Below are 55,164 nucleotides of genomic sequence, written 5' to 3'. Positions count from 1 at the left end.
GCATGAACCGGCCGGGCGGGAACTCGAACTCGGTCTCGCCGAGCAGTGTGAACCCGGCCTTCGCGCACACCGCGTTGGAGGCGGGGTTGTCCACCGAGGGGAAGGCGTGCAGGAAGCGGTGCGCGGCCTCCCGCCGGGCGGCCGCGACGGCGGCCCGGGTGGCGGTCACCGCGATGCCCTTCCCCTGGTGCCCGGGCAGCACGTTCCAGCCCATCTCGTGAACGGTCTCGCCGGCCCAGGTGCGGGTGCCGTAGCCGACCGTGCCGACGGCCTCGCCCTCGGGCAGCAGCACGATCCGGTACATGCAGCCCAGGCCGGACGGGACGAAGTCCAGGTAGCGCCCGTGGCGGACGAGCAGCTGCTCCTCCGTCTCCGGTCCGCCGACGTGCTTCTTCATCTCCGGGGTGTTGACCAGGCGCAGCAGCGCGAGGTCGGCGTCCGTCCAGGGCTCGATCTGTACCTCGGTGTCGGTCATGCCGGGACGCTAGTGGCCACCGCGTCCCGGCGGCCACCCGTTTTGTTCAGGCCGACCCGGCTCAGCCGACCGACGTCCCCTCGGTGAGGCTTCCCGGCTCGGCGAGGGCCCGGGCGAGCTGTTCGAGCGCGGGCAGCGCGTGGACGACGGCCTCGCGGTCGGCCGGGTCGAGGGTGCCGAGGGCGGTGGCGATCCGGCGTTCGTGGGCGTGCTGCCAGTCGTCCAGCTGGCGGCGTCCGGCCGGGGTGAGGGCGATCCGGGCGGTGCGCCGGTCGCCGGGGTCGGCCTGGCGGTCGACGAACCCGGCCTCCAGCAGTTTGCCGACCAGTCCGCTGACGGTGTTGGGGGCGAGCCGCTGGCGGGCGGCGAGTTCGCCGACCCGCAGCGGGGCCGCGGCGAGGGTCTGGAGGAGTTCGACCTGCGCCATCGGCAGGGACTCCCACGGGTAGTCGGTGCGGATGCTGCTGCGCAGTGCGCGGCGCAGCCGGGTGACGGTGTCGGTCAGCCGCCGGGCGTGCTCGACCGCCGGGTCGGGGCTTCCGGCGGCGAGGTCGGGAACGTGTGGTGACGACGGCATGGCGGACAGCGTATCGCCTGGTACGGGGCGTTCCCGGGGCGCCGTCCGCCCCTCGGACGCGGGGTGGACGCAGCGCGAGATCCGTCGTATCGCGGCACGAGCAAATCGTAGAGAGAACATATCTGCATCCGATATATTTGTGACATGAACGCCACCGCCCTTGCCGCGCGCCTGCTCACCGAGCGGCCCCGGCCCCGCGGCATAGCCGGCTGGCGCCACGCCCACTGGCTGGCCGTCGGCACCGTCTGTCTCGGAGCCTTCCTCGGCCAGCTCGACGCCAGTGTCATCGCCCTGGTCTTCCCCGCCCTCGGCCGCCACTTCGACGCGGGTTTCGCCGCCGTCGAGTGGGTCGCCCTCGCCTACCTGCTCGTCCTGGTCGCCCTGCTGGCCCCGATCGGCTGGCTGTCCGACCTGGTGGGCCGCAAGACCGTGTACATCGGCGGCTTCGCCGTCTTCGGCCTGTCCTCGCTCGGTGCCGGGCTCGCCGAGAGCCTGTGGGTCCTGGTCGGCTGCCGCGCCGTGCAGGCCGTCGGCGCCGCGATGATGCAGGCCAACAGCGTCGCCCTGGTCGCGCGCGGAGTCCCCGAGCACGCGATGCGGCGCGCCCTCGGCATCCAGGCCGCCGCTCAGGGCCTCGGGCTGGCGCTCGGGCCCAGCGTCGGAGGGCTGCTGGTGGAGCACGCCTCCTGGCAGTGGGTGTTCTGGGTGAACGTGCCGATCGCCGTGTTCGGCATCGTGGCCGGCTGGTACCTGCTGCCCCGCACCCGGACCTGCGTGCCCGCGCCGGTCCCGGAGCGGCGTGGCCGGGGCCCGCGCGAGCCCCGCTTCGACCTGCCCGGCATGCTGCTGCTCACCGGCGCGACCACCGCTCTGCTGCTCGCCCTGTCCACCGCCTCCGGCCTGCCGCTGCCCGGCTGGGCCGTCGCCGTCCTGCTGCTGACCGCCGCCGTCCTCGCCGTCGCCCTGGTGCGCCAGGAGCGACGGGCGGCCCGGCCGATCCTGGCGCCCGGGCTGGTCAACACCGCGGGCGTGCGCTCCGGGCTGGTGGTCGCGCTGATCGGCTACCTGCTGCTGTTCTGCCCCCTGGTGCTGGGCCCGGTGCTGCTCACCGGCGCGGGCGTGTCGACGGCTGTGGCCGGGCTGGTGGTCACCGTGCTGCCCGCCGCGTTCGCCGTCGCCGCGACGGTCGGCGGAGGGCTGCTGCCCCGGGGCTGGTCGGACGTCACCCGGTGCCGCTTCGGCGCGGGCCTGGCCGCCGCCGGACTGCTGCTGTTCGCCGTGCTGCCGGTCTCGGCCGCGGCCGTGGCGGCCCCGCTGCTGGTCGCCGGGTACGGGCTGGGCCTGCTGCTGCCCGCCAACAACGCCCTGGTGATGCGGGCGATCCCGGCGGAGTGCTCGGCCGTCGGCGGCGGCATGGTGAACATGGCGCGCAGCCTGGGCACCGCGCTCGGCATGGCGCTGTCCGTGCTCGGTGTCCACCTGGCGGGCGCGGCGTCCGGTGGGCGGACGGTGCTGGTCGCGCTGGCGGTCGTCGCGGTGGCCGCCGTCGCGCTGACCCGGCCCGCCGGCGCCCGGTCCCGTCCGGCGGCGGCTACGCGCTGACGTTCAGGGCGTCCTGGGCCCGGTTCAGCCCGAGCCGCACCAGCGTCTCCAGGGCGTCCGCGCAGCGGTCCGTCACCTCCGGCATCGCGGCCAGTTCCTCGTCCGAGAACTTCTTCAGCACGTGGTCGCCGACGCTCTGCCCCTTCGGCGGACGCCCGATGCCGAAGCGCAGCCGGACGAAGTCCCGGGTGCCGAGCACCTCGCCCACCGACCGCACCCCGTTGTGCCCGCCCGGCCCGCCGCCGCGCTTCAGCTTGCCGGTGCCGTAGGCGAAGTCCAGGTCGTCCTGGACGACCACCAGGCGCTCGACCGGCACCCCGTAGCGGCGCAGCAGGGCGGCCACCGGGCGGCCGGACAGGTTGATGGACCACCACAGCGGCTTGGCCAGCAGCACCGGCCGGCCGTCCACCTCGATCTCCGCGACCACGGCGCCGATCCCGCGCCGGCGGAACCGGGCGCCGTGCCGCTCGGCCAGCCGGTCCACGGTCAGGAAGCCGGCGTTGTGCCGGGTCAGCCGGAACCAGGGACCGGGGTTGCCGAGTCCGGCGATCAGCCAGGGCGCGTCGGTGCTCATGCGGGAGTGCTCCAGGAAGGTGGTGCGGACGGCGGACGGCGGACGGCGGACGGCCGGGGCGCGGTACGGGCGGTCGGGGGACCGCTCACGCGCCCCGGCCGTCCGGGGGAACGAGGGAACTGCGGGAACTACGGGAACCACGGGGAACTACGGGAACTGCGGCGAACTGCTGGACGGGACTTCGGGGTCAGGACGCGGGCACGCCGGGGGCGGCGCCGCGCTCCTTGAGCATGTCGGTCATCAGCTCCACCTCGGACGTCTGGGCGACCACCATCGACTGGGCGAGCCGCTTCTCGACGTCGTTCTTCGCCATGTCGACGTAGCCCTGGGCCATCTCGACCCCGCCCTTGTGGTGCTCGATCATCAGCTGGAGGTAGTACACCTCGGCGTCCCGCCCGCTGAGCGTGCGCAGTTTCGCCATCTGGGTGTTGGTGGCCATGCCGGGCATCAGCGAACCGTCGTGCGCCTGGTAGTCGTGGTCCATCTTCATCCACGCCATCGGCTTGGCGGTCGAGTGCTGCGACAGCCCCCACTGGTCGAGCCAGCCCGTCATCATCCCGCGCTGGTTGGCCTGGGTGTTGATGACGTCGAAGGCGAGGGTGCGGGTCGGCTCGTCGCTCGTGCGGTCCCGGACGATGAACGACAGGTCCACCGCCTGCTGGTGGTGGGTCGCCATGTCGCGGGCGAACCCGGCCTCGGGCGAGTCGTCCGCGGGGACGGCGATCGAGGCCGAACCCGAGGCGGACGTGCCGCCGGCGACCAGGGCCGGCACCCCGAGCGCCAGCGCGACCACCGCGGCCAGTGCGGCCGGCCACCACATCCGGCGGCGGCCGGGGCGCTCCGCGCTCCGCTCCTCCGGCGCGCCCGCTGCCGAGGACTCCTCGGGGCGGGTCCCGTCGGCGGTCACATCTCCCCCATGCTGCAGGAGGCGCCCGGCTCCTGGGTCTGCTTGCCCTGGACGTACTTGGTGAAGAACTGGTTGACCCGCGGGTCGCTGGCGCTGTCCACGATCAGCTGGGTGCTCCAGGCGTTCAGGGTGATGGTGCCCTGCTCGTCCGGGTACGGGCTCATCAGCGAGTACGGGGTGGCCTTGACCTTGTCGGAGAGGAGCTTGATGTCGTCCGCCGTGGCCTTGCCGTTGTACGTCACCCAGACGGCGCCGTGCTCCAGCGAGTGGACGGCGCGCTCGTTCTCGACCGGCTTGTCGTAGACGTGGCCCATGCAGTCCAGCCACACCGCGTTGTGGTCGCCGCCGACCGGCGGGGTCATCGGGTAGTTGACCTTGTCCTTGACGTGGTTGCGGCTCAGGTCGCCGAAGGTCTTCACGCCCGGGATGTCCGCGTTGGCGGCGGCCTCGCGGTCCTTCTTCTTCTGGTTCTGGTCCATGACGAGCCAGGTGCCGGTGGCGATCGCGCCGATCACCAGCACACCGGCGGCCACCGAGGCGATCACCTTGTTGCGGCGGTCGCGGCGCTGCTCGGCGGCGCGCAGCTCGGCTATCCGGGCGCGGCGGTCGACGCCGCCCTTGGCGCCGGGCTTGTTGGACTGCTTCGAGACGGAACCCATGATGGTTGTCCTTGTCCCCGCCGCGCACGGCTGGTGGCGACGGTCGGCTGAAGAGGGGGGAGTGGCGGACCCGCCGACGGGGAGCGTCGGCGGTGGGTTCCGCTCAGGACCGGTGGACCTGGAGCTCGTGCAGATCGGGGGCCGGGTGCGGGCCGTCCAGCAGGCCCGCGGGCACCACCCGGGGCAGCGCCTCGGGCGCCGGGGAGACGAGTGGCCACGCGGCGGGCTGCGGATGCGGCGGCGGGTTCGGCAGCTGGGCGTCCTGCGGGCAGAACGGATGGCTGGAGCAGCCGTTGTCGTGCGGCGGCTGGCCGTCGGCGGTGCACAGGATCCAGTGGTCCTGCTGCTCCGCGATGCGGTGGCCGTCGGAGGACCGGGCGGCGTCGCGCGCGGCGTCACGGGCGGTGTCGCGGGCGAGCGCGGTCTGCGCGGTGGCCTCCGCCGCACTGACCACCGAGACGGCCCCCACCGGGGCCGGTCCCGGACGGGCGGACGCGTCCGCCTTCGCCAGGCCCGTACACGGCAGCGCGGTCAGCAGGGCGACCAGCAGCAGGACCAACAGCGCACCCGCCGGGCGGCCCGCCGATGCGGCCCTCCCCGGTCGGGGTGAGCTCGGGGCCGACGCGGTCATGCGCACATTTAATCAGCCGAACGGGTGAAGCGATGCCCCCCATCGGCCCTCATTTTCGGCCGCCGACGCCCCGCAATGACCAGGAAACGCCCTGCTCGGGGCACATCCGGCAAGCACGGACGGAACGGATACGAACGTCGTGGTGACGGCCGTACCGCTCCGCCGCCCCGCCGTCGGCGAAGCACCAGGTGAACGCGGTGGCCGGGATGATCCGATCGGTGACCGGTTGTCGCCGAAACCCGGACAGGGTCGTTGCACTTGGAGACAATGACGCCAGTCCGGCCCCCGCCGGGGGCGGCGCGACCACGGACCGACCAGGAGCCGCCAGATGACCAAGCAGGGTGCACCCGCACAGCCGCCCCGGCCCGACGACGGCTGGTGGGACACCGTCTACGACGGGCCGGCGGGCACCCTCCCCGACACCCCGCACGCCGACCCGGGCGACGGCAGCGTCGACGACTGGTTCGACACGGCGGCGGGGCTGATCGGGCAGCAGCGGACGGCGGAGCCGGAGCCGGCTGCGGAGCCGGTCGCGGAGTCGGCGGTGGAAGCGGCGGTGGCGCGGGACAGCATCGACGACTGGTTCGACACCGCGGTCGGCGTGATCGAGGGGACCGGCGGCGGCATCGGACACCAGCGCGGCTCGACCGGGACCGCCGCCGAGGTTCCCCGGGCGGAGGCGCCCGGGCCTGAACCGGAGCCCGAGCCGGAGCCCGCGCCCGAGCCGGAGCCCGCGCCCGAGCCGGAGCCCGCCACGGAGGTGCCGCCCACCCCCGTCTCCCTGGAGAAGCCCGCGCCCCAGCTCTCGGCCGAACCGGAGCCGGAACCCGAACCCGAGCCCGAGCCCGAACCGGAACCGGAACCGGAACCCGAGGCCGCCCCCGTCTCGGCCCCCAGCCCCGAATCCGTCGCGGCCAAGGAACCGACCCCCGAACCCGAACCCGACCACGCACCGCAGCCCGACCCCGAGCCCTCCGCCTCCGCCTCCGCCCCCGTCCCCGTCCCCGACCCGCGCCTGGCCATCCGCGCCCCGCTCACCGGCAGCGGCCCCGCCGTCCCCCACGTCGGCGAGCGCCCGCCGACCTACGGTCCCGAGCCGACCGCCGTCCCCGAGGCCGACCCGGGCACCCTCGACACCGTCGTACCGGACACCGCGCTGGAGGGCGCCCAGTACGGAACGACCGTGCTGCGCGCCGTCTCCGTCCGGGGCGACTCCGCCCGCTACCGGGGCGAGCCGCGCCGGGACAGCCTGCTGGTGACCAGGTTCGGCGACGGCCCCGACGGGCTGCTGCTCGCCGTCCTCGCGGGCTACGACCGCACCGGCGGCTGCGAGGACGAGTCGCTCACCGCACAGGCCGTCGCCGCCGGAACCGGCGAGGCCTGCCGCCAACTCGCCGCCGCCATCGGCCGCAGCCGGGCCGGCCTGGCCGCCGACCTGCGCGACGGTGCCCGGGACCGCCTGCGCTACGGCCTCCAACGCCTGGCCATCGGCGCCGCCGCCCCGCTGCGTGCACTGGCACCCCGGCAGGAGGGCGACGACACCCCGTCGCCGGCCGCACTGCACTGCCTGCTGCTGTCGCTGGACCCGGCGGCGGGCTACCGCGCCGCCTTCGGCGTCGGCCCCGGCGGGCTCTACCTGCTGCGCTCCGGCCACTGGATCGACGCCTACGCGGCCCGGCTGCTCCACCACCCGGACGGCCAGCCGCCCGTCCCGGAAGCCCCGGTGCCGGAACCGCGCCCGTTCCGCTTCCGCCTGGTCCCGGCCACCCCGGGCGACATCCTGCTGCTCTGCACCTCCGGCCTCGCCCGCCCGATCGCCGACGAACCCGCCGTCGCCCACTTCCTCTCCACCCACTGGGCCCACCCCCACCCCCCGGGCACCGTCGACTTCCTCCGCCAAGTCCAGGTCCGCGCCAAGGGCTACGCCGACGACCGCACCGCCGCCGCCATCTGGACCGAGTAACCACCCCTCGGCCCACCCGGCCACGCCACACGCCCCGCTGCTCCACCCCGGTTGGGCATGCGGCCCTTCCACTCAATGCCGCTGCCAACCGAGCCGGGCTTCAGCCCTGCTCGTCGACGGGGCCGACTCCCGGCGCACCACTGGCCGATTGGCCGACTCGCTGCCCCACCTCCGACGCCTGATCCACTTCCTCCGCGGGTCGGGCTCACCGGTGTCGCCGAGGCAACAACCCCGGGCCGCTGCGCGAGAAGGGGGAATAGCCTTGAGTCTCCAGTGACTGGAGACAGCAGAGTGGGGGGACATGGACGGTACGACCCTCTACTCGATCGGGGAGCTTTCCCGGCGAACCGGCTTGCCCGTGAGGACCATCCGGTTCTACTCCGATTCGGGGGTGGTAGCGCCGACCACCCGAAGTCCCGCCGGTTACCGGCTCTACGACCTCGACGCACTGCTTCGTCTGGAACTCCTCCGCACACTGCGCGAGCTGGGCGTGGACCTGGCCACGATTCAACGGGTACTGGACCGCGAACTCTCGGTGGCGCAAGTCGCCGCGGCGCACGCCGACGCCATGGACGTCCAGATCCGGATGCTGCGACTGCGTCGGAGCGTTCTGCGAGTCGTGGCCAGACGCGGGTCCGATTCCGAGGAGACCAAGCTCGTGCACAGGCTCACGCAGTTGTCCGGCGAGGAACGCCGGCGTCTGATCGACGATTTCATGGATGGCACCTTCGGCACAGTGGATGCCGACCCGGCCGTGGCGGCCATGGTTCGCGCTGCCACTCCCGACCTCCCCGATGATCCGTCCAGCGAGCAGGTCGCCGCGTGGGTGGAACTCGCCGAACTGGTCGGCGACGAGGACTTCCGGGCCCGGATCCGCCGAACGGCCATGTGCCAGGCCGCCGGGTGCACGATCGGGATCGAGAGCGAGGCCGGCGAGGAACTGATGGAGTACGCCCGTCAGAAGGTGGTCGAGGCCCTGGAGTCGGGCATCGACCCACTCAGCGCCAGGGCTGCACCCGTCGTCGACGACCTCGTACACCGCTTCGCCGAGGTGTTCGCACGCACCCCTGACACGGAATTCCGGGACTGGATGGCCCAGCAGTTCGAAGAGGCGCACGATCCCCGGGTGGACCGGTACTGGCGGCTGGTGTGGATCGTCAACGGCTGGCAGGTGGTACCGAACCTGATCCCGGTGTACTCCTGGCTCTCCAGGCCCTGCGAGATGACCGCGACGCGTAGTCACCGCAGTGGAAACCACCCCGGAGCCCTGAACGAGTCCAGGGGATGCTCAACGACCGGACCGGGCAGCCCGTCAAGCGATCGCTGACCGCCTGCGGTCACCGACCGCGAAAGTACCCCTCGGGCTCGTTCGTCCAGGTGCGGAGCAGGATGGTGGCGACGGTGGTGGCGTGGGTGAGGGCGGTGGGGGGGTGGGTGTCGGGGAGGCCGATGGCGATGGGGACGGCGAGGCCGTCGAGGAGGGCGCGGAGTTGGGCGGCGCGGGCCGGGGCGGGGCCGGGGGTGAAGTGGCCGGTGGCGGTGCCCTGTTCGATGAGGGTGACCAGGTCGGCCTGCCAGGGGGCTTCGATCTCCTGTTGGCCCCGGCGGAGTTCGGCGCTGGCGGGGGAGCGGCCCCAGACCTCGACCCAGAGGATCCAGCGCGGGTCGCCGGGGCCCTCGGGCAGGTAGAGGCGCACGTAGGCGTCGAGCCGCTGCCAGGGGTCGAGGGCGGGGTCGGTGAGGGCCTCGCGGCGGCGGGTGCCGAGTTGGTCCTCGCTCCAGCGGAGGGTCTCCAGCAGCAGCTGGTCCTTGCTGCCGAAGTAGTAGAGCAGGTGTCCGGCGCTCATCTGGAGCTGTTTGCCGAGGCCGGCCATGGTGAGTTTGGCGAGCCCGTGTTCGGCGATGGCGGCCCGGGCGGTGGCGAAGACCTCCTCGCGGGGGCGCGCCGGTCGGCGCGGGCGGGGGTCGGCCATGGTGGGGCTGCTTCCTGGAGGAGGAGGGGAGGACCGAAGGGTACCGGGGCGGGGGCGGCTGCCCCCACCCCGGTCGCCGACGGGCGTCAGGCCTTGGGCTGCTGCTGGGTGATGCAGTGGATGCCGCCGCCGTTGGCGAAGATCTCGCGGGCGTCGACGAGTTCGACGGTGCGGCCGGGGTAGGCCTCGGCGAGGATGCCGGCGGCCTCCTGGTCGCGGGGGTCGTCGAAGGCGCACAGCACGACGGCGCCGTTGGCGACGTAGTGGTTGATGTAGGAGTAGTCGACCGGCTCGCCGTCCTCGTCGAACAGGACGGTGGGGGCGGGCAGTTCGATGACCTCCAGCTGCCGCCCCTGGGCGTCGGTGGAGGCGCGCAGGATGGCGACCAGCTCCTGGCAGACGGCGTGGTCCGGGTGGGAGGGGTCGGGCTGGACGTGGGCGACGACGACGCCGGGGCGGACGAAGGAGGCGACGATGTCGATGTGGCCGCGGGTGCCGAACTCGTCGTAGTCGCGGGTGAGTCCGCGCGGCAGCCAGACGGCCTTGGTGGTGCCGAGGAAGGCGTGGAGTTCGGCCTCGACCTCCTCCTTGGTCCAGTCGGCGTTGCGGCCCTCGCCGAGCTGGACGGTCTCGGTGACGAGCACGGTGCCCTCGCCGTCGACGTGGATGCCGCCGCCCTCGTTGATCAGCCGGGATGCGAAGCGCTGGACGTCCGTCAGCTCGGCGATGTGCTCGGCGATGTGCTGGTCCTTGTCCCAGCGGGCCCAGGACTGGGCGCCCCAGCCGTTGAAGATCCAGTCGGCGGCGGCGAGCGAGCCCTTGCCGTCGATCAGGAAGGACGGGCCGATGTCGCGCATCCAGGCGTCGTTGAGCGGGCGCTCGACGATCTCGACCTGCTCGGAGACGTACTTGCGGGCCTCGGCGGTCTCACCGGTGTTGACGATCAGCGTGACCGGCTCGTACCGGACGATGGTGTCGGCGACGGTGGCCCAGGCCTGGCGGGCGGCGTGCAGCTGCTCGGGACCGTCGAAGGTGGGGTTGGTGGTGGGGAAGGCCATCCAGGTGCGGTCGTGGGGGTGCCATTCGGCGGGCATCCGGTAGCCGAGGGAGGCGGGCGTGGGGGTGGTCATCGCGCAGTCCTAAGAGGGTGGGGCGGCGGGAGCCGGCGGTCAGAGGAAGTAGAGGCGGCTGAGGGAGACGCTGTCGGCGGGTTCGGAGCGCAGCGGCGAGCCGTCGAGGGAGACCAGCCCGGTCTCGGTGACGTCGACGTGGCCGACCCGGGCGTTGCGCACCATGTCGCGCGGCCCGATGCCGCGGGTGCCCCGGACGCCGACGCGGCGGCGGCGGGTGGGGAGGCCGTCGGCGGGGCGGTCGAGGTAGGCGGCGTCGGCGGCGGCCTGGGCGACGAAGGCCACCGAGATGTCCGCGGCGGTCGCGCCGTGGGCGCCGAACTGCGGGCCGAGGACGAGCGGTTCGCAGCGGTCGGTGGAGGCGTTGGGGTCGCCGACCACGCCGTACGCGGGGAAGCCGGACTTGAGGACGAGCTGCGGCTTGGCGCCGAAGTGGTCCGCGCGCCACAGCACGATGTCGGCGAGCTTGCCGACCTCGATCGAGCCGACCTCGTGGGAGAGGCCGTGGGCGATGGCCGGGTTGATGGTGAGCTTGGCGATGTAGCGCAGCACGCGCTCGTTGTCGTCGCCGCTCTCGGTGGTCCCGTACGAGCCGGTGCCGTCGAGGGGGCCGAGTTCGGCCTTCATCTTGCCGGCCATGGCGAAGGTGCGGCGCACGGTCTCGCCGGCGCGGCCCATGCCCTGGGCGTCGGAGGAGGTGATGCCGATGACCCCGAGGTCGTGCAGGACGTCCTCGGCGCCCATCGTCCCGGCCCGGATGCGGTCGCGGGCCATGGCGGCGTCGCCGGGCAGGTCGACCTTGAGGTCGTGCGCGGAGACGATCATGCCGAAGTGCTCGCCGAGGGCGTCGCGGCCGAACGGCAGGGTGGGGTTGGTGGAGGAGCCGATGACGTTCGGCACGCCGGCCATCTTGAGGACGTTGGGGACGTGTCCGCCGCCGCAGCCCTCGATGTGGAAGGCGTGGATGGTCCGGCCCTCCAGCACCTTGAGGGTGTCCTCGACCGACAGGCACTCGTTCAACCCGTCGGTGTGCAGGGCGACCTGGACGTCGTACTCCTCGGCGACCCGCAGCGCCGTGTCCAGCGCCCGAGTGTGGGCGCCCATGTCCTCGTGCACCTTGAAGCCGGAGGCGCCGCCCTCGGCCAGCGCCTCGATCAGCGGGGCCTCGTCGGAGGACGAACCGCGGCCCAGGAAGCCGATGTTGACGGGCCAGGCGTCGAAGGCGTTGAAGGCGTGCCGCAGCGCCCAGGGCGAGTTGACGCCGACGCCCCAGACCGGGCCGAACTCCTGGCCGATGATCGTGGTGACGCCGGAGGCGAGCGAGGCCTCCATGATCCGCGGCGAGAGCAGGTGGACGTGGGTGTCGATGGCGCCGGCGGTGGCGATCAGGCCCTCGCCGGAGACGATCGTGGTGCCGGTGCCGACGACCACGTCCACGCCGTCCAGGGTGTCCGGGTTTCCGGCCCGGCCGATCGAGGCGATCCGGCCGCCGATCAGGCCGATGGACGTCTTGCGGATGCCCTGGATCGCGTCGATCACCAGGACGTTGCTGATCACCACGTCGCAGGTGTCGCGGACGGCGGCGGGCTTGAGGTGGAGGCCGTCGCGGGCGGTCTTGCCGAAGCCGGCCAGGAACTCGTCGCCGGGCGCCTGGGAGTCGGACTCGACGCGGACGATCAGTCCGCTGTCGCCGAGGCGGATCCGGTCACCGGCGCGCGGGCCGTGGACGGAGATGTAGTCGTGGGGGGAGATGGAGCTCACGAGGGCACCTCCGAGTCGTCGAAGCGGGTCAGGTAGCCGGTCGCGCGGGCCTTCTCAAGGGCGGCCTCCTTCGCGCCGGGCGCATCCAGGGGGCCGTCCACGAGCCCGGCGAAGCCGATCGCGACCCGGGCGCCGCCGATCGGGACCAGGCCGACCTCGACGGTGGCGCCGGGGTCGAAGCGCACCGAGGAGCCGGCCGGGACGGCCAGGTGGGTGCCGTAGGCGGCGGCGCGGTCGAAGGCCAGGCGCGGGTTGGCCTCGAAGAAGTGGAAGTGCGAGGTGACCGAGATCGGCACCGCGGACGTGTTGTGGACGGGGATGAGCAGCGTCTCCTCGACCGGGTCGTAGCCGGCGCCGTCGCCGATCAGCGCACCGCCGGGGGCCTCGTCGCCGAGCGAGCCGGCGCCCTTGAAGGGGTCGTTGACGACCGCGAGGCGGGTGCCGTCGTCGAAGACGGCCTCGACCTGGACGACGGTGACCACGTCCGGCACGCCGGGCAGCACGTCGTCGGCGGTCAGCACGGAGCGGCCGGCCTCGATGGCCTCGGCCAGGCGCCGGCCGTCGCGGGCGGCCTCGCAGACGGTGTCCGCGATCAGGGCGGTGGCCTCGGGGATGTTGAGGCGTACGCCCCGGGCTCGGCGGGCGCGGGCCAGTTCGGCTGCTGTGAAGATCAGCAGTCGGTCCCGCTCGGTGGGGGTCAGTCGCACGGTTCCTCGCTCGCGGTCGCCGGGGAGGGGGTCGGCTCGGGGGCCGGGGCTTCCGGGTGATGTTAGAACGTCGTTCAAACATCTCGGGTCATTGAACCCGCACGGGGGCGTCGTGTCCAGCCTTGCCGCTCCGCGGGGGTTCGGCTTGTCGGGCGTGCGGTGGGGGTGAGGGCGCGGGAAAGGGGGCGCGCGGGCGGTGGCGCGCCGTCGTAAAGGAGACGGGGCGCGCGGCCCGCGCACGGTCCGTACGGGCGCCGGGTGTGCGCGGGATCGGGTGGGGGCGGGCTCGAAAAGAGCCTCTGCGCTTCGCAAACCTGTCCGGCGCGGGCAGTTGGATCACGTGAACCTCTCCGTGCCCCTTTCACCCCACGTGATCGGACGCACACTGTTGCAAACGTCGTCAACTGGGCATGAGGATGGGTGGTCAGAACGAGGGGGCCACCCGGCCGGCGGGGGATCCGGAGGCGGGGGCCCGGATTCGAGGGCGGGGGCATGTGGTGATGGACGGTCAGTCGCGATTCCCGCGGCAGCGGACGAGTTCGGGCGACGCCTACCGGTCCGGGCCGGTCCAGGGCCCGGTCAACGGCAACGGCGTCGGCACCGGGGCCGGAGTGGGGACCGGCACCGGCACCGGCATCGGCACCGGGACGACCCTGCCGGGTGCGCCGGCCCCGGGGTGCGCGCTGCACCGCCGGCTGCACCTGACGCTCGACCCGGCCGACCTGGTCGCGGTGGGCGCGGTGCGGCACCGGCTCCGCGCGGCGCTGAGCCACTGGGGGGTGCCGGAGCTGTCCGACACCGCCGAGCTGCTCACCTCCGAGCTGGTCACCAACGCCCTGCTGCACACCACCAAGGGCGCGGTCTTCGAGGCGGTGCTGGGCTCGGACAGCCGGCTGCGGGTCGAGGTGGAGGACGGCACGAGCCGGCTGCCCGGGCGTCGGCGCGATCCGGAGCCCGAGTACGCGACCTCGGGCCGGGGGCTGCTGCTGGTGGAGGCGCTCGCGGATTCGTGGGGCGTGCAGCTGCGGGGCGACGGCAAGGTCACCTGGTTCGAGCTCGCCCTCCCGTAGGCGCGGCCCGGAACCGCGCCCCGAGCCGTAGGCCCCGAACCGCGTACCCGAAGCGTGCGCCCCGAGCCGCAGACCCCGAACCGCGTGCCCGGGCTGGGCGCCTCGCACCCCCGCGCCCGACGGATCGTTCGCCGCCGATCGATCCGTCCACGGAGCAAGCCCTGAACACAAGGCGGGGCGCAAGATTTCCGGCCCGTTGCCATTGCCGCTCGGCCGAACATTGGCCAGGATGGTGGGAATGTGTGTCCACGTGCGGGAAGCAGCGGGGAGACCGAACCTCGACTGACCACCGTCCGTCGGCACCGTCCGATCCAGCACGACCCATCACACCGCCACGCGGCCCGTCCGGACGGTCGGCGCGGTCCGCCACGGCAGCGGCAGGAGCAGCATGCCCACTGAGTCCGAGTCGCCGGGGCCGGCCCTTCCTCCCGGCGCGTCCGCCGTGGAGCCGCTGCCAGCCGTCCGTCCGCCCGCCCAGGCCACCCGCCGGAACCCCGTGCGCACGTCCCCGGCGCTCACCGCCGGGCGGTTGGCCCCCGTGCTGTCCGGCGGACTGCCGCCCTCCTCCGGCGACTCCATGCCGGACTGGCTGGAGCCCGCGATGGCCGCCAACGGCATCGGCTCCTTCGACTGGGACATCCGCCGCGACGTCCTGGAGGGCGACCAGCGGGCCTGCATGATCCTCGGCCTGGACTCCGTCGAGCGGGACCGCTTCGACCGGACCGCCGCCTCCTTCCTGTCCCTGCTGCACCCCGAGGACGCGCCCGTGGTGCGCCGCCGGGTCGAGCGGGCCGTCGCCGAGCTGGGCCAGTGCGGCGCCTACTACCGCACCGTCGGGCCGAACGGGACGATGCGGGCGGTGCGCTTCCGCGGCCGGGTGCTCGCGGACGCCTTCGGCCGCGCCTCCCGGATGGTGGGCTTCGTCTGGGACGCCACCGTCGAGCTGCACAAGCGCGACCGGGCCGACCGGCTCGCCCTGCTGCGCGAGGAGCGCTCCCGGTTCATCAAGGAAGCCGCCCGGGCCCTCTCCGAAGCGGTCACCGTCCGTGACGTGGCCCGGGTGTTCACCGAGCTGCCGCTGCCCGGACTGCCGCCGGACGGCCTGGTGCTCGCCTCCTTCGAGGCCGGACGGGCCCGGATCCTCGGCGCCTCCGGCTACCGCTCCCAGGCGCTCGCCGTCTGGGACCGCACCGTGCTGCCGGCCGGCCACCCGGCCGCCGAGGCGCTCAGGCACCGCGCCCCGGTCTTCATCTCCAGCCGCGAGGACTTCCGCGACCGCCACCCCGACGTCTGGGAGCAGACCAGCCGCACCGGCCGCGGCTCCTGGGCGTACCTGCCGCTGGTGGCCAGCGGCCGGGCGATCGGCGTCTGCGTGGTCAGCTTCGACGACGAGCGCGAGCTGGACGCCGACGAGCGCACCCTGCTGTCCACCCTGGGCGGGCTGGTCGCCCAGTCGCTGGCCCGGGCGCGGCTGCACGACGCCGAGCACGAGCTGGCGGCCGGTCTGCAACGGGTGATGCTGCCGCGCACCGTCCCTTCCATCTCCGGCGTGACCACCGCGGTGCGCTATCTCGCGGCCGGCTCCGGGCTGCAGATCGGCGGCGACTGGTACGACGTGGTGCCGCTGCCCGGCGGGCACGTCGGCCTGGTGATCGGCGACGTCCAGGGCCACGACGTGCACGCCGCCGGGATCATGGGCCAGTTGCGGATCGCGCTGCGCGCCTACGCCGCCGAGGGTCACCCGCCCGCCGCGGTGATGGCCCGGGCCTCCCGCTTCCTCGCCGACCTGGACACCGACCACTTCGCGACCTGCACCTACGCCGAGGTCAACGTGGACTACGGCGTGGTCTACGCGGTCCGGGCCGGCCATCTCGACCCGGTGGTGCGCCGCGCGGACGGCACCGCCGCCGTGGTGCCGGTGGCCGGCGGGCTGCCACTGGGCATCGACCCGGACCAGGAGTACCGGGTCACCCGGTTCAGCCTGGACCCGGGTGAGACGGTGCTGCTGTGCACCGACGGCCTGGTCGAGGCGCGCGGCATGGACCTGGACGAGGGCATCGGGCGGCTGACCGGCACCCTGGCCCGCCCGCTGCCGGTCGCCGACGAGTCGGCCCGCGACCCGCTGGAGGAGCTGGCCGACCGGATCGCCTCCCAGGCCTCCGACTCCAGCGAGCGCGAGGACGACATAGCGCTGCTGCTCCTGCGCTGGGACGGCCCGGCGGGCGGGCTCGCCGCCCAGCAGCTGCGCCGCCGGATCGGCCAGGCCGACCTGGCGCGGGTGGCCGAGGTCCGTGCCGAACTGCGCGACGCGCTGCGCCGTTGGGGCGTGGCCGAGGTCATCGACACCGCCGAACTGCTCTCCTCCGAGCTGGTCACCAATGCGATCCGGCACACCGACCGGGACGCCATGTTCACCGCCCGGCTCTACCGGGAGTCGGCCTCGGACGGCGGCCGGGCCCGGCTGCGGGTCGAGGTGGAGGACGAGTCGGACCTGTGGCCGACCCGCCGGACGCCGGGGGAGCAGGCCTCCTCCGGTCGCGGGCTGATGCTGGTCGAGGCGCTGGCGGACTCGTGGGGCGTGGAGCCGCGCGGATCGGGGAAGCGGATGTGGTTCGAACTCAGCGTCGCGAACGCGGCCTGACCGTTCCGGGCCGGGGCCGGCCCGGAACGGATCAGCCGAACTGCTGCTCCAGATCCTTCAGTTTGCGCTCCAGCGAGTCCAGCCGGGGCAGGGTGACGGTGTCCTCGTCGACGGTGAGGTCGATGGTGCGCCGCTCCGGACGGGCCGGCAGGCCGGGCTGGACGACGGTGCCCTCGGCCGCCTCGACCTCGCGCGCACCGGGTTCGGGCGCGGCCGGGGCCCCGACCTCCCGCGCGCCCGCCGGACGCTCCGCCCCGGGCCCGCCGGCTATCGCGGACTCCGAGCCGGCCGACTCCAACTGCCGGGCGGCGCCGCCGCGTCCACGCCAGTGGCTGCTGCTCCGGTTGATCGCCCGGATCTCGGCCCGCTCCCGGCGGCCGGCCAGCTTGCGGCGCTCCTTCTCCAGCGCGCGCTCCCGCTTGTCGTCGCGGACCTCGTCCACCGCCTCGTCGAGGCTGCGCACGCCCTCCAGGAGCATCAGCGACCAGGCCGCGTAGGTCTCGCGCGGGGCGCGCAGCCAGCGGACGATGCGGATCTGCGGCAGCGGGCGGGGCACCAGGCCCTGCTCGCGCAGTGCGGCCCGGCGGGTCTGCTTGAGCGCCCGGTCGAACAGGATCGCGGCGGACAGGGACATGCCGGAGAAGAACTGCGGGGCGCCGGCGTGGCCGAGGCCGCGCGGGGCGTGCACCCAGTTGAACCAGGCCGAGGCGCCGGCGAAGAGCCAGACCAGCAGCCGGGAGCCGAGCGCCGCGTCGCCGTGGCTGGCCTCGCGGACGGCGAGCACCGAGCAGAACATCGCGGCGCCGTCGAGCCCGAACGGGACGAGGTACTCCCAGCCGCCGGAGAGGCCGAGGTTCTGCACGCCGAAGCCGACCAGTCCGTGGAAGGAGAGCGCGGCCGCGACCCCGGCGCAGCAGAACAGCAGCGTGTAGGAGGCGGCGCCGTACAGGGATTCCTTGTTGCGGCGCCGTTCCTCGGATCGCTCCCAGGAATCCCCGCCGGCGGCGGATCCCCGGCTTCGGGCCAGGGCCACCAGGAGGGCGCTGACCAGCAGCCCCGCTACCCCGGTGACGGCCCAGCCGAGCGGTATGTCGGACAATTTCATCGCCGGAACCAGCCTCGCTTTCTGCTTCGCGCGTCGTGTTCCTGCGCCGCCCACTGCGTTCCAGCAGCGCGGCGGGGACCATCATGACGGATGCCCGGCGGGCGGAAGGCGGATTCGCCGTCAATGCGCTGGGGAGAGGGATTTCTGACCCGTCGCCAATCGCATGTTCATATGAATTCGGCGTGGGAGGTTCCCGGAATTACGGGCTTTTCGAATCCTGAATCGGACGGATTTCCGTCAACGTCGCGTGACGCGGGGGCAGCCGCCGCACATCTCCCCGGGTTCGGCGGTGTAGACGAGGCAACAGCTGGCCCGGGCCCGGTCCGTACTCGAAGCGCCGGTGCGGCCGGGCGCCGTGGGCGCGAAACCGGCGCCCGGGGTGAACGGGGCCGGGGAGGGGGCGGGGGTCGGGCCCGCGCCGGGCGCGCACGCCGGTTCGGCGGACGGTCCTCCGGGCGCCAGCAGCGCGGACAGTTCGGCGCGCGCCCGCTCCCGCTCCCCGAGGAGTCCGCTCGCGTACCAGAGCCCCTCCACCACCGCGTCGGTGGCCATCGCCCACAGCACCCGTGGCCCGCGCCGCACCCGCAGGCCGAAGGCGGTCAGTGCCGGGGCGAGGAACTCGCCCAGCGAGCAGCGAAGTTGGGCGGCCAGTGCGTCCTCGTCCGGCGCCGTGCGGGCCCCGGGCGAGCCGGCCGCCGGGTCGTCCGGCAGGCAGACGAAGGCCTCCGGGCGCACCGTCAGCTCCGCCGTGGCGGGGCCGCGGCGCAGCGAGACGTCGTCGGGGGCGAGCAGCGGGACGCGCCGCTCCAGGAACCACGGCACGGTGAACAGCAGCGAGACCGACCAGACCAGGCGGTGCAGCCCGAATCCGGCCGCCACGTCCGGGCGCAGCGGCCGCCCGTAGCGGGCGAGGCCCTGCCGGGCGTCGTGGGCGACCAGTTCGCGCACGGCGGCCGGGTCGGCCGTGAGGTCGGCGACGGGCAGCCAGCCGCCGCCCCGGCGGGGCGGGGCGCAGTGCACGTCCAGGATCGGGGTCGACGCGGTCAGCCGGTGGTACGAGGGCGCGCAGGGAGTGGTGGCGTCCGGCGCGTGGGCCGGGGTGTGCGCCCTGGTGGTGCGGGGGGCGTACGGCGCGGGGCCGGGCCGGGTGCTGCTCGCGGTCATGGCGGGCCCCATCGGGTCGACCGGGCCCGCCGGTGGGTCGACCGGCGGGCCCGGCCGCGAGGCGCCGGGCCCGGCCGGACCGGGGCGCGGCGGTGCCCGGGGAACGGCAAGGCGACCCGTCCGGGGCACTGCTCTCCCCGGACAGGTTAGGCTCACCTTAGCTGATCGTTCCCCGGGTCTCCCCGGCCGTGCGCCCGTCCGGGGGAGCCCCCGGCGTGCGCACGGTGTCCGGTGGTGTGCTGGACAGCTGGCGTGCGAGCCAGACCGGCACACCGCCCAGGGCGTGCACCAGACGGGTGGCCTCGGCGCGCAGCCGTGCGGCCTCGGGGGGCTCGGACACCTCGGCGAGCGCGGCGAGCGCCGGCGCCACCCCCACCGTGAAGCCGAGTTGCTCGCGCAGCCGCAGGGAGGCGTCGAAGCCCTCCCGGGCGTTGCCGCGCTCCCCGCGCGAGAGCGCCAGCGCGGCGAGGTGCCGCCAGGTGTAGGAGCGCAGCAGTTCGTCCCCGCGCTCGCCCGCGCCGTCGTGCGCCCGGCGGTAGGCGATCCAGGCGGCGCTGCGGTCGCGCAGCAGGTTCTCGGCGACCAGTCCGCGGCGGAAGTCCAGCAGTGGGCGGCCCGGGGCGTCCGGCGGCAGCAGGGCCGAGGTGCGGCCGAGTGCGGCCTGTGCCTCGTCGAGGCGGTCGCGGGGGCCGAGGACGCTGGCCAGGTAGGCGAGGAAGCCGCGGGCGCAGGCGGCGGCCGCGCGCTGTTCGGTGCCCTCCGCCAGGGCCTCGGCGAGTCGTAACGCCTGTTCCGCCTGGGCCCACTGCGAGGCGGTGAACAGGCACTGTTCGATGAGGAGTTCGGCCCGTGCGAGGGCGACGGTCGGGTCGTGTTCGGCGGCCGGGCGCAGCAGTTCGGCGGCCTCCTGCCAGCACCCCCGGGACCGCAGCCGCCACACGGTGTCGCCCGGTTCCTCCGCTGCCGCCCGCCCCCGTCCGTCCGGGCCGTTCGGGCTCCATCCGTGCTCCGACAACGCCACCTCCTTGTGTGCGCCATCCAGCAGGGCACGGACCTGCCCCTGGGGCCCTGCCGCCGCGACCGTGCGCATGGCGACGGCAGGGCGAAAGGCCCGCGCTGTGGCGGCAATTCAACACGGGGGCGAGCTTGTGCACCAGATCACGAGCGGAGGTTGTTGCTTTTGCCGGGCAGATGATCTAGAGGAGTGGGCGGTCGGGTCAGGAGGTCCAGCCGGTCTCCATCAGGGCCTCGGCGGCGCCGTTGGCGGGCTGCGGCACCCCGGCCAGGTCCAGGCTGAACAGGGCGACCAGCAGTTGTTCGCCGCGCACGGTGGCCTGGTGGGAGTACCCGGCCAGGGTGAACATGGCGGCGGCCATCTCCTCGGCGTGCAGGGTCTGCAGCCACAGGCACTCGACCGACTTCACGTCGGCGGGCTCGGTCCAGGTGTCGACCTGGGCGACCATCCGGCTGCCCAGCAGGGTGACCCCGTCGCGCTCCTGGGCCTCGGTCAGTTCCAGGTCGTCGAAGCCGAGCCACTCCAGGTAGCGGGCGGCGGTGAACACCGCGTCCTGCGAGGTGCGCACCGGGTGGGGCCGGAACGGGGCGCGGTGGCGGAACGGGCGGGAGCGGCCGGCCGAGCCGCCGGGGGCCGCGGGCGGGGCGGGCACCGGGGTGTTCACCGGGTGCGCCGGGTACGGGCGGGAGGCCTGCGGGCCGGGGGCGGCGAGCGGGCCGGCCGTGCCGCTGCCCAGCCGGGTGGTGCGGTCCACCGGGAGCCGTACGGTGGCACCGCAGTTGCAGGTGAACTCGGGCTGCGGCCACTGGTCGGAGCGGCCGCAGTGCGGGCAGCGCATGCTCAGCCAGGAGTCCTCCCAGGAGCGGAACCGCACCTGCACCGGCACCCCGCCGCGCAGCAGCGGCACCTTCAGGGAGGCGCCGCAGGGGCAGGGCAGCGAGGGCGGCTCGTACAGGTGCTCGCGGCGGCAGGCGGGGCAGCGGATCGCCCGGGCGGCACCGCCCGCCCCGGCCCCTGGCCGCGCGGGGTCGTGTCCGGTGAAGTCGTCGGGCAGTCCTGCCATCGCGGGCTCCGTCCGTCGGGGTCGGGTGGGTGGATGGCTCCCATGCTCCCCGAAACCTCCCGTCCTGGGCGCGGAATGGGGCAATCCTCAGGGACAGATCAGGGCAGCCGGCTCGGCCGGACCCATCGCAGGGAGGAGGCGCCGTCGGCGTACGGCGGGAGGTCAGCGGGCGGACCAGCGGGCCAGGTCGGCGGGGGTGTCGAGGTCGTCCGGGACGGCGACGTCCGCGCACTCGACCAGGACGAGCTCCGCGGCGTGCGCCGCCAGCAGGGCGCGGGCCCCGGCGTCGCCGGCGGCGCCCTCGACCGCCTCGGCGAAGTGCCGCGCGCCGATCAGCACCGGGTGCCCGCGCCGGCCGCCGTACGCCGCCGCGGCCAGGTCGGCGCCGGCCCGGTGCGCGGCCAGCAGCCGGGCCACCGCGGCCGGGGTGACTCCAGGGGTGTCGACCAGCATCACCAGGACCGCCGGGGCGTCCGGCGCCAGCGCGGCCAGCCCGGCCCGCAGCGAGGAGCCCATGCCCTGGGTCCAGTCCGGGTTGGCCACCAGCCGGCAGCCCGGCAGGTGCGCGGTGGAGCGGACCCGGCCGCGGTCCGCCCCCAGTACCACCGTGACGTCCGGGCAGCCGCCGGCCCGTACGGTGGCCACCGCGTGCTCCACCAGCGGCCGGCCCGCGTACCGGATCAGCGCCTTGGGCCGCCCGCCGAGCCGGCGTCCGCCCCCGGCGGCGAGGACGAGGGCCGGGACTGCGGCGGGCGCTGCGTTCTGCATGCGCCCAGCCTGCCCGCTCCGGGGGCGCCCGCGCAGCGGTTCGCGGCTTGTACGAATCCACAAGGCGAAGGCGCAGGTCGGTGGCGCTCCCCGGTGGTTCGGCCGCTGGTCCGGCGGCGCGGTTGCCCCTGTACTGGGTCGATGAACACCGCACCGCGCCCGCTGGTGGACCGCTTCGGACGGGTCCACACCGATCTGCGGGTCTCGCTGACCGACCGCTGCAACCTGCGCTGCACCTACTGCATGCCGGCGGAGGGGCTGGACTGGCTGCCCCGCGCGGAGGTGCTCGACGACGACGAGGTGGTGCGCCTGGTGCGGATCGCGGTGCACCGGCTGGGGGTGCGCTCGGTGCGGCTGACCGGCGGGGAGCCGCTGCTGCGCCGGGGGCTGCCCGGGCTGGTCGGACGGCTGGCGGAGCTGGGGGTGGAGCTGTCGCTGACCACCAACGGGATCGGCCTGGCACGTACGGCGGTGCAGCTCCGGGAGGCGGGGCTGGGCCGGGTGAACGTCAGCCTGGACACGCTGCGCGCGGACCGGTTCGCGGCGCTCACCCGGCGGGACCGGATCGGTGACGTGTTCGCCGGACTGGCGGCGGCGAAGGCGGCCGGGCTGGACCCGGTGAAGGTCAACGCCGTGCCGGTGCGCGGGGTCAACGAGGACGAGATCGCGGAGCTGGCGTCCTTCGCGGTCGAGCACGGCTACCGGATGCGCTTCATCGAGTCCATGCCGCTGGACGCGCAGGGGAGTTGGGACCGGGCCGCGATGGTGACGGCCGACGAGGTCCTGGCCCGGCTGGGCGAGCGCTTCGACCTCGTCCCGGTCGGGCGCAGCGGCAACGCCCCGGCGGAGGAGTGGCGGATCGCCGGGACGGACACGGTGATCGGGGTCATCGCCTCCGTCACCCGGCCGTTCTGCGGCGGCTGCGACCGGGTCCGGCTGACCGCCGACGGGCAGCTGCGCAACTGCCTGTTCGCCACCGAGGAGTCCGACCTGCGCGCGCTGCTGCGCGGCGGCGCGGACGACGCGCGGATCGAGGCGGCCTGGCGGGCCTCGGTGGCCGGGAAGGGACCCGGCCACGCCATCGGCAGCGCCGACTTCGTCCGGCCAGAGCGGCCGATGTCGGCGATCGGCGGCTGAGCGCGGCGGGCCCGGCGGGGCACCGGGTCGGCGGGGGACGGGGCCCGGCGGGGCAACGGGTCGGCGGGCAGCCCGGGCTGGGGGCGGGGGGTCGCCGGAGCAGTGCGGCGGCTGACGAAACGTTTCACCGCCGCGGCGTCAAAGCCGCGACAAGACCGCGACGGGACGGGGAGGGCGAGGTGCCCCGGGAGCGCGCCGGGTGGTATTCGTGGGCGGTGTCCCCGATGACCCCCCGCCCCCCGCGGCGCGCCCTGACCGCCGTCGCCGCCCTCGCCGCCCTTCTCCTCGCCCTGCCCGTCGGCTGCTCCGGCTCCGGCACCGGCGACGCACGCGACGCGGGCACCCAGGCGAGCCGCCCACCCCTCGCCGAGCGGGTCGCCGCCGACACCTCCCCGGCCCTGCGGGCCTTCTACGACCAGCGGCTCGACTGGACCCCCTGCGACGCCGACGCGGACCCCGACGGCCAGGACGAACCCGTCCTGCAGTGCGCCACCCTCAAGGTCCCGCTGGACTACGCCGACCCCGGCGGCCGCACCACCGACGTCCCGGTCGCCCGGGTGCCCGCCGCCGACCCCGGCCACCGCACCGGCGCCCTCCTGCTCAACCCCGGCGGGCCCGGCATCTCCGGCGTCAACCTGGCCCGGCGCTGGAAGGGCAACCAGGGCTCGCTTCGCGACCACTTCGACCTGGTCGGCTTCGACCCGCGCGCCGCCGGCGGCACCCTCCCCGTCCACTGCCTGGACGACCGCACCCGCGACCGCTGGACCGCCACCGACGACCCGGCCTACGACCACGGCCAGGTCCTCGCCGACGCCTGCCGCGCCAAGTACGCCGACGTGCTCCCCCATCTCGGCACCCGCAACACCGCCCGCGACATGGACGTGCTGCGCGGCGCCCTCGGCGAACGCAAACTCGACTTCTTCGGCCTCTCCTACGGCACCTACCTCGGCGCCCTCTATGCCGAGGAGTTCCCCGACCGCACCGGCCGGCTCGTCCTCGACGGCGCCGTCGAACGCAGCACCGACCTGATGCACCTCAACGGCGAACAGGCCGCCGCCACCGAGGCCGCCTTCCACGCCTACGCCGCCGGTTGCGCCGCCGACGGCGACAGCTGCCCGCTCGGCAGCGACCCGGCCGGCGCCGCCCAGCGCCTCGCCGACTTCCTCGACGGCCTCAAGGACCACCCCCTGCCCGCCCGCGACGGCCGGACCCTCACCGCCGCCCTCGCCTGGACTGGCGTCCTCGACGCCCTCGGCGACGGCCGCCGCAACTGGCCCCGGTTGCGCGCCGCCCTCGACCCGGCCCTCGCCCACGGCGAGGCCGACGAACTGCTCAGGCTCGCCGACGGCACCACCGGCCGCGACGAGGACGGCCACTACGACACCGCCGCCGACGCCTACGCGGCCATCCACTGCGCCGACGCCCCGCTCGCCCCCACCGACGCGGACCTGCGCGCCGCCCTCGCCGACCTCGCCGCTCGGGCCCCGCTCACCAGCCGGCACGACACCCGGATCACCCTGCTCGACCCCGACTGCCGCCGCTGGCCGTACCGCTCCACCGAGCAGCCCCACACCGTCACGGCCGTCGGCAGCGCCCCGATCCTGGTGATCGGCGGGACGGACGACCCGGTCACGCCGTACGCGTGGGCGCAGCGGATGGCGGCCGGGCTGCAGCACGGGGTGCTGCTCACCCGCGACGGCGACGGGCACATGTCCTGGGACCGCAGCGGGTGCGTGCGCGACGCCGTCGCGGCGTTCCTGGTGGACGGGGTGCTGCCGGCCGCCGGGACGCGCTGCGCCTCGGACTGAGCCGGGGAACGCGAAGAGGGGGCGCGCCGCGCGAACGCGGCACGCCCCCTGGGGAGTTCGGGCCTCGGGTCAGGGTTCCCGGGGCCCGGCTCCCGGCTCGGGAAGCCGGATGCTTCAGTGCCTCGGCCCGGTCAGGGCCTCGGCCTTGTCCGGACGTCGGCTCGGTCAGGACACCGGCTCGGTCAGGACCTGGGCGCCGTGAGGTCGTAGAAGGTGGCGCCGCCGACCGTCCTGGCGGTGAAGTGGCTGGTCACCCAGGCCTCGATCTGGGCGGCCTCGGTCTGCTGACCGTCCTCGCCGCCCTCACCGCCCGCGCCGCCGCCGAAGCCGCGGTGCGAGCCACCGGCGATGAACCAGTGCACCTTGCCCTGCTGGACGTACTTCTGGAAGCCCTCCAGGCTGAGCGAGGGGTCCGTGCCGTTGAAGCCGCCGAGGGCCATCACCGGCTTGCCGGTGGCGAGTTGGTAGCTCGCCGCGTTCTGCGAACCGGTGGTGGCGGCCGCCCAGGTGTAGTGGTCGGCGTCCTGCGAGAGCAGCGCCGCGGCCTCGTCGCTCACCTTGGTGCCGCCGAGCAGGCCGCCCATGCCGCCGCCGAAGCCGCCGGGACCGCCGGGACCACCGGGACCGCCGGGGTTGTTCGCACCCTCGGGGTCCTGGCCGCCGGGGAAGCCGCCCCCGAAACCGGTGGCACCGCCGTTGCCGCCGGCGCCGCGCTCGTGGCGGCCGCCGGGGGCGGTGCCGCCCTGGCCTCGGGCGCCCTGACCGTGGCCGCTCTGGCCGCTCTGGCCGCTCTGGCCGTTCTGTCCGCCCTGGCCGCCGGGGAAGCCGCCCCAGCCACCCTGACCGCCCTGACCGCCCCAGCCGCCCTGGCCGCCCTGTCCGCCCTGACCGAACATCCGGCCGTTGCCCGTCGCGCCCTTGCCGCCCTTGCGGCCGAACGACCCGGGCCCGAACGCTCCCTTCACGGACGGCCCGGCGGTGATGATCGAGCCGTTGTGCGCGGTGCCCACGGTGTCCACCGCGTACGCGGCCGGACCACCGAGCGCGGCCGCCAGACCCACCAGGCCCGCCACCGAGGCGATCCGCGCGCCCGTCCGCCCGGAGATCCCGCCGACGTACTGCCCGGCGACCAGCGCGACAGCCGCCGCCAGCCCGCCGACCAGCACCGCCCAGCGCAGCCAGGGCAGGAAGTCGGAGCTGCGGGCGAGCAGGACGAACGCCCACACCGCCGTCACCGCGAGCGCGCCCGCCAGCAGCAGCGCGTACGGCAGCCGGTGCCGCGCCCGCCACAGCCCGTCCACGCCCATGCCGACCAGGGCCGCGACGGCCGGGGCCAGCGCCACCGTGTAGTACTGGTGGAAGATCCCGGACATGAAACTGAAGATCAGCGCGGTGGAGATCAGCCAGCCGCCCCAGACCAGGAACGCCGCCCGGGCGGTGTCCGGACGGGCGTAGCGGCGGGTCGCCCACAGGCCGACCACCAGCAGGATCAGCGCGGCCGGCATCAGCCAGGCGATCTGCCCGCCGATGTCGCTGCCGAACAGCCGGGTGATGCCGGTCTGGCCCCAGCCCCGGTTGTGCGTCGCGCCGGCCGGCAGGTCGAGCCCGGCCGGGAGGTGGCCGCCGCCGCCCACGCTGCCGCGCTCGTTGCCGTCGACCCGGCCGAGGCCGTTGTAGCCGAAGGTCAGCGAGAGGAAACTGTCGTCCTGCGAGCCGCCGACGTACGGGCGGGCCGACGCGGGCAGCAGCTCCACGATCGCCACCCACCAGCCGGCCGAGACCGTCAGGGCCAGACCCGCGAGCAGGGTCTGCCGCAGCCGCCGCCAGAAGCCGGTCGGGGCCACGACCAGGTAGATCACCGCGAAGGCGGGCAGGATCAGGAACGCCGCCAGCGTCTTGGTGAGGAAGGCGAAGCCGAACATCGCGCCGGTGAACAGCAGCCACCGGGTGCTCGCCGTCTCGACCGCGCGCACCATCCCGTACGCGGCCAGGGTGAGCAGCAGCACCAGCATGGCGTCCGGGTTGTTGAAGCGGAACATCAGCGTCGCGACCGGGGTGAGCGCCAGCACGGCGCCGGCCAGCAGGCCGCCCAGGGGGGAGAAGCGGCGGCGCACCGTGGCGTACAGCACGCCCACGGTGGCGGCGCCCATCAGCGCCTGCGGGGCGAGGATCGACCACGAGGAGAGGCCGAAGATCCGCACCGACAGCGCCATCGGCCACAGCGAGGCCGGGGGCTTGTCGACGGTGATGAAGTTGCCGGCGTCGGAGGAGCCGAAGAAGAAGGCCTTCCAGCTCTGGCTGCCGGCCTGGACGGCGGCCGAGTAGAAGGCGTTGGCCCACCCGGAGGCGCCGAGGCCCCACAGGTAGAGGACGACGGTCGCGGCCATCAGCGCCAGCAGGGCCGGGCGCACCCAGCGGGGGTCGTCCGCGCGGCCGCGCCAGGCGCGGGCCGGGAGGGTGCGCAGCCGTCCGGACCAGGAGGCCGGCCCCTTGGGACCGACGGGCGGCAGGGCCTGCTCGGGGTAGAGCGGAGCCGGGTCCGGACGGCCGCCGGCGTCCGGCCGCGGCACCTCCGGTGGCGGGTAGTTCGCTGCCTCGGGCCACGGATCGCCGGCCGGAGGGGAGTAGCTGCTCGTGGTCATGCGCCATACCGTGCGTGGCGAGGCTGAGAGAACCGTGAGACGGGGCTGTGAGCCGGGTGTGATCTGTCCGCTTATGCGGCGGCCGGCATGGTGATGTGCTTGCCCAGCCACTCCAGGGCCGGGGGGATCTCGCGGGTCCAGGTGTGGAAGTTGTGGCCGGCGGTGTCCAGGGTGATGGTCGACATCTTGGTGGGGGCCTTGAAGGCGGCGACCATGGCCTTGGTCTCGTCGTAGTTGTTCTCGTCGTACGCGGTGGTCAGCAGCAGCGAGACGGGGGCGGCGGGCTGGTTCTTCAGCCGCCACAGCAGGTCGTTCTCCTGCTTGAGCTTGTCGTTGCCGCCGAACAGGTCACCGGTGGTCGGGTCGTGGGCCGCGCTGTAGTAGCCGGAGAGGGCGACCGCCGCCGGGTAGGAGTCGGGCTTGCGCAGCGCGAACTTGAGCGCGCAGTAGCCGCCGGTGGAGTTGCCGATCACGGCCCGGTTGGCCGGGTCGGTGCCGATCCGGTAGGTGGTGGCGAGGGCCTTGGGCAGGTCGGCGGTGAAGAAGGTCTCGACCTGGGGGCCGTTCGGCACGTCGACGCACTCGGTGTCCCGGTCGCCGACCAGGGTGGGGCGGGTCATCACCAGGATGGTCGGCGGCAGCTTCTTCTGCTCGATGGCGTCGAGGGTGGACGCCGGGTACTGCATCAGCGAGATCAGCTTCTCCGGGGTGCCCGGGTAGCCGGTGAGCACCACGGCCATCGGGAAGCGCTGCTTGGTGAAGCCCGGCTGGAAGTACTGCGGCGGGAGGTAGACGTACGCCTCGGTGCTCAGGCCGCTGCCGGCTCCTTTGATGTCGACCTTCTGGATCAGCCCGGAGCGGTCGGGCTCCGACCCCTGGGCCGAGTAGAACTTCTGCTCACCGGTGACGGCCACCCCGGAGGCGTTCGGCTGGTGGTCGACCACCGTGCCGAGCCCGCCGCTGGTGCCGAGCAGGTCGGTCCAGGAGCTGTAGAAGCCGAAGTAGCTGTTGGCGATCAGGCCCATGGCGACCAGCACCGAGAGCTGGGTGGCCAGGAAGGTGCCGATCCGGCCCAGCCAGGACTTCCAGCCCTTCCCGCCGAACTTCGGCCAGAGCCACATGGTGCCGGCGAAGACGACGATCGCGAGGACCGAGGCGATGATCTGGAGGGGAAGTCCGGTGAGACTGAGCACGGGCCCGATCGTAGTTGACCCGGATGGGTGGGCCGGGACGGCCCCTTCGGGTGACCGTCCGAAACGGGTTGACCGGGGTGGTTCGTCTCGGCACCATGGCGCGGGGTGTGCGCACGCTGTGTGCGCCGGGTGTCACTGGGGCGGGGTCATGAAGTCCATCGGCAAGGCCGGTCTGGCCATCGGTTCGGCGCTGCTGCTCGCGGCCTGCTCGGGCAGCTCGACCGGCGGTACGACGGCGGGCGGGGCCACGTCTGCGGGCGGCCCCGCGTCGAAGGCCACGCCGAGCGCGGTGCCGTTCGGTCCGGTGCTCAGCAAGAACATCGATCCGGTCAATGCCGCGCTCACCCAGATCTCAGGGGTCAAGAGCCTGGGCGAGTTCGACGGCGTGCTCAGCACCCTCAACACCGCCGCGCACGAGGCTTCCAAGGCTCTGAACGTGGCGGACGCCCCGGCTGCGGTCGCGGAGGACAGGCATGACCTGGCGAACGCGTTGAGCGTGCTCCACGAAGACGTTGCGAACGTCCGTGGCGCGATCAAGGCGAGGGACGTCTGCGCCCTGGGCTCGGCCGAGGCGAAACTCGGTGACTCGCAGGGGCTGGCGTCGGTCTCGACGCTCCTCACCAAACTGTCGGCGGCCGGCTACTCGACCACCTTCGCCGTCCCGCAGCTGCCCAAGCAGCAGTCCCGTTCGCTGGACAACGGCACGATGGTCAGCAAGGGCAAGCTGCGCGGCGAGGGCGTGTTCAAGGTGGACAACGGCGGCAAGACGGATGCGGTCGTCTCGCTCGTGCTGAACGGCAAGACGGTGCACTCGATGTTCGTGGCCAAGGGACAGAAGGCCGGCATCGAGGGCGTGGAGGACGGGACCTACGACGTCTACGTCTCCGAGGGTGCGGACTGGGACTCCGCGTCCAAGGCCTTCACGCAGAACTGCGCCTTCACCAAGTTCGAGGACAACTTCCCGTACGAGACCGGCAGCACGTCGACCTCCTGGGAGATCACCCTGCAGCCGGTGGCCGACGGCAACGCCAAGACCAACGACGTGGATCCGAACTCCTTCCCGCAGCTGTAGCGTTCACCACCGCTGCCCGTAACGGGCATACCAGGACGGGTTGTTGCCATTCGGTGGCACAACCCGGCCTGTGGAGTGGCGAGTTGTGCGTGAACTGTTGACCGCTTGAAGTGGCCATGGCACTTTCGTGCGGGCGCGGGCCTCGGCGACCAGCCGGGAGCCCCGCGATCCCCCACAAGGAGAGCCATGTTCAGAAGACTTGTCGCGGTGGCCGGTACGAGCGCCGTCGTCGCGGGCGGGCTGGCCTTCGCGGCCGTCCCCGCGCACGCCGTCCAGGCGGCCGACCTGACGTCCACCATCGCCCTGGACGACTGCTCGGCCTCGCTGGTCCGGTTCCCCGCCTCGGTGGCCGGCGACCGGGCCATGATGCTCACCAACGGGCACTGCCTGCCCACCATGCCCCCGTACGGCCAGGTCATCCAGAACGTCGGCGCCAGCCGCAGCGGCACCCTGCTGGACGGTGCCGGCAACAGCCTCGGCACCGTCCAGGCCGACAAGGTGATCTACGCGACGATGACCGGCACCGACGTCGCGCTCTACGAACTCACCGACACCTACTCCTCGATCAGCTCCAAGTACGGCGCCACCGCGCTGACCGTCAACGACGCCCACCCCACCGACGGCGCCTCGATGTACATCCCGTCCTCGTACTGGAAGCAGGTCTGGAACTGCTCCGTCAACGGGTTCGTGCCCACCCTGCGCGAGGACCAGTGGACCTGGCACGACTCGCTGCGCTACAGCTCCGGCTGCAACACCACGCACGGCACTTCCGGTTCGCCGATCATCGACTCCGCGAGCGGGCGGATCGTCGGCATCAACAACACCGGCAACGACGACGGCCAGATGTGCACCCTCAACAACCCCTGTGAGGTCGCCGCCGACGGCTCCACCACGGCCACCAAGGGCCAGAGCTACGGCGAGGAGACCTACTGGTTCACCACCTGCCTGAACTCCAGCCGCGCCATCGACCTCACCGTGCCCGGCTGCCTGCTCACCAAGCCGGCCGGCGCCGCCGTGTCGGTGGCCAGCCCCGGCGACCAGTCCAGCACGGTCGGCGGTTCGGTGAACCTCCAGATCAACGCCTCCGGCGGTACCGCCCCGCTGTCCTACAGCGCGACCGGCCTGCCCGCCGGGCTGTCGATCAACTCCTCGACCGGCCTGATCTCCGGCACCGTCTCCACCGCCGGCAGCTCCACCGTCACCGTCACCGTCACCGACGCGGCCGGCAAGTCGGCCACCACCAGCTTCGGTTGGACGGTGGCGGGCAGCGGCGGCGGTTCCTGCACCCCGGCGCAGCTGCTCGGCAACCCGGGCTTCGAGACGGGCTCGGCGGCGCCGTGGACGGCTTCCAGCGGCGTGGTCGACAACAGCTCCTCCGAAGCGGCCCACGGCGGCAGCTGGAAGGCCTATCTGGACGGCTACGGCAGCAGCCACACCGACACCCTGTCCCAGACGGTCACCGTCCCGGCGGGCTGCAAGGCGACGCTGAGCTTCTGGCTGCACATCGACACCGCCGAGACCGGCTCGACCGCGTACGACAAGCTGACCGTCTCGGTGAACGGCACCACGCTGAAGACCTACTCCAACGTGGACGCCGCCACCGGCTACCAGCAGCGCACCTTCGACCTCTCGGCCTACGCGGGCAAGAGCGTCACCCTGAAGTTCACCGGCACCGAGGACTCCTCGCTGCAGACCAGCTTCGTGATCGACGACACCTCGATCCAGACCAGCTGACGCCCGATCGGTAGAGGGCCCGGCGGCTTCGGCCGCCGGGCCCTGCTGTTCGCTCCGGCTTCGTCCAACTCCCGTACACCACAACGGTCGATGGTTAGGCTGCAGACTGCCGCCGAAGGGCCGGGGGCCCGTCGGCGCGATCTCCATGGACGCACGCTTTGAGGGCGGGGACGAGTGACTGACCTGGATTTCGAACGCAAGATGAACCCGTGGCTCTTCGACAAGTCGGGGAACCTGACGGAGGACGCGAAGAAGCAGTTCCCGGACCTCGCTGCCGCAGAGTCCGGCACGGCGGCCCCGGGGTGGGAGCCGCCGCCGGTGGCCACGGCGCCCCCCGGTGGGACGACGGTGAAGGTGAGCCCGGAGGCGCTGCGCAAGGCGGGGACCAACGCGGGCACCCTGCACGCCGACTTCGACAAGGCCACCAAGGACGTGTGGAAGGACCTCCGGAGCAGCCTTCAGGGCATGTCCAAGGACTGGGCGATCGTGGGGGCGGTCCAGGCCGCGCACGAGATGTGGGAGGCGCAGGCGCAGGCGACCAGCCAGGCGATCGCGGACATCTCCACCGGCCTGATCAGCAATGCCGACCAGTACGCGCGCGCCGATCAGGTGAACGCCCAGAACCTGAAGACGAACTGAGGCCGGCGACATGAGTATCTACTCCGACCTGCGCCAAGGGACTTTCAAGGGCATCGAGACCCTGGCCTCGGCCTTCGAGTCGTTGACGCGAAACTGGACGCTCTCCTCCGAGTTCACCGGCGACATCCTCACGCCGCTCCAGGCATCGAACTGGCGGGGCGACGCGGCCGAGCGGGCCGCCGCCGCCATCACCAAGACCCGCAACGAGCTCGACGCGGCCTTCGAGGAGGCCACCGCCATCGGCAAGGCCCTGCGGGACGCGCACACCGAACTCGCCGCCGCCCGGGCGGACCTGGACGCGGCGTTGAAGAGGGCCGCCGACCACTCCCTGACGGTGGACGCGGACGGCGTCAACATCAGTTGGCCCGCGCCGACGAGCGACGCCGACAAGCGTGACCCGACCTACACCACCACGTACAAGGAACTGGCCGAGTCGGTGGGCCAGGACATCGCGAAGGCCGTGGCCCGTGCGAAGGCGGCCGACACCGCGGCCGCCGCGGCGCTCGGCGGCGCCACCGGGAAGAGCAGGACCGCATTCCAGCCGTCGAGGGGCCCGGAGGAGCAGGGCGAGAGGGCGGCGGACCTCCTCAAGCTGGCCGGGAACCTCTCCGACGCCCAACTCGACGAGCTCAACAAGACCCTGAAGGCCAACGCCAACAATCCGCAGTTCACCACCGCCTTCTACGGGCGGCTCGGGCCGGACGGCTTCCTCAAGTACTACGGCCAGCTGGCCGCCGCCTCGGCGGACAAGGGCAACCGCTCGACCGCCATCGCCGACCTCCAGAAGAACCTGGGCGCGGCGCTGGCCGGCGCCACCGACAGTCACAACTTCCCGCACCTGTCCGATGAGTGGGCGGCCGGCCTGCGCCGTGCCGGAGCCACCCGGGTCGAGGTCTGGCCGGCCGGGGGTGCCCAGCCGTTCGGCTACCAGATCCTGTCGAACATCCTGCGCACCGGCACGTACGACAAGCGCTTCCTGAACCCGATTGCCGAGCACGTCACCCAGCTGAGCGAGAGGGACGCGTTCTGGGCCTCGGACGGCTGGAACGTCAGGGATTTCAACCACTTGAAGTTCCTGGGTGCCCCGGAGAACGGCTTCAACCCGATGGCGGGGGTGCTGGAGGCGCTCGGACACAGTCCGCAGGCCGCCCTGGCGTACTTCCAGGAGCCGGCCACGACCTACAACGTCGACGGGTCGGTCAAGCAGTACAACCAGAAGAACACCTACTTCGACCTGCTGACGAAGACGGGCGGTAACTCGCTGCTCCAGGACGTCTGGACAGGGCACACCGAGCTGTACGGCCATGCGGAGCAGGCCGGGGTGACCTCCCTGGGCCACGCCCTCGAAGCGGCCACCACCGGCCGCGCCTACGACTCGCAGGACCCGCTGGCGCCGCACACGGCGGACCAGGCGGAGTTGATGAAACGGGTGGTCGACCACTTCGGCAACGGGGACCTCCCCAAGTCGCTCCACTCCGGCGGAGAGTTCGCAGGAATCGCGCCCAGTCTCGGCCACATGGCGGCCGCGTACATGGGCGATGTCCAGGGTGCGCTCAGCCCGGACGACAAGGCACTGCCGCGCTACGGCGCTCCGGCGGACTTGAATCAGGCGAACACCGCGAAGCTCCTGGGCGCGCTGGGCCGCAACCCCGATGCCTTCGGCGCCATCGCGCAGGCCCAGCAGGCCTATACGACGGCGCACATCCAGGACGTGATCACGCATCGGGCCGACTACGGCGTCCACTACGACGCGGCCGTTCACAACGCGGCGCACGCGGGAGGGGAGGTGGCCGGCATCATCACGGCGGCCCGGACGCAGGAGATCGTGCACGATGCGAGGACTCAGGCGGACGCGTACAACCACGCTCTCGATGAGAACGCCGTATGGGCCAAGTCGGCATGGCTCATGACCGGTGGCGAGCTGGTGAAGGGAGTCCCGATCGTCGGCCCCGGCATTTCGGAGCCGGTGAAGCACTACATCGACGATCTGGCCCACAACTACCACATCGAGGCGAAGTTCGCGGACCCGGCAACGATCTCGCAGACGGACGGGATGAACGCGGCGGCGGCCGCCGCCAGGACCGCGGTGGTCAACGCCGCTCAGGGGACAGGGCTGAGCGACACGGAGATCGAGGCCATGGCCGCGGACACCGCGAACCAGGTGCGCTACGCCGGCAACGCTGGTTCGACGCTTTTCACGACGGCCATCAATGACTGAGCGCAGGCGGCTCCGGCGGCGGTGGCTCGTCGCCGGGGTCGCGGCGGTGGTCCTCCTTGCCGGGGCGGGGTTCGGATGGTGGTGGCGGTCGGTCCACACGCCGGCCGAACTGCCCGCCAGCGCCTGCTGGTCGGTGCTCACCAGGGACGACCTCAAGCCACTGGCGGAGCACGTGCAGGGGACCTTCGTCGAGAGTCGGCCGCATGATGCTGATGAGCACCTCCAACCGCACCACGGCGACATCGACTGCGTGCTCCGCAGAAGGTCCGGGGAGAGCCCGGGGAAGAGCCTTCTATGGGTCCAGGTGGATGCGCAGCCTGATTTCGTGTGGAAGGACGAGTACGGCCCGGATGCGAGGAGTAGCGGTCCGGGAGTCAACCGACTGGATTTCGGTCCGGATGTCCAGGGCTGGGTCGGGCCGAAGTTCGTCCAGTTGGCGTTCAGGTGCGACAACCCGGAGAACGCCGCCAGGCGCTTTCCCTACGCGACGGTCGGGGTCAGGCCCGGCGAGGTCACCGATGCGACATCGGAGAAGGTCCACCGGGCGGTCCTGGACATCGCGTTGAAGACCGCCAAGGCCGTCGTGGCGGACTTCCCCTGCTCGAACCCGCTGCACCTGCCGGACAGCGTGCCGCAGTCGGCGACGAACTTCCCGCCGCCGGGGCCCTGACCGGATAGGGCTCACCATATGCTCATCGGATGAGCGAGCCGATAGACCTGGTGATATTCGACTGCGACGGCGTCCTGGTGGACAGCGAGGTGATCGCCGTCCGCGTCCTGGTGCAGCTGGGGGAGGAGTTCGGCTGGCCGCTGACCGAGGCGGAGGCGATCGAGCGGTTCGTCGGCCGGTCCGAGGCGGCCAACCACGCGATGGTCGCCGAGCGCCTCGGCGAGGAGGCCGCCACCCTGTTCGACAAGCGGTTCCGCGAACTGCACGCCGAGGCCGTGGACGCCGGGCTGACGCCGGTGCCCGGCCTGCCGGAGGCGCTGGACGCGCTGGAGGCGCTCGGGCTGCCCACCTGTGTGGCGTCCAGCGGCACCCACGAGAAGATGCGGCACACCCTGGGCCGGACCGGACTGTACGGCCGCTTCGAGGGCCGGATCTTCAGTGCCACCGAGGTCGGGCGCGGCAAGCCCGCGCCCGACCTCTTCCTGCACGCCGCCCGCAGCATGGGCGTCGACCCGGCCCGCTGCCTGGTGGTCGAGGACAGCGGGCCCGGCGTGCAGGCCGCCCGCGCTGCCGGGATGCGCGCCCTCGGTTACGCGGGCGGCGTGACGGCGGCGGAGCGGCTGGCCGGGCCGGGCACGGTTGTCTTCGACGACATGCACGGGCTGCCCGGCCTGATCGCCGCCTACCAGGGGTAGTTGCCGCCCTCCGGGTGGAAGAACCGGCCGCTCGGCCCCGCCAGCGCCTCGCCGAGCTGGCGGGCGATCCGGCGGCCGCCCTCCTCGACGCTGGAGGGGCCGGAGTGGTGGTTGAGGTCGGTCGCGCAGTGGCCCGGCTCCAGCGAGCTGACCTTGATGCCGGCGTGCCGCAGACTGCGGGAGTAGACCAGGGTGACGGCGTTGAGCGCGGCCTTGGAGGTGTTGTAGCCGAGCAGCATGGTGTGCTCCCCTGCCGGGTGGTCGAGGTCGGTGAGGACGGCGGAGCTGCCGAGGCCGCTGGAGACGTTGCCGATCAGGCCGGCCCGGGACCTGCGCAGCAGCGGCAGCATGGCGTTGGTGACGGCGACGACGCCGAACACGTTGGTCTCGTAGGTCTCGCGCAGGGCCTCGACGGTCAGCTGGTCCGGGGTGGTGCCGAAGTCCCGGGTGATGCCCGCGTTGTTGACCAGGGTGTCCAGCCGGCCGTACTCGGCGGCGATCAGTTCGGCCGCGGCGGCGATGGTTGCCGGGTCGGTCACGTCCAGGCGGACGAAGCGGGCGTCCAGGCCCTGCTCGGCCAGCCCGGCGGCGGCCGCGGTGCCGCGCCCGGGGTCGCGGGCGCCGATCAGCACGGTGTGTCCGGCGCGGGCGAGTTCGCCGGCGGTGGCCAGGCCGATGCCCTTGTTGGCGCCGGTGATCAGGACGATGCGGTGGTTGTCGTGGTTGCCGTGGTCGTCGTTCATGTGCACCACCCTGGCCGGGCCGTACGGAGCGCGGGAGAGCACTGCCGAGGGTGGTACCGGCGGTCCCATGGTCGGCGGGCGGCGGCCGGGCCAGACTTGGGGTGTGGAACACGTGGACCGGGCGGAGCTGGCCGCCTTCCTGCGGCGCTGGCGGGCCCGCATCCAGCCCGCCGACGTCGGCCTGCCCGCCGGGGGCCGGCGCCGTACCCCGGGCCTGCGCCGCCAGGAGGTCGCGCAGCTCGCCGGGATGTCGGTGGAGTACTACATCCGGCTCGAACAGGGCCGCGGCCCGCGCCCGTCCCGGCAGATGATCGGGGCGATCAGCCGGGCCCTGCGGCTGTCCGAGGACGAGACCGCCCACCTGCACCACCTGGTCGGCGAGCCGCCGCTGCCCCCGAGCGCCATGCCCCGCGACGTAAGGCCCGGCATCCTGCACCTGCTCGACCGGCTGGACGACACCCCGGCCATGGTCTGCAGCGCCGCCCGCGACGTCCTCGCCTGGAACGCCGTGGCGGCCGCCCTGCTCGGCGACTTCTCCGCCCTGCCGCCCGGCGAGCGCAACCTGATCTGGCGCTTCTTCACCGATCCGGACGCCCGCGCCCTCCACGACCCCGCCGGGCAGGCCGACTTCGCCCGCCGCGCGGTCGCCGACCTTCGCTCCGCCGCCGCCCGCTACCCCGCGGACAGCGACCTGCGCCGCCTGGTCGACCGGCTGCTCGCGGGCAGCGCCGAGTTCCGCGACCTGTGGGCCCGGCAGGACGTCGAAGTGCGCCGCTCGACCACCAAGCGCATCGTGCACCCGGTGGTCGGCCCGCTCGACCTCGACTGCGAGGCCCTGCACGACCCGCACCGGGACCAGTGGACGATCTTCTACACGGCGGCGCCCGGCACCCCCTCGCACTCCGCCCTGCGGCTGCTCAAGGTGGTGGGGAGTCAGGACCTCGCGGTGCGGGACTGAGCCGCCGACCGCAGGGCGGGGACGGCCAGTTCGAGGAACTCGCGTACCGGCCCGGGGCGGTCACCGTCCTCCGGGACGGCCAGGCAGGTTTCGACGGGCGGGAAGTCGGTGACCGGGAGGTAGACCAGGTCCGGGCGGGAGTAGGAGCCCGTGATGCTCACCGGGACGAGGGCGACGCCCTGTCCGGCGGCGATGAGCTCGAACTTCTCGTCCAGGGTGTAGGTCCGCCGGGCCCGGGTGTCGAGGACCGGCTCGCCGTCGAGGTCGGCCGTGGTGAGGCTGCGGCGGCCCGCCAGCGGATGGGTCACGGGCAGGCACGCGACCTTGGTCTCCCGGCCGATCGGGACGGTGCGCAGGCCGGTGTCGTCGAAGGGGCGCCGCAGGTGGCCGACGTGGGCGCGGCCGTCGCGCAGCGGTGCGTCCTGCTCCCACCAGCGCAGTGGCAGCACGTCGACCGTGACGTGGGGGTGGCGGGCCGTGAAGGCCCGGATCGCCTCCGAGACGTGCAGGCCCGGGGAGAAGGCGACCACCAGCCGCTGCTCGCCCCGCGCGGCCTCGCGTACCCGCTCCACCGCGGTGTCCACGGTCGCGGTGATCCGCCGCGCCTCCTCGTACAACTGCCGCCCGGCGTCCGTCAGTTCGACGCTGCGCGTGGTACGGGTGAACAGGGCGCAGCCCAACTCCTGTTCGAACGCCCGGATCTGCCGGCTGAGCACCGGCTGGGCGATGAACAACGCCTCCGCCGCCCGGCCGAACCGGCCGTGTTCGGCCACCGCGACGAAGTAGCGGAGCTTGCGCAGGTCCAGATCCATGCCCGCACGGTATCAATGCGCGGGGAAGGGTATTGGACGCCCCGGTCCGGCCGCTTCGAGACTGGCCGCATGAACGACACCACGCGCAGTACCGCCCGTCGCACCGCCCTGGTCGTCGGCGCCTCCCGGACCCTCGGCCTCGGGCTCGCCGCCGAGCTGCTCCGCCGCGACTGGGACGTCATCGGCACCGTCCGCGGCACCCGGCGCACTGGCCTGCACGACCTGGCGGACGCCTCCGGCGGGCGGCTGACCGTCGAGACCCTGGAGATGACCGACCCGCGGCAGATCGCCGCCCTCCGTGACCGGCTGGCCTCCCGCGCCCCGCTCGACCTGCTCTTCGTCAACGCCGCGATCACCCGAGGCGACCTGCCGATCGGCGAGGTCCCGACGGACATGTTCACCGAGGTCATGGTGACCAACGCGCTCAGCCCGATGCGCGTCGTGGACGTCATCGGCCCGCTGGTCGCGCCGGACGGGACCATCGGCGTCATGTCCTCCGACCAGGGCAGCATCAGCCGGAACACGTACGGCGGCCAGGACCTGTACCGGGCCAGCAAGTCCGCGCTGAACCAGCTGATGCGCTGCCACGCGGCCCGCGAGGCGGACGGCGCGCGGACGCTGCTGCTGATGGACCCGGGCTGGGTGCGCACCGGACTCGGCGGGCCCGAGGCCGAACTGAGCGTGGAGGAGAGCGTTCCCGGGGTGGCGGAGACGATCGAGCGGCACCGGGGCAAGGGCGGGCTGCACTTCGTGGACCACCTGGGGCAGATCGTGCCCTGGTAATTCGTTTGCGGGGCGCGATCGGTGCTGGCAGGGTCGGGCGCCATGCCCCCTGCCCAGAAGATGCACCCGGACGAACTGGACATCGACGAAGCCCTCGTCCGCCGGATGGTGGCCGCCCGGTTCCCGCAGTGGGCGGGCCTGCCGCTTGAGCGGGTGGACTCCGCCGGGACCAGCAACGCCATGTACCGGCTGGGAACGGACCTGGTGGTGCGGATCCCGCGCACCCCGGGGGCGGCCGAGGACATCGCCGAGGAGTACACCTGGTTGCGTCGCCTGGCGCCCGAACTGCCGCTCGCCGTACCGGCGCCGGTGGAGCTCGGCGAACCGGTGGACGGGTGCCCGTGGCCGTGGTCGGTGCTGCGCTGGCTGGAGGGGGCCAATCCGGTCGCCGGGCGTGTGCCCCAACCCGGTCAGCTGGCATCGGACCTGGCGGCATTCGTGACCGCGATGCACCGGGTCGACCCGGTCGGCGGTCCGGCGTCCTACCGCAGCGAGGTGCTCGCGGAGCGGGACGCGGCGGTCCGGCGGGCGGTCGGGGTGGTGGCCGATGTGGTGGACGCGGACACGGTAACCATGGTGTGGGAGACCGCACTTGCGGCGCCGGAGCACCCCGGCCCGCCGGTCTGGATCCACGCCGACCTCCAGCCCGGTAACGTGCTGGTCGACGGGCGCGGCCGGTTGAGCGCCGTCATCGACTTCGGCTGCGCGGGCCTCGGCGACCCGGCCGTGGACCTGCTCCCCGCCTGGTACGTGCTCCCCGCGCCCGTCCGCGATGCCTTCCGGACGGCCGTCGGCGCCGACGACGCGCAGTGGGCGCGGGGGAGGGGCTGGGCGCTGTCCGTGGCGCTGATGGAGCTGAGCTACTACCGCGGGACCAACCCCCGGATGGCCCGCACCGCCCGCTACGTGATCGGCGAGCTGCTCGCCGACCAAGCACCGGGCTCAACCCGGCCTGGTAGCTGACTATTTGAGCAGCCTGAAGCCCGGCTGGGCAGCCCACGCACGCAGGAACGCCGCCGTGCCGAAAACGGTCGGCAAGGGATCTTCCGTCATCGCGAGCACGCCTGGAAGGCCGGCCACGACTTCCACCTGGTCATCCCGTAGCTCAGCACTGGCGACACCGCCCACCACGTCCATGACGGCAGCTGTCAGCAGGGCTGTTGTGAGGTGATCGATCTGTCCGTTGCACCCGGCGATGACATCCACCGCGCAGGTCGGACCGAAGCCGATGAGAGGTTCCAGATCGGGTCCGTCCGCGTGCTCGGCCTCGAAGATCTCCTCGTCCCCGATGCCCGGCCCCATGACGTAGACGAGGAACGGCCGGCGCTCGTCGACTTCACCGGACTCCTTGATACCGAGTCGGTGGGCGAGCACGTTGATGTCGTAGCCGCCGGTGTGCCTCTCCTCGAACCGCGCTGACGATTCCACCAGGAAGCTCCGGAGCCGCTCGACAACTGCGGCCGGAACCGTTTCGGCCAACTCGATCACCAAGGCTGGACCACCCATGGCGGGAGTTTAGCCAGCCGGCCGGCATCCCTTCAGCTCATTATCCGCCGAAGGGATGCCGGCTCCCCGCCCGGTTTCTGCCGACGATCCGACGAATCTCCGGCGCAGGACGCTAGTGGTGGAAAAGCACTTCCGGATTGTTCGGCGAGGGGCCGTCCAGCAGCGGACTGCGGATTTCCTTCAGCGTCTGGTCGAAGAACGCTGTCACGTACTCGCGGGTGATCGCCACCCCGCGTTCCGGGGAGAGGGGCCGCGCAGGGAACCCGGCCTCCTCCTGAAGCACCTCCAGGTCGGAGAAGCTGAAGTGGTCCGCGCCGGCGACCGTCAGCCACTTCTTGTAGCCGCCGAGGGCGGCCCAGGGGTGCTCCCAATCGGTGTTGGCGGCCGTACCCAGCATGAGGAACGGCCGGTCGATCTGGCCGGGCCTCGGGTCCGGGTGGAAGGAGCCGTCCAGGTTCACTCCGGCCCGTACTCGCGGGTCGGCGATCATCGTGGCGGCGGCCGCCGCTCCGCCGAGGGAGTGTCCGGCCATGCCGATCTGGTGCTGGTCGATGAGGTGTGCCAGGCGCCACCCGGTATTGCCGTGCGTCAACTGGTCGATCACGAAGGACACGTCCAGCGCGCGGCTGGCGGCGACGGAGTCGAAGTCGAGCGCCGGGTCGTCGCAGATCGCGCACGGCGGCGTCTGGCCGTTCGCCAGCGTCTCGCCGCTGTCCTCGTGGGTGTGGCCGACGAGCGCGACGACGTAGCCGTGACTGGCCAGGTCGGTCGCGAGGGAGGTGAGTGTCATGCGCGGGTCCTCGTACGCGGGCGAGAGGACCACCAGCGGATGCTTGCCGTGCTGCGGCCGCGCGCCGTTGAAGGCGTGAGTGGTGACGCCGGCAAGGTTCTGCGGGGTCACGCCGGAGCTCGCCGGCGTCTTCGCGCGCTGGAGGACTCCGGCCGCCTCGGCGAGGGTCATGTAAGGGGCCGGAGTCCCGGTCCCGGGGACGGCCGGGTAGACCATCGTGACGGTCAGTTGGCGGGGGCCGGATGACGGCACCCACGGGTCGGGACGGCTCTCGTCGGTGAGGTGGATGACGTCCTCGCCGGCGGCGTAGGGGCCGGTCGGCGCGGGGAGCGTGCCGTGGAAGGACCGCGCGGGCGCGGTGGCGGTGGCCGTGGCCGTGGCCGGTGCGGTGTCGAACGCGTGCGTGGCCACCGGTGGGGCCGACGGTGTGGTCGTGGCGGCGAGCCCGGTGCCGGTTCCGGTGACGAGGGCGGCGAGCGCCAGCGCCGCGACGGCGCTGATTCGGCTAGTGCGTTTCATGGGGTCGACGCTAGATTCCGTGGCTCCGTGTCGAATCGGCCCACCGATGTAAACAAGCTGGTGTCGCTCGTAGCCCCCGCGAGGTACCGGAGTAATCCGCCGGGAGTATGTCGTGCGGCGCCGGGTTCCCTTCCCCGCGAACGCCGAGCGCCGCCTTCGTCTTGCCTACGCGGAACTGCACGGGGCAGAGCCGACCCCGTCGACAGGGCCGGCGGGCAGGCGCCACTCCCAGGGGAAGAGGTCCGCGGCCCAGTCGGGGTCGGAGGAGGCGGCGGGGGCGCGCAGGAAGGTGCGGTGGCGAAGGAGTTCGCGGCGTTCGGCGGGGGTGAGGAGGCGCTCGTCGGGGCCGAGGTTGTGGGGGGCGTCCGGGTGGAGGTCGGGACGGCCGTCGATCGGGGCGTCCTCGGCGACGTTGAGCAGGTCGCCGTCAGGGGTGCGGTAGTCGAGGCGGAAGTCGGTGCGCCACTGGGAGTTGCTGCCCCAGCCCTGGGAGAGGTCGCGGGTGGGGCGGTGGGCGCGGCGGTGGGTCCAGTAGAGCGGCCAGCGGTCGGCGACTCCGCGTTCGGCGTGGTCGGCGCCGGCCCGGACCCTAACGCCGGCACGGCTGAACAGGAGCTCGCCGAGCATCAGGCCGGGCCACCGGGCATCGAGGATCTCGATGGGGGAGTGGGGGTGGTCGGCCTGTTCGACCTCGGTGATCTCGTGCAGGAACGGGTCGAAGGGGGAGGTGGTGTCGATGTCGAAGGGGGTCATGCCGAGGGCGGTGAAGAGCCGGAGATAGAGCGGGAGTTGGGGATCGAGGAGGAGGTGGTCGCTGACGCGGCTGAGGGCGTAGAGCTCTTCGAGAAGGTCTCCGTCGTTGGCCCACCAGTGGTCGTGAGGGAAGGCGGCCGTCTGGAGACGGGCCCGGTAGTCGCCGGTGGCGGCCTGGGCGAGCCAGGGGGCGATGACGTCCTCGTAGGGGCCTTCGGTGTCGAGTAGCGCCTCGTACAGCGCGCGAGCGTTCACCCTGGAGATCCTGGCAGGTTTTGCCAAACGGTCGACCAATTTGATGGTCGGCCCGGATAGCGTCCCTGGTCATGAGCTTGGTGGACGTGAGGGACTGTGCGGATCAACTGCCCGAAGCCTGGCGCTCGGTGGTGCTGGGGCAGGTCGGTACGGCGGCGGTGAAGGTGCTGCGGATGGACGGCCGGGAGCTGGAGCAGGAGGTGCACGGGACGGCCGAGGTGCTGTTCGTCGCCGACGGTGTCCTGGAACTGGAGCTGGAGGGGGAGGCCCTGACGGTCGGCGCTGGTGAACTGTGCCAGGTGCCGGCGGGCGCCCGGCACGCGGTGCGGCCGGGCAGCCGGGGGACGCTGCTGATCGTGGAGGTCCCCGAGGAGGGGTGATGGGTGGCGGCGGGGGGGGGGGCCCCCCCCGGGGGGGGGCGCCCCGCGGGGGTAGAACAAATACCCCCAGGCCCAAAAAAACACACACCCCCCCGGGTGGGGGACGGGCGGGGCGCGCCCGCGGGGGGCGGGTGTTGAGGGTGTTGGCCCCCGGGGGGGGGTGTTGGGGGGGGGCGGCGCCCCGCCCGTACGGGGGCGCGCCGCCGCGAGATGGTACTCAGACGAGCCCGAAGTCGAATTCCCCAGCAGCGACGGCGTTGATGAAGGCCTCGTGCGCCGCGAGATCGAAGGCCAGGGCGGGGCCGGAAGGATCCTTGCTGTCTCGGACCGCGACAGTTTCAGGAAGGGGCGCGAACTCAACGCAGTTGTCGTTACCCCCGCTGTAACTCGACTTCCGGAAGGCGAGCCCGGTGGCAGAAGCGTCAGGGTAGTAGTAGGTCACTTAACTTTGTCTCTCTGTGCGGTGATGAAATCGAGCGATGAGTCGACTGACAAGGCCTCAGCCGTGATCTCCTGAAACTTCGCCCGGTAGATCTCCACGTCGGTTGGGTCCTCAACCCACAGGCTACTGATCAGGCCTTCTGCGAGGACGACGTCCAGATCCGCACGTTGGGGAAACCCCAGCAGGGCGAAGGCACCTGCCATGCCGGGGTGGACTGCTGCGCCTGCTGGCATAACTTGAATGTTGACGTTGGACAGGCGGCTCAATGAGATCAGTTTGTCCAGCTGCGCAGACATGACGTCGGGACGGTTGGCGTTCGCGCAGAGAGCCGCCTCATGGATGATGGCCCAGACCTGGACGGGGTTCGGCCGAGTCAGGATTGATTGCCTTGCCATCCGAACCTGAACCATGTCTTCAACCGTGCCGCTGGACTCGGTCCGAAGTCGGTCGATGACGATGCGGGCGTACTCGGGAGTTTGAAACAGCCCAGGGATGAACGCCGGCTCGTAGGTCCTCAGCGTCGAAGCATCCGATTCCAACAGGATCAGATCTGTAGCGGTCGCATGGAGGACGTCGCGGTAGCTCAGCCACCAACCCCGCTTGCTGCCTTCCTTGGTGATGGCGATCAAACCGGCCCGAAAGTCCTCGTCGTCGCATCCGTAGTAGTCGAGGAGCTTGTTGACGTCCTCGATCTTGGCTGCGGTGTGAGCTGTCTCGATCCGGGTGAGCTTGGGCTGGCTCATCCCTGTGGCTTCCGCGACCACCTCTGCGGTGAGCTTCCGTTCCTCACGAAGCTTCCGCAGCATGCCGCCGAGTCTCCGTCGGCGCACGGTCGAGACCGCCATGTTGTCCCCTCCTGAGCTGTCAGTTGACCAGTCTGCCTGTGTGATGGGCGCCAGCGCTACCAACAACTGGTAGTCCTGACCGCCGAATTCAGGTTCGATTTGCATATATGCGACCTCATGCGAAGGAGTTGCGTCTTGCCTCGCATAAGCCCCATGCTGAGCGTAGCGACTCGCATGCGCTGTGTATGCGGGAGCCCATGACCCGCCGCTGCCCAAGGCGTTCCTGCCTGTATGCGGCGATGAGTGATCCATTTCGCCCCCACGGAGGTTCCTTCGTGTTCTCCCTCTCCCTCCCCCCTGACTGGTCGGCCCCGCGCGAGGAGTTGCGCGAGGCCACCTCGCGCGCCGGGTGGAAGCCCGACCTGGTCGCCGACGCCGAGGTCGCGCTCCTCGAACTCTTCGTCAACGCCTGGCGCCACGGCGGCAGTGCGGCGCCCTTGGTGGTGGTCCTCATCATCGGCAGCGTCCTGCGCGTCTCCGTCAGCGACCAGAACCCGCTGTTCCCCACCCAGCGTGACGACCCCGACCCCTACGCCGTCTCCGGCCGCGGCCTGCACCTCGTCCGCTCGCTCACCCACCGCTTCGGCACGGAACCCCGCAAGACCGGCAAGTCCGTCTGGTTCGAGCTGGACGCCGCCGCGTGAGCGCCTCCGCCTCCGCCGCCGCCGATGACCGCGGCAGCCGCCCGATCGAGCCGGACGACCCGCTGATGCGCACCTACAGCGAGATCGAAGTCGCCTACCTGCTCGCCGAACTCGCCGAGCGCGGCCGCCGGTTCGGCCTCCTCTGGCCCTCCGTCGGCACCGACAGCGTCGTGGACGGCCGCGTCCTCGTCCGTTTCGGCAACGCCCCGGCCAGCACCGTGCTCAATCTCCTCACCTTCCTCCGCTCCCACGACCACGACAAGACCGAGGACGACACCCCGTGCGACTCCTGATCGGCCTCGCCCTCCTCGCCCTCCTGATCCTCGCCATCGCCGTCGTCGGCCTCGGCGCGATCGCCGTCCTGCGGATGCCCCACCGCCCGGACGACGCCACCGCGACCACCCCCGCCCCCGCCCGCCACCGCCAGCCGGTGGCCTGACATCTCCCCCCAATCCGAGCCGCCCGGCCGGATCCACCGGGCGGCTACTGAGGGGCCGGACTGTCCGACGCCGAGCGTGCGAAGGTGCGGCGGTAGGCGGTGGGGGTGGTGTCCAGTGCGCGCCGGAAGTGCAGCCGCAGGTTGCCTGCCGTGCCCAGGCCGCAGTCCCGCGCCACCTGATCCACCGAGAGCTCCGTGGTTTCCAGCATTTCCCGCGCCCTGCCGAGCCGGGCGTTGAGCAGCCACTGCAACGGGGTCGTGCCCGTCTCCTCGGTGAACCGGCGCATGAAGGTGCGCTGCGAGAGGCCCGCGTGCCGGGCGAGGACGCGTAGTGTGAGCGGCTCGCCGAGCCGTTGCAGGGCCCATCCCCGGGTACCGGAGAGCGACGCCTCACCGGCCACCGCGACGGGAGCCGGCACGAACTGGGCCTGCCCGCCGTCCCGGTGCGGTGCGGCGACCAGACCGCGGGCGAGCTGGTTGGCCACCTCCGCGCCCAGGTCGCGGCGCACGATGTGCAGGCACAGGTCGATGCCGCAGCACACCCCGGCCGAGGTGAGCACGTCGCCCTCGTCGACGTAGAGCACGTCCCGGTCGACGGTGACGGCCGGGAAGCCCCGCTCGAACTCGTCGATGTGCTTCCAGTGGGTCGTGGCGTGCAGCCCGTCCAGTACGCCCGCCGCGCCGAGCGCGAAGGCGCCCGTGCAGATCGACACCACACGCTTGCCCCGGTCGCGGGCTTCGGCCAGTGCGTCGAGCACGGCGTCCGGCAGGGGGAGAAGCGGCTCGAATCCCGGCACGACCACGGTGTCGGCGGCGCGCACCTGCTCCAGACCCCCGTCGGCAACCAGGGCGAAGCCCGCGCTGGTGGCCACCTTCGCGTCCAACGCGCACAGGGTCATCTCGTAGGGCGTCTCCGGCCGGGCGGTGAAGATCTGCGCCGGGATCGCCAGGTCGAGCGGGGTAACCCCGTCCAGCGCCAGAACCGCGACTCGATGCACTGCCATGGCAAGATTCTAACGAAGTATGGAAATTTTGCCTCTCACCAGGCCAGAGGGGTTGCGGTCAGGCTGAAGACATGACCGGACCTACCCACGAGGCGACCGCCGACCTGATCACGCTGCCCGGCACCCCGCTTGCCGACGCCGTCGTGAACCTCATCCGGCCGGTGGAAACGCCGTCCGTCTTCAACCACAGCATCCGCAGCTACCTGTTCGCCCGGATGGTGGCCGACCGGCTCGGCCTGGCCGCCGGCCGCGACTACCAGGACGACCTGCTGTTCGCCGCGTGCGCGATGCACGACCTCGGCCTGGCGTCGGACGGCCCGCACAGCCAGCGGTTCGAGGTCGAGGGCGCCGACCGGGCCGTCTCGTTCCTGACCGACCGCGGAGTGTCCTCGGCCGACGCCGACCAGGTCTGGCAGGCCATCGCCCTGCACACCTCCCCGGGCATCGCGGAACGCCGCGGCACGCTGTGCGTGCTCGTCCGCGAGGGCGTCACCCTCGACTTCGGCGGCCGAGTGGGCGCCAACCACGTCGACGCCGTCACCGACGAGCAGGCCGACGCCGTGCACACCGCCTATCCACGGCTGGACATGATCCGCTCACTCACCGACGCGATCGTCGCGCAGGCCGCGAAGGACCCGAAGAACGCACCCCGGTACACGACCCCCGGCGAACTCCTCCGCGAACGCGAGACCTTCGGCCGGACCCGGCTGGAGCACTTCTACCGCTCGTCCCGCTGGGGCAACTGACTCCACGGCGCGTACGACCCCGTCAACAAGGAGAGGAAAGGACCGCAATGACCGTTCACACCGTCGAGGTCCCCGAGGACAACGCAGTCTTCGGACGAACCACCAGCGCCTTCGCGAGCTTCGGCTATTCCGCCGCGGTCCGCGCGCACGGCCTCCTGTTCATCGCCGGAACGATCGGCCGCCGCGCCGACGGAACCATCCCGGACACCATCGAGGAGCAGACCGAGACCGCCCTCCGGAAGATCGAGGAGATCCTTCGGCTGGAGAACCTAGACACGTCCGCCCTCGTCGACGTCACCAGCTATCACGTCGACATCCGCCGGCACCTGCCCGGCTTCATCGAGGCGAAGAAGCGCCTGGTCCGAGCCCCCTACCCGACCTGGACGATCATCGGGGTCAGCGGCCTCGCCAGCCCGGGACTCCTCGTCGAGATCCGAGCGACCGCCGCGTACCCCGACGCATCCCGGTAGACCACCGCTCCTCTGCCCGGTCCTGGCCCGGGACCGGCCCGTGGTCCGCATGGCCGGGCACGGCAGCGACCAGGCTCCGTCCTCCTATAGTGAGCGCCATGTCCGCTTCGCACCCCCGTCCCACTTCGGCCTTCCACGTGCCCAACACCGATCCCTCGGTCACCGACCGGCTGGTCGCCGCGCTGGACGTCCAGGCCGCCAACGCCGGTGTGCGGCGGCTGCGGGAGTGGGCGCACTCGCACCTGGGCGCGCGCCCCGGCGAGCGGGTGCTGGACGTCGGGTCCGGTACCGGTTCGGAGACCCTGGTGCTCGCGGCGGCGGTCGCCCCGGACGGCGCGGCGACCGGCATCGAACCGCACCCCGGTCTGCGGGCCGTCGCCGAGCAGCGCGCCGCCGGGGCCGGCCACCCCGGCCGCCCGGTCCGGTTCCTGGACGGTGACGCGCTGGCGCTGCCACTGCCCGACGGCGAGTCGGACGTGGTGTGGTGCGAGCGCGTCCTCCAGCACCTGACCGACCCGGCGCGGGCCGTCGCCGAGATGGCCAGGGTGCTGCGCCCGGGCGGCCGGGTCGCGCTGCTCGACACCGACTGGGCCACCTGCGTGCTCCACCCGGCCGCCCCGGAGGTGCGGCCCGCGCTGGCCACCGCCGCCCAGGCCACCGCCGCCACCCCGGACGCGGGGCGCCGCCTCACGGGCTGGCTGACGGCCGCGGGCCTGACCGTCGACCACGTCGGCGCCGACGTGCTGCTGCACGATCCGCGCACCGTCAGTTGGCCGATCGTCCGCGGACTCGCCACGGCGGCGCGGGCACGCGGCCTGATCACCGAGGAGCAGGGCGACCGGCTCCACGCGGACCTGGCGGCCGCCGCCGAGCAGGGGGCGTTCCACCTGTCGGTCACGATCTTCGCCGCCGTCGCGCACCGGCCCGGCTGACCGACCGCTTCAGCCCAACGAGCGGGCCCACTCCGCAAGTCGGGCGAAGTCGCCCGCGGTCAGCCCGACCTTCGGGTCGACGTGGTGGAGCAGCGCCGGGCCGCCGTGACGCGCCCGCACCCAGGCGCGGTCCGCGTCCGTGATGCGGTCGTCGACCCAGGCGAAGGGGCGGCCCTGCACCCAGGCGACGATCTCCGGGGTCTTCCAGAACACCCCGCCCTCAGGCTCGGGGCGCGGCTGGGACCAGGTGATGAACGGCAGTTCGGGCAGCCCGAGGACCGGCGCGATGAAGGCGTTGGCCTCCTCCTCCCAGGTCGTCGCCCACACCAGGTCGAAGGGCAGCGCGGTGAGCGCGAGCCCGTGCCCCGGGTTGAGCCAGACCCGTAGCGGCTTCGGCGACTTGTGGTGCGTTCCCCACCAGGCGAGCCGACGGCGCTCGGCGGCCTCCCAACGCGGCGTCATCAGCCGGTGGGTGCCGTACCCCTCGGGCCGCCGGTGGGGCTTCACCGCATCGGGGTTCAGCGGCCCGTCCACGTCCAGCAGCAGTATCGGCCGCACCACGGCCCACCTCCCTCGATCGTCCCCGCAGGTTGGCGACGGGGCGGGGCTTCCCGGTGCAGGGCGGACAGCTGAGCCCCGCCGTTCAGTCCGAGTTGAACCACACCAGCACGGCGGGGCCGTCCGGCGTGACCACCGGCACCCAAGCCTCATCGACCTCGCGGATCCGGCTCTCATCGAGCCGCAGCGGGTGCGGTTCGTCCGTGATTCCGTCGCATGCCCAGTAGCGGACGGCTCCGACGATCTCGCGGAGCCTGTCCCGCTCGTCATCCGGCCACGTGTAGTTCCAGGTGCCGGCGCCGCGGTGGTCCTTCTCGAACAACTCGCGCAACGCATCCAGCGCATCAGGTCCGAACAGTGGCACGAGGAAGCCCTCAACCTGCCCCTGCCGACACGCGGTGCCGCCGTACTGGTGCTGGTAGAAGACAGCCGTCCTCGCTTCGACCAGCGCATACATCCAGCCACCGGCACTGATGCCGTCGGGATCGAGGGACACGAAGCGTCGAGAGCTCATGACGGCAGTCTCCTGAGCCGCTGTCACGAGCTCAACAGCATTTCCCAGGAGGCCCGACCGGCCGAGTTCCTGCGGTCCGGAGGCCGGTTGTCACAGGTGCGGGGCAGGATGTGCTCCAGCGACGGGGGGTTGGTGCCCGGGGCGTGCGCCCTGTTCGCGAGGTATCCACGAAAACGCTGGTGCACGAAGCTGATCGGCCCTAAGGTAGCGGCCCGTCACCCCCTGATCCGAACCTGGAGCCCTTTACCCATGCCATCGCCCGCCGTCTTCCGCTCACCGAGGGCGGCCGCCACCGCCGCCACCGTCCTGCTCTCCATGAGCGGTGCGGTGGCACTCTTCCGCCTCGCGGTCGACATCCACCTGTACGGCCTGGTCGGTGACCTCATGACCGGTGCCGCCGACGTCGATGGCACCACGCTCACCGACGCGGACAACCTCAACGACACCGCCCTCTCGGTGAACCTCCTGGCCCTGATCGCCACGGCGGCCGCGTTCCTCACCTGGTTCTACCGAGTGCGGGTGAACGCCGAGGTGCTGTACCCGCACGGGCACCGGTTCCGGCGCGGCTGGGCGATCGGCGGCTGGTTCACGCCCCTGGTGATGCTCTGGTTCCCCCGGCAGATAGCCGGTGACATCTGGCAGGCCGGCGTCCGACCCGACGAAACCGGAGTGCGGCCGCCGCTCTCGCAGACGCTGCTCAACCTGTGGTGGGGCACCTTCGTCGTGGGCAACGCGCTCAACCGGATGGGCGGCAAGTTCACCGACGCCGCGCGCTACCCGGACGACTACCAGCAGGGCGTCGTCTGGCTGATCGCCTCCGACGTGCTCGAAGTGGCCGCCGCGGTCTTCGCCGTCCTGGTGGTGCGGAAGCTGACGGCCATGCAGGAGGAGCGCTTCGCCGAGTCCGCCGCCCGGGCCTACGGGGTCCACGTCTCGGCCGTCGAGAGCTGACCCACTCTGCTGGTGGGACGTTGCGCGCGGGAAGTCGGCCGGTCCGACTTCCCGCGCGACCCGGCGGCCGGGGCGAGGATCTGATGAGAAGCGGGGCGTGGGAAGCGTGTTGAAGCGTGTCTCCGGCGTGCATTGGGCCGACCTTCGCGATGCGACGGGGGCTTCGGCAGGCGGCATTCCCCGACTGCTCTCCCGGATCGCGTACGGGGGTGAGGACACGGCCCGCGCTGCCGTCGAAGAACTGGGCGATGCCGTCTGTGTGCTGGGGTTCGTCGTGGGCGAGGCAACCGTCGCCGTGGTCCCCTTCCTCGTCGAGCTGACCGGGACCCCGCGCACGGCGTGCAAGGCGGAGTTGGCTGACCTGCTGGGGAACATCTGCCAGGCCGACCAGTGGCATTCCGCCGCAGCGGCCGCCAGCGGTGACAAGCGCGGCGTGAGCTATCGGCTTCAACGCGGCTGGGAGGCGGCCGCGAGGACGGCGGTCCACGCGGGCCGGTCCGTCATCGAAGGCATGGCGTCCTCGCTACGGCCGGAGGAGGCCGCGGCTGCAGAGAGGTTGTTGCAGGTGATGGATCACGTCGTGCCGCTCCCGGACCTTTGACCGGCCCTTGCGGACGGGACGGCCCTGAGACGCCGCCTTCGCTGCCCTGGTGGTGGGCAAGGTGACGTCCGTGGCTGCCCCCGCCCCGCTGGTGGGACGCGCGCAGGAAGTCGGCCGGTCCGACCTCGTCCAGGTCCTGCGCACGGTACGGGGGGACAACCCCGTGGGGCCCACGGCGACGGCCGAACGGCCGGCGGCCGGACAAGCCGAGCAGGCCGGTCACACCGGTCAGGCAGGCAGGCAGGCAGGTCAGGCCGGTCAGGCCGACGGGGGCACCCCGCCGCCGTAAGAGGCCCACGGACCCATGGTGCTGCGGTGGTTGGTGGGTCTACGTTGGCGCGGTGAGTGCTTCGACTGGCGCCGTACGAAGACGGCGCGTGTTCTTCTCCGTCGGCTGGGCGGTCCTCCTGGCGGCGGTCGTGGTGCCGCCGTTGGTGGTCGGGCCGGCGTTCGCGCGCTCGGGGGCGCTGATCGCGTCCGGGCTGGTGGCGGCGCTCGGGCCCGCCGTCCTGCTGGAGGCCGCGACGGCGCGGCGCAGGAGCGTGCGGGTGGCCGGCGGGCTGGTGCGGGCGCGCACCTGGTCGGGCGAGCGGGAGGTGGACCTGCGGGACCTCGCCATCGTCCGCGCGTGGGAGGGGATTTCGAGGGACGGCACGCACACCTTCGTCTCGCTGGCGGACCGCTCCGGCGGCTGGGTGGTCCTGTTCGCCGACCACGGGCGCCGCCAGCTGATCGCCGACGCGGTGCGCAGGCACGGCGCGGGCTACGTTTCCCCGTGGGCTCTGGGCCTGCTGGGCCTCAAGCCCACCCGGTGGTACTCGGCGGGTGGTCGCGTGCTCGGTCTGCTCTTCGTTTTCATCGGCCTGCTCCCCGCCGGAATGCTGCTGGCCGCGGCTGTCGCCCAGCGCTGAACGGCCGCGCTCAGCGGCGGCCGTGCAACGTGGCGCGGGATCCGCGGGAAGTGTCGCTCCTCGTCGGGTAGTTCAGTCCTCAGCTAGCGCGGCCGTCACGGCGGCCTCGGCGTGGAGGCGGGCGGTGGGGAACACCGGGACGGGGCTGTCCTCCGGCCCGACCAGCAGCTCGATCTCGGTGCAGCCCAGGACGATGCCCTCGGCACCCGCCGCGACCAGCTGCTCGACGACCCGCCGGTAGGCCGCCCGCGACTCCTCCCGGACCGTCCCGACGCACAGCTCCTCGTAGATCACCCGGTGCACCAGGGCACGGGAGCCGGCGTCGGGGATCAGGACGTCCAGGCCGCCGGAGGCCAACCTGCCCCGGTAGAAGTCCTGTTCCATGGTGAACGCCGTGCCCAGCAGCCCGACCCGCCGCAGGCCCGCCGCCCGTACCGCGTCCGCCGTGGCGTCGGCCAGGTGCAGCAGCGGGACGGTCACCGCAGCCGCGACCTGGTCGGCGACCTTGTGCATGGTGTTGGTGCAGATCAGCAGCAGCTCCGCGCCCGCCGCCTCCAGCGAGCGGGCCGCGTCCGCGAGGACGGCACCGGCCTCCTCCCACTGCCCGGCCGCCTGGAGCCGCTCGATGTCGGCGAAGTCGACCGAGTGGAGCACGAGCCGGGCCGAGTGCAGGCCGCCGAGGCGGTCGCGGGTGAGTTCGTTCAGGGTGCGGTAGTACTCGGCGGTGGATTCCCAGCTCATGCCGCCGATCAGCCCGAGGGTCTTCATGCGGCCATTTATAAGCGGGAAGTGAAAAGCAAAGCAAGTGTATAAGAGTTACTTTGGCCGGCTCCCGTCACCTGCCCTCAGTTCCCCCGGGCCACCCGGTGCTGCCATTCCCGGGTGAACACCACCGACCCCGCCTCCAGCGCCCGCAGCTGCACCACGCTGATGAAGTGCCCGGCGTCGCAGCGCAGTTGGGTGCGCGTCTGGACGGTCACGTCCCAGCCGAGGTCGGGCCGCTCCAGCCGTACCGTGCGGTCCGTACGGGCCTGGGCGCTGAGCGGGGCGCCGCTGAGGATGCGGTAGGCGGTGACGGTGTGCTCGTCGCACACCAGGCCGTCGGGGTAGGTGCGGGTGCCGTCGGTGGCGGGGGAGAGTTCGGTGCGCCATTCGTGGCGGCCGATGTCGTGCACGGTGAGGTGCTCGGGCCGGGCGGTGAGCGGTTCGGTGACGTGGACGGCGAGCGGCTCGGGCAGCGAGGGCACCTCGAAGGTGACGGGCGCGGCGCCGACGTCGGCCGCCAGGTGGCGGACCGGCAGGCTGAGGGTGGAGTGGGACGGATCGAGGGCGTACCCGGTGTCGTCGGCGGGCGGCCACACCCAGGGCCAGTAGACGGAGGAGAACGCGAGCCGCAGCCGGTGCCCGGCCGGGACGGTCGCGGCGCAGGCGGCGAGTTCGACCTCGGCGTCCGGGCCGGCGGCGGTCAGCACGCCGCGGGTGAGCAGGGTGGAGGTGCCGTCGGGGCCGACCGCGCACAGTCGCGCCACCACCTGGACGGGCCCGCTGTCGGAGCGCAGCCGCACTCGCGTGACGGGGATGCCCAGCAGTTCGACGGGCTCGGGCAGCGGCTGGGAGTCGAAGCAGACCGAGCGCCCGTCCTCCTCGCGCTGGTCCGGCGGCAGGTCGGCGGGGCGGCCGTGCGAGACGTACGCGCCGGCGTTGAGGCCGGTGTGCTGGGGGGAGCGGACGTGGACGTAGCGGTCGTCGGAGGCGGTGCCGGCGGTGCGCAGCTGGCCGTCGAGGTCCCAGTGGATCTCCCGGACGTCCGGGGAGGGCCAGGCCTCGTCGCCGGTCCAGCGGGTGCTGATCCAGCTGCGCAGGGCCGGTTCCTTGGCGGCGCCGGTGTCGACGCCGCGCAGCCAGTGGTCCCACCAGCGCAGCGTCTCGGGCAGGGCGGCCTCGGGCAGGCCGTGCGGCCAGGGGCCGATCAGGGCGCGGGCGGTGGGGGACTCGGCGAGCAGCCGCAGCACGAAGGAGCAGGACGGGTCGCCCCAGCCGGCCACCGCGAGGACGGGGACGGACACCGGCACGGTGGTGTCCCCGGCGGCGAGCCAGGTGTCGACGGGGGGTTCCAGCGATTCGAGCCGGGCCAGCCAGCCGGGCCGCCAGGCGTCGCCGAGCCGGCGCGGGTCCGGGGGCAGGGCGGCGTCGGCGACCAGCGCGGTGAGCCGGGTGTGCAGGTCGGCGGCGAGGACGGCGCCGCCGAGACGGTGGCCGCCCTGGGGACAGGCGGTGACCGCGGCGCCCACGGTGTTTGGCGCCCGGGCGGCGAGCCGCAGCGCGGTGGTCCCGGCGGCGCCGGCCCCGAGCAGGCCGAGGCGCCCGCTGCACCAGGGGCGGCGGGAGATCCAGTCGATGACGGCGGTGCCGTCGGCGAGCTCCTGTTCGTCGCCGGGCTCCCCGGGCAGGCCGCCGGAGTCGCCGTGGCCGCGGGTGTCGACCCGGACGGCGGCGTAGCCGTGGCCGGCGTACCAGGGGTGGCGGCGGGCGTCCTCGGCGGCGGTGCGGTCGCTCAGGCGGTCGGCCGAGTACTCCAGCAGGGCGGGGACGGTCTCGTCGGCGACCGGGCGCCACACCCGGGCGGCGAGCTCCGTGCCGTCGGGCAGCGGGATGCGGACGTCCTCGCGGGTGGTGTGGAACGGGTACGACGGCATGGCCGCTCCCATCGGGTACCGGGCCGGTGAGCGCCGAGCGGCCCGGGGCGCGGACGGGGACCGCGCCGCGGGCGTCGGCATTCCGACCCTAGGTGAGGGGCCTGGGCGGCGCATGACGATCTTCGGCGGGGGTTCGAGCCACCCGGAAACCGGACCGTAATTGCGCATGACTTGCAACTGCTCGCCCGAGGGGGGAAAGATGGCCCAGCTCCGCCCGGATCACCCGAAAGACATCTCACGTGCCTAACAAGTCAAGCTGCGACGGCCAGATCAGCTGATGAGGAGGTGAAGGCGTGCTGCTCGTCGAAGAGTTGCCTGG

At 72.9% G+C, this 55,164-nt stretch carries 54 protein-coding genes and 2 pseudogenes (1 of these 56 only partly in view); 27 read left to right on the top strand and 29 right to left on the bottom strand.

What is annotated here, in order from left to right:
- Nucleotides 1–475, bottom strand: the 5' portion of a protein-coding gene (locus ACIRVF_RS26445; protein WP_402822601.1) for a GNAT family N-acetyltransferase. Its footprint begins 35 nt before the window's first position; only the first 475 of its 510 coding nucleotides appear in the window; it begins with the start codon at nt 473–475; the stop codon falls past the left edge of the window.
- 61 nt (nt 476–536) lie between these two features.
- On the bottom strand, nt 537–1,052 hold the full coding sequence (locus ACIRVF_RS26440) for a MarR family winged helix-turn-helix transcriptional regulator (RefSeq protein WP_402822598.1): 516 nt from the start codon (nt 1,050–1,052) through the stop codon (nt 537–539).
- 144 nt (nt 1,053–1,196) lie between these two features.
- On the opposite strand from ACIRVF_RS26440, the gene ACIRVF_RS26435 reads away from it, so the two are divergent.
- The gene (locus ACIRVF_RS26435) at nt 1,197–2,654 is read left to right on the top strand and encodes an MFS transporter (RefSeq protein ID WP_402822595.1); all 1,458 of its coding nucleotides are present in this window, start codon (nt 1,197–1,199) and stop codon (nt 2,652–2,654) included.
- Here ACIRVF_RS26435 and pth read toward each other — a convergent pair.
- The 4 genes from pth to ACIRVF_RS26415 form a co-directional block, all read right to left on the bottom strand.
- Entirely contained in the window at nt 2,644–3,228 is a 585-nt protein-coding gene (gene pth, locus ACIRVF_RS26430; protein WP_402822592.1) for an aminoacyl-tRNA hydrolase, read from the bottom strand. The genes ACIRVF_RS26435 and pth overlap by 11 nt on opposite strands.
- Nucleotides 3,229–3,415: 187 nt before the next feature.
- Complete coding sequence (locus ACIRVF_RS26425) at nt 3,416–4,048, bottom strand: DUF305 domain-containing protein (RefSeq protein ID WP_402823000.1); 633 nt, start codon at nt 4,046–4,048, stop codon at nt 3,416–3,418.
- An 83-nt stretch (nt 4,049–4,131) separates the two neighbouring features.
- Nucleotides 4,132–4,794, bottom strand: coding sequence for a DUF3105 domain-containing protein (locus ACIRVF_RS26420; RefSeq protein WP_402822589.1), 663 nt, complete (start codon nt 4,792–4,794; stop codon nt 4,132–4,134).
- A gap of 103 nt (nt 4,795–4,897) precedes the next feature.
- The gene (locus tag ACIRVF_RS26415) at nt 4,898–5,425 is read right to left on the bottom strand and encodes a hypothetical protein (protein ID WP_402822586.1); all 528 of its coding nucleotides are present in this window, start codon (nt 5,423–5,425) and stop codon (nt 4,898–4,900) included.
- Between the two features lie 328 nt (nt 5,426–5,753).
- Between ACIRVF_RS26415 and ACIRVF_RS26410 the strand changes: the two genes are divergently transcribed.
- Both ACIRVF_RS26410 and ACIRVF_RS26405 read left to right on the top strand, forming a co-directional pair.
- Nucleotides 5,754–7,388 (top strand): hypothetical protein, encoded by a 1,635-nt coding sequence (locus ACIRVF_RS26410; RefSeq protein ID WP_402822583.1) that lies wholly within the window; start codon nt 5,754–5,756, stop codon nt 7,386–7,388.
- 301 nt (nt 7,389–7,689) lie between these two features.
- Entirely contained in the window at nt 7,690–8,715 is a 1,026-nt protein-coding gene (locus ACIRVF_RS26405; RefSeq protein WP_402822582.1) for a MerR family transcriptional regulator, read from the top strand.
- A gap of 10 nt (nt 8,716–8,725) precedes the next feature.
- Here ACIRVF_RS26405 and ACIRVF_RS26400 read toward each other — a convergent pair whose 3' ends face one another.
- From ACIRVF_RS26400 to ACIRVF_RS26385, 4 genes are all read right to left on the bottom strand, one after another.
- Complete coding sequence (locus tag ACIRVF_RS26400; RefSeq protein ID WP_402822580.1) at nt 8,726–9,361, bottom strand: TetR/AcrR family transcriptional regulator; 636 nt, start codon at nt 9,359–9,361, stop codon at nt 8,726–8,728.
- A gap of 86 nt (nt 9,362–9,447) precedes the next feature.
- A complete protein-coding gene (locus tag ACIRVF_RS26395; RefSeq protein ID WP_402822579.1) occupies nt 9,448–10,491 on the bottom strand; it encodes an agmatine/peptidylarginine deiminase in 1,044 nt (347 codons plus the stop codon).
- Between the two features lie 39 nt (nt 10,492–10,530).
- On the bottom strand, nt 10,531–12,252 hold the full coding sequence (locus tag ACIRVF_RS26390) for an urease subunit alpha (RefSeq protein ID WP_402822577.1): 1,722 nt from the start codon (nt 12,250–12,252) through the stop codon (nt 10,531–10,533).
- Nucleotides 12,249–12,959 (bottom strand): urease subunit gamma, encoded by a 711-nt coding sequence (locus ACIRVF_RS26385; protein ID WP_402822575.1) that lies wholly within the window; start codon nt 12,957–12,959, stop codon nt 12,249–12,251. The genes ACIRVF_RS26390 and ACIRVF_RS26385 overlap by 4 nt, the downstream gene beginning before the upstream one ends.
- A 500-nt stretch (nt 12,960–13,459) precedes the next feature.
- Here ACIRVF_RS26385 and ACIRVF_RS26380 point away from each other — a divergent pair, with 500 nt between their 5' ends.
- Together ACIRVF_RS26380 and ACIRVF_RS26375 are read left to right on the top strand one after the other, a co-directional pair.
- The gene (locus tag ACIRVF_RS26380; RefSeq protein ID WP_402822572.1) at nt 13,460–14,029 is read left to right on the top strand and encodes an ATP-binding protein; all 570 of its coding nucleotides are present in this window, start codon (nt 13,460–13,462) and stop codon (nt 14,027–14,029) included.
- Between the two features lie 388 nt (nt 14,030–14,417).
- Nucleotides 14,418–16,670: a SpoIIE family protein phosphatase gene (locus tag ACIRVF_RS26375; RefSeq protein ID WP_402822569.1), complete on the top strand. Its 2,253-nt coding sequence runs from the start codon at nt 14,418–14,420 to the stop codon at nt 16,668–16,670.
- Nucleotides 16,671–16,701: 31 nt separating this feature from the next.
- Here ACIRVF_RS26375 and ACIRVF_RS26370 read toward each other — a convergent pair whose 3' ends face one another.
- From ACIRVF_RS26370 to ACIRVF_RS26350, 5 genes are all read right to left on the bottom strand, one after another.
- Nucleotides 16,702–17,775, bottom strand: a complete 1,074-nt coding sequence (locus tag ACIRVF_RS26370) for a DUF2637 domain-containing protein (protein ID WP_402822566.1) — start codon at nt 17,773–17,775, stop codon at nt 16,702–16,704.
- 237 nt (nt 17,776–18,012) lie between these two features.
- Nucleotides 18,013–18,939 (bottom strand): (2Fe-2S)-binding protein, encoded by a 927-nt coding sequence (locus ACIRVF_RS26365; protein WP_402822563.1) that lies wholly within the window; start codon nt 18,937–18,939, stop codon nt 18,013–18,015.
- Between the two features lie 157 nt (nt 18,940–19,096).
- Nucleotides 19,097–19,954, bottom strand: coding sequence for a hypothetical protein (locus ACIRVF_RS26360; protein WP_402822560.1), 858 nt, complete (start codon nt 19,952–19,954; stop codon nt 19,097–19,099).
- 202 nt (nt 19,955–20,156) lie between these two features.
- Nucleotides 20,157–21,017: a hypothetical protein gene (locus ACIRVF_RS26355; RefSeq protein ID WP_402822557.1), complete on the bottom strand. Its 861-nt coding sequence runs from the start codon at nt 21,015–21,017 to the stop codon at nt 20,157–20,159.
- Nucleotides 21,018–21,179: 162 nt separating this feature from the next.
- The gene (locus ACIRVF_RS26350) at nt 21,180–21,785 is read right to left on the bottom strand and encodes an NTP transferase domain-containing protein (RefSeq protein WP_402822554.1); all 606 of its coding nucleotides are present in this window, start codon (nt 21,783–21,785) and stop codon (nt 21,180–21,182) included.
- 141 nt (nt 21,786–21,926) lie between these two features.
- On the opposite strand from ACIRVF_RS26350, the gene moaA reads away from it, so the two are divergent.
- Together moaA and ACIRVF_RS26340 are read left to right on the top strand one after the other, a co-directional pair.
- Entirely contained in the window at nt 21,927–22,922 is a 996-nt protein-coding gene (gene moaA / locus ACIRVF_RS26345) for a GTP 3',8-cyclase MoaA (protein ID WP_402822551.1), read from the top strand.
- A gap of 224 nt (nt 22,923–23,146) precedes the next feature.
- Nucleotides 23,147–24,730 (top strand): alpha/beta hydrolase, encoded by a 1,584-nt coding sequence (locus tag ACIRVF_RS26340; protein ID WP_402822548.1) that lies wholly within the window; start codon nt 23,147–23,149, stop codon nt 24,728–24,730.
- A 182-nt stretch (nt 24,731–24,912) separates the two neighbouring features.
- On the opposite strand, the gene ACIRVF_RS26335 is transcribed toward ACIRVF_RS26340, so the two are convergent.
- Nucleotides 24,913–27,372, bottom strand: coding sequence for a glycosyltransferase family 39 protein (locus ACIRVF_RS26335; RefSeq protein WP_402822545.1), 2,460 nt, complete (start codon nt 27,370–27,372; stop codon nt 24,913–24,915).
- Nucleotides 27,373–27,443: 71 nt separating this feature from the next.
- A complete protein-coding gene (locus ACIRVF_RS26330) occupies nt 27,444–28,565 on the bottom strand; it encodes an alpha/beta hydrolase (RefSeq protein WP_402822542.1) in 1,122 nt (373 codons plus the stop codon).
- Between the two features lie 148 nt (nt 28,566–28,713).
- On the opposite strand from ACIRVF_RS26330, the gene ACIRVF_RS26325 reads away from it, so the two are divergent.
- The 7 genes and pseudogenes from ACIRVF_RS26325 (at nt 28,714) to ACIRVF_RS26295 (ending at nt 35,593) form a co-directional block, all read left to right on the top strand.
- Nucleotides 28,714–29,637, top strand: coding sequence for a hypothetical protein (locus tag ACIRVF_RS26325; protein WP_402822539.1), 924 nt, complete (start codon nt 28,714–28,716; stop codon nt 29,635–29,637).
- Nucleotides 29,638–29,823: 186 nt separating this feature from the next.
- Nucleotides 29,824–30,441 (top strand): annotated as a pseudogene (locus tag ACIRVF_RS26320) (trypsin-like peptidase domain-containing protein); the annotation flags it as partial.
- A 216-nt stretch (nt 30,442–30,657) separates the two neighbouring features.
- Nucleotides 30,658–31,371, top strand: a pseudogene (locus tag ACIRVF_RS26315) (putative Ig domain-containing protein); the annotation flags it as partial.
- Nucleotides 31,372–31,545: 174 nt separating this feature from the next.
- A complete protein-coding gene (locus ACIRVF_RS26310) occupies nt 31,546–32,010 on the top strand; it encodes a WXG100 family type VII secretion target (RefSeq protein ID WP_402822536.1) in 465 nt (154 codons plus the stop codon).
- 10 nt (nt 32,011–32,020) lie between these two features.
- Nucleotides 32,021–34,228 carry a hypothetical protein gene (locus ACIRVF_RS26305; protein WP_402822533.1) on the top strand — a complete coding sequence of 736 codons (2,208 nt, stop codon included), beginning with the start codon at nt 32,021–32,023 and terminating at the stop codon, nt 34,226–34,228.
- Complete coding sequence (locus tag ACIRVF_RS26300; RefSeq protein WP_402822531.1) at nt 34,221–34,898, top strand: hypothetical protein; 678 nt, start codon at nt 34,221–34,223, stop codon at nt 34,896–34,898. Before ACIRVF_RS26305 ends, ACIRVF_RS26300 begins: the two co-directional genes overlap by 8 nt.
- Before the next feature lie 29 nt (nt 34,899–34,927).
- Nucleotides 34,928–35,593, top strand: coding sequence for an HAD family hydrolase (locus ACIRVF_RS26295; protein ID WP_402822529.1), 666 nt, complete (start codon nt 34,928–34,930; stop codon nt 35,591–35,593).
- On the opposite strand, the gene ACIRVF_RS26290 is transcribed toward ACIRVF_RS26295, so the two are convergent.
- A complete protein-coding gene (locus ACIRVF_RS26290; RefSeq protein WP_402822527.1) occupies nt 35,581–36,336 on the bottom strand; it encodes an SDR family NAD(P)-dependent oxidoreductase in 756 nt (251 codons plus the stop codon). The two genes, ACIRVF_RS26295 and ACIRVF_RS26290, sit on opposite strands and share 13 nt — an antisense overlap.
- Before the next feature lie 103 nt (nt 36,337–36,439).
- On the opposite strand from ACIRVF_RS26290, the gene ACIRVF_RS26285 reads away from it, so the two are divergent.
- Complete coding sequence (locus ACIRVF_RS26285) at nt 36,440–37,294, top strand: helix-turn-helix transcriptional regulator (protein WP_402822525.1); 855 nt, start codon at nt 36,440–36,442, stop codon at nt 37,292–37,294.
- Here the strand turns inward: ACIRVF_RS26285 and ACIRVF_RS26280 are convergent.
- Nucleotides 37,270–38,106, bottom strand: coding sequence for a LysR family transcriptional regulator (locus ACIRVF_RS26280; RefSeq protein WP_402822522.1), 837 nt, complete (start codon nt 38,104–38,106; stop codon nt 37,270–37,272). The genes ACIRVF_RS26285 and ACIRVF_RS26280 overlap by 25 nt on opposite strands.
- 69 nt (nt 38,107–38,175) lie before the next feature.
- On the opposite strand from ACIRVF_RS26280, the gene ACIRVF_RS26275 reads away from it, so the two are divergent.
- Both ACIRVF_RS26275 and ACIRVF_RS26270 read left to right on the top strand, forming a co-directional pair.
- Complete coding sequence (locus tag ACIRVF_RS26275; protein ID WP_402822519.1) at nt 38,176–38,889, top strand: SDR family NAD(P)-dependent oxidoreductase; 714 nt, start codon at nt 38,176–38,178, stop codon at nt 38,887–38,889.
- Between the two features lie 42 nt (nt 38,890–38,931).
- A complete protein-coding gene (locus ACIRVF_RS26270) occupies nt 38,932–39,852 on the top strand; it encodes an aminoglycoside phosphotransferase family protein (RefSeq protein WP_402822516.1) in 921 nt (306 codons plus the stop codon).
- Here ACIRVF_RS26270 and ACIRVF_RS26265 read toward each other — a convergent pair whose 3' ends face one another.
- From ACIRVF_RS26265 to ACIRVF_RS26255, 3 genes are all read right to left on the bottom strand, one after another.
- Complete coding sequence (locus ACIRVF_RS26265) at nt 39,853–40,395, bottom strand: DUF6368 family protein (protein ID WP_402822513.1); 543 nt, start codon at nt 40,393–40,395, stop codon at nt 39,853–39,855.
- 112 nt (nt 40,396–40,507) lie between these two features.
- Nucleotides 40,508–41,704 carry an alpha/beta hydrolase family protein gene (locus tag ACIRVF_RS26260; RefSeq protein ID WP_402822510.1) on the bottom strand — a complete coding sequence of 399 codons (1,197 nt, stop codon included), beginning with the start codon at nt 41,702–41,704 and terminating at the stop codon, nt 40,508–40,510.
- A gap of 165 nt (nt 41,705–41,869) precedes the next feature.
- A complete protein-coding gene (locus tag ACIRVF_RS26255; RefSeq protein ID WP_402822507.1) occupies nt 41,870–42,712 on the bottom strand; it encodes a hypothetical protein in 843 nt (280 codons plus the stop codon).
- A gap of 71 nt (nt 42,713–42,783) precedes the next feature.
- On the opposite strand from ACIRVF_RS26255, the gene ACIRVF_RS26250 reads away from it, so the two are divergent.
- Nucleotides 42,784–43,092 carry a cupin domain-containing protein gene (locus ACIRVF_RS26250; protein ID WP_402822504.1) on the top strand — a complete coding sequence of 103 codons (309 nt, stop codon included), beginning with the start codon at nt 42,784–42,786 and terminating at the stop codon, nt 43,090–43,092.
- Nucleotides 43,093–43,309: 217 nt separating this feature from the next.
- Here ACIRVF_RS26250 and ACIRVF_RS26245 read toward each other — a convergent pair whose 3' ends face one another.
- Together ACIRVF_RS26245 and ACIRVF_RS26240 are read right to left on the bottom strand one after the other, a co-directional pair.
- Complete coding sequence (locus ACIRVF_RS26245; protein ID WP_402822501.1) at nt 43,310–43,534, bottom strand: DUF397 domain-containing protein; 225 nt, start codon at nt 43,532–43,534, stop codon at nt 43,310–43,312.
- Nucleotides 43,531–44,484 (bottom strand): helix-turn-helix transcriptional regulator, encoded by a 954-nt coding sequence (locus ACIRVF_RS26240; RefSeq protein ID WP_402822498.1) that lies wholly within the window; start codon nt 44,482–44,484, stop codon nt 43,531–43,533. Before ACIRVF_RS26240 ends, ACIRVF_RS26245 begins: the two co-directional genes overlap by 4 nt.
- 170 nt (nt 44,485–44,654) lie before the next feature.
- Between ACIRVF_RS26240 and ACIRVF_RS26235 the strand changes: the two genes are divergently transcribed.
- Genes ACIRVF_RS26235 through ACIRVF_RS26225 form a run of 3 tightly spaced genes read left to right on the top strand, consistent with a single transcriptional unit; the run spans nt 44,655 to nt 45,462 of the window.
- A complete protein-coding gene (locus ACIRVF_RS26235; protein ID WP_402822495.1) occupies nt 44,655–45,023 on the top strand; it encodes an ATP-binding protein in 369 nt (122 codons plus the stop codon).
- Nucleotides 45,020–45,316 (top strand): hypothetical protein, encoded by a 297-nt coding sequence (locus ACIRVF_RS26230; RefSeq protein WP_402822492.1) that lies wholly within the window; start codon nt 45,020–45,022, stop codon nt 45,314–45,316. Before ACIRVF_RS26235 ends, ACIRVF_RS26230 begins: the two co-directional genes overlap by 4 nt.
- Entirely contained in the window at nt 45,304–45,462 is a 159-nt protein-coding gene (locus ACIRVF_RS26225) for a hypothetical protein (protein ID WP_402822489.1), read from the top strand. Before ACIRVF_RS26230 ends, ACIRVF_RS26225 begins: the two co-directional genes overlap by 13 nt.
- Nucleotides 45,463–45,506: 44 nt before the next feature.
- On the opposite strand, the gene ACIRVF_RS26220 is transcribed toward ACIRVF_RS26225, so the two are convergent.
- Nucleotides 45,507–46,466: a GlxA family transcriptional regulator gene (locus tag ACIRVF_RS26220; RefSeq protein ID WP_402822486.1), complete on the bottom strand. Its 960-nt coding sequence runs from the start codon at nt 46,464–46,466 to the stop codon at nt 45,507–45,509.
- Between the two features lie 71 nt (nt 46,467–46,537).
- Between ACIRVF_RS26220 and ACIRVF_RS26215 the strand changes: the two genes are divergently transcribed.
- From ACIRVF_RS26215 to ACIRVF_RS26205, 3 genes are all read left to right on the top strand, one after another.
- A complete protein-coding gene (locus tag ACIRVF_RS26215; RefSeq protein ID WP_402822483.1) occupies nt 46,538–47,212 on the top strand; it encodes an HD domain-containing protein in 675 nt (224 codons plus the stop codon).
- Nucleotides 47,213–47,259: 47 nt separating this feature from the next.
- Entirely contained in the window at nt 47,260–47,682 is a 423-nt protein-coding gene (locus tag ACIRVF_RS26210) for a RidA family protein (protein WP_402822480.1), read from the top strand.
- 98 nt (nt 47,683–47,780) lie between these two features.
- On the top strand, nt 47,781–48,614 hold the full coding sequence (locus tag ACIRVF_RS26205; protein WP_402822477.1) for a methyltransferase domain-containing protein: 834 nt from the start codon (nt 47,781–47,783) through the stop codon (nt 48,612–48,614).
- A gap of 9 nt (nt 48,615–48,623) precedes the next feature.
- Here the strand turns inward: ACIRVF_RS26205 and ACIRVF_RS26200 are convergent, their stop codons facing one another.
- Nucleotides 48,624–49,175 carry an HAD domain-containing protein gene (locus tag ACIRVF_RS26200; protein WP_402822475.1) on the bottom strand — a complete coding sequence of 184 codons (552 nt, stop codon included), beginning with the start codon at nt 49,173–49,175 and terminating at the stop codon, nt 48,624–48,626.
- Between the two features lie 82 nt (nt 49,176–49,257).
- Nucleotides 49,258–49,686, bottom strand: a complete 429-nt coding sequence (locus ACIRVF_RS26195; protein ID WP_402822472.1) for a DUF6210 family protein — start codon at nt 49,684–49,686, stop codon at nt 49,258–49,260.
- 249 nt (nt 49,687–49,935) lie between these two features.
- On the opposite strand from ACIRVF_RS26195, the gene ACIRVF_RS26190 reads away from it, so the two are divergent.
- The 3 genes from ACIRVF_RS26190 to ACIRVF_RS26180 all read left to right on the top strand — a co-directional run bounded on the left by ACIRVF_RS26190 (nt 49,936) and on the right by ACIRVF_RS26180 (nt 52,149).
- Entirely contained in the window at nt 49,936–50,637 is a 702-nt protein-coding gene (locus ACIRVF_RS26190; protein ID WP_402822469.1) for a DUF4328 domain-containing protein, read from the top strand.
- Nucleotides 50,638–50,734: 97 nt separating this feature from the next.
- Entirely contained in the window at nt 50,735–51,238 is a 504-nt protein-coding gene (locus ACIRVF_RS26185; protein WP_402822467.1) for a hypothetical protein, read from the top strand.
- Nucleotides 51,239–51,579: 341 nt separating this feature from the next.
- Complete coding sequence (locus ACIRVF_RS26180; protein ID WP_402822465.1) at nt 51,580–52,149, top strand: hypothetical protein; 570 nt, start codon at nt 51,580–51,582, stop codon at nt 52,147–52,149.
- A 72-nt stretch (nt 52,150–52,221) separates the two neighbouring features.
- Here the strand turns inward: ACIRVF_RS26180 and ACIRVF_RS26175 are convergent, their stop codons facing one another.
- Nucleotides 52,222–52,917, bottom strand: a complete 696-nt coding sequence (locus ACIRVF_RS26175) for an aspartate/glutamate racemase family protein (protein ID WP_402822463.1) — start codon at nt 52,915–52,917, stop codon at nt 52,222–52,224.
- A 77-nt stretch (nt 52,918–52,994) separates the two neighbouring features.
- A complete protein-coding gene (locus ACIRVF_RS26170) occupies nt 52,995–54,845 on the bottom strand; it encodes a CocE/NonD family hydrolase (RefSeq protein WP_402822460.1) in 1,851 nt (616 codons plus the stop codon).
- Between the last annotated feature and the right edge of the window lie 319 nt (nt 54,846–55,164).

Origin of the sequence: Kitasatospora sp. NPDC101157, assembly GCF_044768255.1 — a bacterium.
In the GTDB taxonomy this organism is placed as follows: domain Bacteria; phylum Actinomycetota; class Actinomycetes; order Streptomycetales; family Streptomycetaceae; genus Kitasatospora.
The sequence above is the reverse complement of the archived record's forward strand: the minus strand, read 5'-3'. Positions and strand labels throughout refer to the sequence as shown.

Bases quoted from the DNA above. Each gene is read 5' to 3' on its own strand.
- ACIRVF_RS26440 (WP_402822598.1), bottom strand. From the start codon at position 1,052: ATGCCGTCGTCACCACACGTTCCCGACCTCGCCGCCGGAAGCCCCGAC.
- ACIRVF_RS26435 (WP_402822595.1), top strand. From the start codon at position 1,197: ATGAACGCCACCGCCCTTGCCGCGCGCCTGCTCACCGAGCGGCCCCGG.
- pth (WP_402822592.1), bottom strand. From the start codon at position 3,228: ATGAGCACCGACGCGCCCTGGCTGATCGCCGGACTCGGCAACCCCGGT.
- ACIRVF_RS26425 (WP_402823000.1), bottom strand. From the start codon at position 4,048: ATGTGGTGGCCGGCCGCACTGGCCGCGGTGGTCGCGCTGGCGCTCGGG.
- ACIRVF_RS26420 (WP_402822589.1), bottom strand. From the start codon at position 4,794: ATGGGTTCCGTCTCGAAGCAGTCCAACAAGCCCGGCGCCAAGGGCGGC.
- ACIRVF_RS26415 (WP_402822586.1), bottom strand. From the start codon at position 5,425: ATGACCGCGTCGGCCCCGAGCTCACCCCGACCGGGGAGGGCCGCATCG.
- ACIRVF_RS26410 (WP_402822583.1), top strand. From the start codon at position 5,754: ATGACCAAGCAGGGTGCACCCGCACAGCCGCCCCGGCCCGACGACGGC.
- ACIRVF_RS26405 (WP_402822582.1), top strand. From the start codon at position 7,690: ATGGACGGTACGACCCTCTACTCGATCGGGGAGCTTTCCCGGCGAACC.
- ACIRVF_RS26400 (WP_402822580.1), bottom strand. From the start codon at position 9,361: ATGGCCGACCCCCGCCCGCGCCGACCGGCGCGCCCCCGCGAGGAGGTC.
- ACIRVF_RS26395 (WP_402822579.1), bottom strand. From the start codon at position 10,491: ATGACCACCCCCACGCCCGCCTCCCTCGGCTACCGGATGCCCGCCGAA.
- ACIRVF_RS26380 (WP_402822572.1), top strand. From the start codon at position 13,460: ATGGACGGTCAGTCGCGATTCCCGCGGCAGCGGACGAGTTCGGGCGAC.
- ACIRVF_RS26375 (WP_402822569.1), top strand. From the start codon at position 14,418: ATGCCCACTGAGTCCGAGTCGCCGGGGCCGGCCCTTCCTCCCGGCGCG.
- ACIRVF_RS26370 (WP_402822566.1), bottom strand. From the start codon at position 17,775: ATGAAATTGTCCGACATACCGCTCGGCTGGGCCGTCACCGGGGTAGCG.
- ACIRVF_RS26365 (WP_402822563.1), bottom strand. From the start codon at position 18,939: ATGACCGCGAGCAGCACCCGGCCCGGCCCCGCGCCGTACGCCCCCCGC.
- ACIRVF_RS26355 (WP_402822557.1), bottom strand. From the start codon at position 21,017: ATGGCAGGACTGCCCGACGACTTCACCGGACACGACCCCGCGCGGCCA.
- ACIRVF_RS26350 (WP_402822554.1), bottom strand. From the start codon at position 21,785: ATGCAGAACGCAGCGCCCGCCGCAGTCCCGGCCCTCGTCCTCGCCGCC.
- moaA (WP_402822551.1), top strand. From the start codon at position 21,927: ATGAACACCGCACCGCGCCCGCTGGTGGACCGCTTCGGACGGGTCCAC.
- ACIRVF_RS26340 (WP_402822548.1), top strand. From the start codon at position 23,147: ATGACCCCCCGCCCCCCGCGGCGCGCCCTGACCGCCGTCGCCGCCCTC.
- ACIRVF_RS26335 (WP_402822545.1), bottom strand. From the start codon at position 27,372: ATGACCACGAGCAGCTACTCCCCTCCGGCCGGCGATCCGTGGCCCGAG.
- ACIRVF_RS26325 (WP_402822539.1), top strand. From the start codon at position 28,714: ATGAAGTCCATCGGCAAGGCCGGTCTGGCCATCGGTTCGGCGCTGCTG.
- ACIRVF_RS26305 (WP_402822533.1), top strand. From the start codon at position 32,021: ATGAGTATCTACTCCGACCTGCGCCAAGGGACTTTCAAGGGCATCGAG.
- ACIRVF_RS26300 (WP_402822531.1), top strand. From the start codon at position 34,221: ATGACTGAGCGCAGGCGGCTCCGGCGGCGGTGGCTCGTCGCCGGGGTC.
- ACIRVF_RS26295 (WP_402822529.1), top strand. From the start codon at position 34,928: ATGAGCGAGCCGATAGACCTGGTGATATTCGACTGCGACGGCGTCCTG.
- ACIRVF_RS26290 (WP_402822527.1), bottom strand. From the start codon at position 36,336: ATGAACGACGACCACGGCAACCACGACAACCACCGCATCGTCCTGATC.
- ACIRVF_RS26280 (WP_402822522.1), bottom strand. From the start codon at position 38,106: ATGGATCTGGACCTGCGCAAGCTCCGCTACTTCGTCGCGGTGGCCGAA.
- ACIRVF_RS26275 (WP_402822519.1), top strand. From the start codon at position 38,176: ATGAACGACACCACGCGCAGTACCGCCCGTCGCACCGCCCTGGTCGTC.
- ACIRVF_RS26270 (WP_402822516.1), top strand. From the start codon at position 38,932: ATGCCCCCTGCCCAGAAGATGCACCCGGACGAACTGGACATCGACGAA.
- ACIRVF_RS26265 (WP_402822513.1), bottom strand. From the start codon at position 40,395: ATGGGTGGTCCAGCCTTGGTGATCGAGTTGGCCGAAACGGTTCCGGCC.
- ACIRVF_RS26260 (WP_402822510.1), bottom strand. From the start codon at position 41,704: ATGAAACGCACTAGCCGAATCAGCGCCGTCGCGGCGCTGGCGCTCGCC.
- ACIRVF_RS26250 (WP_402822504.1), top strand. From the start codon at position 42,784: ATGAGCTTGGTGGACGTGAGGGACTGTGCGGATCAACTGCCCGAAGCC.
- ACIRVF_RS26240 (WP_402822498.1), bottom strand. From the start codon at position 44,484: ATGCAAATCGAACCTGAATTCGGCGGTCAGGACTACCAGTTGTTGGTA.
- ACIRVF_RS26220 (WP_402822486.1), bottom strand. From the start codon at position 46,466: ATGGCAGTGCATCGAGTCGCGGTTCTGGCGCTGGACGGGGTTACCCCG.
- ACIRVF_RS26215 (WP_402822483.1), top strand. From the start codon at position 46,538: ATGACCGGACCTACCCACGAGGCGACCGCCGACCTGATCACGCTGCCC.
- ACIRVF_RS26210 (WP_402822480.1), top strand. From the start codon at position 47,260: ATGACCGTTCACACCGTCGAGGTCCCCGAGGACAACGCAGTCTTCGGA.
- ACIRVF_RS26205 (WP_402822477.1), top strand. From the start codon at position 47,781: ATGTCCGCTTCGCACCCCCGTCCCACTTCGGCCTTCCACGTGCCCAAC.
- ACIRVF_RS26195 (WP_402822472.1), bottom strand. From the start codon at position 49,686: ATGAGCTCTCGACGCTTCGTGTCCCTCGATCCCGACGGCATCAGTGCC.
- ACIRVF_RS26190 (WP_402822469.1), top strand. From the start codon at position 49,936: ATGCCATCGCCCGCCGTCTTCCGCTCACCGAGGGCGGCCGCCACCGCC.
- ACIRVF_RS26175 (WP_402822463.1), bottom strand. From the start codon at position 52,917: ATGAAGACCCTCGGGCTGATCGGCGGCATGAGCTGGGAATCCACCGCC.
- ACIRVF_RS26170 (WP_402822460.1), bottom strand. From the start codon at position 54,845: ATGCCGTCGTACCCGTTCCACACCACCCGCGAGGACGTCCGCATCCCG.